Below are 57,671 nucleotides of genomic sequence, written 5' to 3'. Positions count from 1 at the left end.
GTCGGCGTGGCGCAGGTAGGCGCCGCCGGCCAGGGTCACCGCCGAGGCGCTGGCGGTGTCGTTGTTGCAGGCGGTGGCGTCGAAGAACCAGTAGGTCTGCAGGCTGTCGGCCTCGGCCTGGGTGCTGATGCAGTGCGCCGCGGTCCAGAACAGCTGGCGCTTGGGCGAGTTGCTGTTGTTGAGCAAGGTGCCGCTGCACAGATAGGAGCTGCCGCCGCTGGTGTAGACCATGCGCGCCACCGCCTTGCTCGCGGCCAGGAAGCCGGCCGACGGGCTCACCCGGCAGACGATGTCCTTCTCGCAGGCCTGGCTGGCGCCGACGCCGCTGGCCTTGGCGAGCTCGCGCGAGCTCGCGGCCGGGTCCACGTCCAGATGCGAGAGCTGCGGCACCTTGAGGCTGAAATCGTCCGCGCGCTGGCCCGGCGCGAGCACGATTTCCACGGTCAGGGTGTCGCCGGCCACGACCGGCGACCAGCCGGTGCCGGCCTTGGCGAACGCAAGGCCGTCCTGCGCGAACACGCGGCCGTCGTTGCCGGCGAAGCGCAGCGTCACCGCGCCCGCGTCGGCCTTGCCGTTCGCGCGCAGTTGCAGGCCGGCGCGCAGCGCTACGGCGTTGGTCGAGGTCAGGCTGAAGCGCGCGCCGCGCGAACCGTCGGCCAGGGTTTCCCAGTTCAAGCCGCCCAGGTCGATGCGGCTGCGGCCGACGGTGCGGGCCAGGCCCACCTGCAGCGGCTGGCCATGGCGGCCCTGCTCGATGCGCAACTGGCCGAGCGCGGCCGTGCTGGCCTGGCTCGGCAGGCCGAGATCGACGCTGCGGATCGTGCCGGCCTTGCCGGAGGTGGCGAAATCGACGGCGCCGAAGGCCTTGGCCAGCGGCGCGGCGGTGACCGGCTCGGCGCCCATTTCATCGGCGGCCGCGGCGAAGGCCACACCCGACAGACCGGCGAGCAGGGCCAGCGAAAGCAGATTCTTGCGGATCATGATCGAGTGTCTTCCTGGTAGCGGGCGGGCCGGGCGTCCCGACGCCGGTCCAGGGGATGCGCAAAATGCGTGGGACACAAGCGCAAACGCGTCCGCTCCGGCGGCTCCCTACCCTGCGCGCCGCAGCGCGCCGGCCGAAGCGGTTCAGATGCATGAAATCGCAAAGCGCATCGCAACCTTGAGGCGACGCAGTCCACGCTCGCGCTCATCGCTGGCTTGCCCGTGCGGGTCGGCGCGGCCAATCCGGCCCGTGCCCCCACGCGCGCCCATCCCCTTTATGCTTCCGCCTCCCCCGCTCCGGACCCCGCCCGTGCCGCACTACTCAGGCCCCTTGCTGACCCGCCCCGATGCCGAGGCCCTGCGCGCCGCGCGCGCCGCTGGCCTGGCGATCTGGAGCGGCTCGCTCGACCTGGGCCGCAGCCAGGGCGAAGCGCTGCTGGCGACCGACGGCTGGGACTGGCGCGGCCAGCGCTATCCCTATCCGGACGCGCTCAAAGACCGCACCATCTACTACTGGGACGGCGAAGGCTTCGCCGCGGTCTCGCGCTTCGCCGGCTCGCTGATCAAGCTGGTCCCGACCCAATGGGGCGCGCCGACGTTCGAGATCGACGGCATCAAGATGCTGCCCACCGCCAAGACCTCGCCGATCGACGACGCCCGCCGCAAGGTCGGCCTGATCGAAGCGCGCGGCAAGACCGTGCTCGACACCTGCGGCGGCCTGGGCTACTTCGCCGCCTGCTGCCTGGAGGCCGGCGCCGCGCGCATCGCGTCGTTCGAAAAGAACCCCAGCGTGCTGTGGCTGCGCACCCTCAACCCTTGGTCGCCCGACCCGGACGCGGCCGACAGCGGCGGCCGCCTGCAGCTGACCCACGCCGATGTAGCGCTCGCCATCGCCGCCCTGCCGTCGGCCGGATTCGACGCCCTGCTGCACGACCCGCCGCGCTTCGGCATCGCCGGCGAGCTGTACTCGCAAGCCTTCTACGACCAACTCGCGCGCGTGCTGCGGCGCGGCGGCCGGCTGTTCCACTACACCGGCAGCCCGAACAAGCTGACCACCGGGCGCGACGTGCCGCGCGAGGTCGCCAAGCGGCTGGAAAAATCCGGGTTCAAGGCCGAACTGGCGCTGGACGGCGTGCTCGCGGTGAAGCGCTGACCCTGGCGAGGCAAGCCGCGTCGCTGCCTGCGAGGCAGCGACGCCCTGTTCTTGCGCGCCATCGGCGACGCTGAGCGCCGCCGGCCCGAGGGCCGATCACGGCACCTCGCAACTCCAGATCGAATCGGCCAGCCACAGGTTGGCGCGGGTCACATGGCTGTACACCTCCTTCACCGGCGTGCCGCCTTGCGCCGTGCACTTGCCCATCGCATCGGCGCGCGCGTCCTGCATCGCGATGCCGGGGTCGTAGCTTTGGCCGTGGCCGCTGACGGTGATGGTGGCGGCGGTGGCGGCGATGGGGAGCAGCAGCGCCAGAGCACCGGCAATGAACTTGAACTTCATATCGCTCTCCTGCTTGGGTAGTCCGGGCATTCGATCTACACAGGAAGTCGATAGGCGTGAAGATCGAGTGAGCGCGGCATTAAGCGAACCTAGCGTCTCTTACGAAGCTCGTTGGCACAACAGTGATGCAACACCGGCATCTAAACAGGCCCGATTGCCCGGACCCGGCTTTATCGCCCAACCGGTCTGCTAGCATTTCGTCCTGCGCGCAATGGAGCTGCCTGCTTGGAATTTCATCCGCCACATCGCTCACGAAGCGCCCTGCCACTGGATGCTTCCACCCCTGCCTCCAAAACACCGAACCGGGGCGCCTGGCAAGGCGAAAACGCTGTTGGCGATGCGAAGTCCCAGCGCCGGAAGAGGCGTTCTTTGTTCGTCCTGGGTTTGGCGGTCGCGCTTCAGGCTTGCGGCGCATCGCATGAGGTCAAACCCACCCAGACCACGCCCGATGCCGCAACACCGCTTGCGCCCCATCCTCACTCGCCGACTTTCGAAGACATCTTGCATTGGGCGATGCAAGGCAAAAAGGGATGGGACAACATCGCATCCGGGCTGGCCGCAACCTTCGATCTCAAGCCATTGCCGGCGAACAGCTTGTATAGCGAAGGACCGGCCCGGCTCTCCGATGGCCGACTGTTGAGCTTCGCTTCGATAAGCCATCCGGCGAAACAGATCGACATCGGCGTCTCCGAGACCCCATGCGTTTCGCCAACCTGGGCCGCGGGCATCCTCGGCGCGAAACTGGACCCGGTGTACCAAGACGCCCACGGCATCGATCGCGGCCGAGTCTACGACGCAACCGCCAACGGCATGTTCGTGCGGATAAACACCACGCCGGAGACTTATCGCTGCGTCACCGCGATGCACATTTATCCAGCGGATTGAGGGCACGCATGGAGCCGGGCCAAGGAAGCAACCGCTCCGATTCATTGAAGGACCATCCCCAGTTTCAGTTGATGCCTCATCGAATACAGGACTGGGTGGCCGCCTCCCCAAACGCCACGGCGGCCTTCGCCGAATTCTTCGAGCGTCGAGGCAGATTCGAACCGACGGCCGACACCGGTCTTCCGTACTACAGGCCGTCCGACAAGCCTGCAATCGTCGTCGACGAGTCGCAATGGAATGGATTGAGAGAACCCGGCGCCGCCGAGTACCCCCAACGCCACCTCTTCGGCACCCTCGCCCACGAAATCGGGCACGACCGCTACAACACCGGCAACGTGTTGTTCAAAGGCGGCGGCGCCGACGACTACGTCCGCTACCGCGCAGAACTGGAAGCGCAGGCGATCTTCACCGCCTTCCCGATCTTCAAGGACCTGGAACGCGACCCCGCGTTCAAGAAGGACTTCCCGTTCAACTCCATCGGCTACCTCAACGGCATCGAACTGGCGCCGATGTACAAGCAATGGCGTGCGGGCGAACAAAGCGAGGAGGCGATCGTGGCGCGGATCGCCGCCCGCGTGCCGGATACGCCGTTCTCTCTCGGCAATCCGCCGCCGGATCTCGACCACGACGGCGCCGTCACCCACCGCGACGCCTACCTGCGCGATTACCAGCAGTTGATCCGCCAGCGGCCCGAACTCGCCGAGCCCGCTGCTGCGCAAACGCGGCTCGACTCGCAACCGGCACAGCACCTGGCTGCTGCAGACCGCGCGATGCTGGAGCGGATCAAGGACGGCAGCCTCAAGGCGCTGCAGGCCGCGGGCAAGTCCATCGATGAAGCGAGCCTCGACCGGCTGGGCCACGCGCTGCTGGCCGAGTGCAAGGACGCCCGCGACCGCTACCCCGCTGCGCGCGCCTACGCCTACGCCGCCAACGCCTTGAGCCGCGTGGACCATGTCGTACTGAGCAACGACGGTCAGAACCTTTTTGCCGTGGAAGGCCGGCTCGACGATCCGGCGCACAAACGGGCCATGGTCGGCGTCGCCGATGCCGCGCAGACGCCCGTGGCGCAATCGGACGGCAAACTCGCCGCGGCGCAGGCGCATATCGCCGCCGAGCAGGCGCAGCCTCAGCCGCTCCAAACCCGCGCCGTCGAACCGCCGCCGCAGGCGGTGGCCGCGCGCTGACGCCACGGCGCTCGGCCAGGCCCGGGCAAATCGCGTTTCCGCGCAGCCGGCCCTTCGCTTCCCCCAAGACCGGCGCTATCCTCCGCGCCAAGGAGGAACGCCACGTGCTGATCAAGACCAAGGACGACGATTCGGCTCTGCTCAAGGATCTGGAGCTACGCGCCAACGGCGCCGGCCCGGCCGCCAAGCAGGCCGCCACCGAACTGCGCATACGCCAAGCCGGACTCAAAGGCGAACGCGAATCGGCGTATCTCATCGATTTCCACTTCGAGCGCTCGCCCAACTGGGCGGTGATCCACGACCTGCGCCTGGAGCAGGGCGGCCGCGTCGCCCAGATCGACCACCTGCTGATCAATCGGCGGCTGGAGATCTACGTGCTGGAAACCAAGCACTTCCATGCCGGGTTCAAGATCACCGACGACGGCGAATTCCTGCGTTGGAACGCCTTCCGCAAGACTTACGAGGGCATGGCCTCGCCGCTGGAGCAGAACGAACGCCACATCGCCGTGCTGCGCGATGCGGTCGATTCGATCGAATGGCCGCAGCGCATGGGCCTGCGCATCGCACCGGTGTTCCATTCGCTGGTGCTGGTCGCGCCGACCGCGCGCATCGACCGGCCCAAGCATTTCGATTCCTCGCGGGTGATCAAGGCCGACCTGCTGCGCAAGCAGATCGACAAGGATTTCGCAGCCGACGGCGCGCTCATGGGCCTGCTCAAGACCACCGCCAAGCTGGTGTCCGGCGACACTGTCGCTGGGGTCGCGCGGCAGTTGGTCGCGATGCATCGTCCGCTGCGGCCTTCGCCGCGAGCCGAGCCTGAGCCGGTGCCGCACCGGCCTGCGAGCGCACCGACGTCGGCCTCGACAGCGCCTTCGCCCCAGCCGCCGCCCGTGCCGACGCAGCCGCCATCCGTCCCGCCTGCGCTCGCGCCTCCCGCACACAGACTCGAACCGACGCTCGTCGCGCGAATCACGCCGCCAGAGCCAATACCGACCCCGCCCCCACTGCCGCCGCCGTTGCCGGTGCGCGCGGTCGAAACCGAAGCCCCCGCTTGCAAAACCTGCCAGGGCGGCAACGGCGAAATCCTCTACGGGAAGTTCGGCTATTACTTCAAATGCGAAGGCTGCGGCGGCAACACGGCCATCCGCTTCGTCTGTCAGCCCGGCCACAAGCCGCGCCTGCGCAAGGACGGCCCGGCGTTCTATCGCGAATGCGCCGACTGCCAGAGCAGCGCGCTCTATCACCGCAACCGCGCCTGAGAGCGGAGCATGATCGCGATCCTGACCCTTCCGGTCCTGCTCTACCAGTTGCTGTTCGTGCTGGTCATGTACCTCGCCAGCCGCGTCAGCGCCAGGGCGATGCTGGTCGCCCTGATCTTGTGTCTGCTGTGGACAGCCACCCACCTGTTCTTTCTGCCGCTGGCCCTGGTCCAGAGCGCAGTGATCGGCATCAGCTACTGGTGGTTCATGAAGAAGCGCAAGCTGCGCGAAGCCCGCGCAGCCTCGGATTGACCGAAGACCGCAGCCGCCGACGGCCGCCACCGCTGCGGCATCGCGACCGTCGGTTGCCGCCCCTGCGCTTCAGTCCTTGCCTTCGTCCGGCGGATTCTCGCCCGGCAACGGCTGGTGCCCCACGCCCGGCGGCAGATCCGCGTTCTGCACGCGCTTGCGCTGCGCGCCTTCGCCGCTCGGCGGATTCTCGCCGGGCAGCGGTTGGTGCCCCTGGCCGTGCGGCGGTTTTTCGTTTTGCGTAGCCGCGGTCTTGCGGTCGTCGGCATGCGTGCCCATCGCGAAGTCCTCATGGCGGGCCGGCACGGAGCGCGCCGGATACCGCAGACTGCGACTGGTGCGGTTAACGCCTGGTCCAGCCGAACGGTCCACGACGTTCACAAGAATCGAATGCGCTGCGCCGGCCGCTGCCCGAGGATCGAACCGGCCTTACAGCGCTTCGCGCGTCCTCGCCTTCTCTTTACCGATACTCGCGCCGCGGTCGTCGCGACATCCGAACGCCTTGGCACGACAGTTGCGTCCGCGGGCCCTGGAATGGCGCCAGGCTCACCAATGGGCCAATGACGCAGCGCCGGTAACCGCCCGCCGTTCGCACCGGAACGCCGCGACCGCCGCCGGCAGCGGGCGGTTCATCGAGCGATCCAGGCGGCACGGCCCTGCCTGCAGGCGACGACCACCAACCGCGCTCACTGGGTCACCAACCCCAACTGATACTCGAGCAGAATCGGATTGATCGGCTGGAACCAGCTTTGCCGCTGGTCCTGCGGAATATCGCAATTGCTCCTGTCGGCGCGCGAAGAGGCGTTGCCCGAATGCACGCCCTGGGCCTGGCCCAGGCCGTCGATCCAGGCTCCGCCGGAATCGCCGCCTGCCGAGCACGCGTTGCTTTGGCTCAGGCCGTAGATGGCGCCCTCCGGATAGTTGACGGTGACCTGCGTGGCGGTGACCCAACCGCACTGGTAACCGCTGCCGCCGCCGGAGCGGCAGACCGGCGAGCCGACCGGCGCTTCCACGCTGCCGTGCACCGGCAGGAAGCCGCCCTGGTAGTCGGCGACCAGCGCGTACAGCGTCCAGAAGATCGAGGTGCGCACCCAGGCCTGGTCCTTGCCCGGAAACTGCGACGCCATGAAGACTCCGACCAGGACGCTCTCGCCATCCTTTTCCCAGACTTCCTTGCCCGGCTGCCCGCAGTGGCCCGCGGTGAGGAAACCCGGCACCGCGCCCTGCGTTACCGCGAAGGCGCCGGAGCACCACGAGGGGTGGCGGAAATAGACCATGCCGCCGAAGATCGACACGTTGGGCTGCGGGCGCTGCGACGAGACCTCCAGGCGCAGCACCGAAGCATCGGCGCCGCTCGCGGCGATCAGATCCGCTGCCTCGCGCTCGCCGCCACGGGCGATGCTGACGACGACGGCATTGCTGCGCGGATCCACGTACCACGATTGCAGGCCGGACAGGTCGCGCGACACGCCGGCGAAGCGCTTGCCGGCCACCGCCGCATCCAGACGCGCCTTGGCTGCCTGCAACGTCGCCAGGCGATGGCGCACGTAACGCAGTTCCGCCCCGGCCGGCAGGCTCACGCGACCCGCGCCGCTGCTGGCGACGACCCAGCGATAGCGGCCGGCCGCATCCGCTTCGATCCAGCTGCCGGCGTAGTCGCGGCCCATGCGCGCGCGCAAGGCCGCGCCCTGGCTCGCATGCAGCCGCTGGGCCTGCCAGGCGCTGGACAGTTGCGGCGCGGACAGCGCCAGTTCGCGCCGCATCGACGCGCTGGAGACGGCTTCGGACACAACGTCCCGAGCCAGCGCGGCGCTGGCCGCCGATGCCGGCATGGCCGCGATGCCCGCGCCTGCCAACGCTCCCGCCATGACGAAACACTTCGCCTTCATCGCCGCGCTCCTTGTGGTCTTGCTCCAGGGTCGGCTGGCAATGTGGCAAAGCCGCGCGATCGGATGCTGTGACCGCGTTAGCGCTGGGCGATGCAGGCTGCTGGCGCGGTCGCCCAAGCGCACGAAGCACGAACGGGTTCACGTTCGCGCCGGCGCGCCGGTCTCACCCGAACCTCAGCGGAAAACTGCCTGAACGCGACATCGCGCGCGCCGCGCCCTGCCGCGCCCCGCCTTGGCGCGGCGCCGCGAACGACGCCGACGCCGTGGACGCCGTCACCACACCTCGCAGCGCAGTTCCTTCGCCCGCACCATCGCGTCGCCGGCCTTGCACTGGAACGCCTGCTGGAACGCCGGCAGGTTCGACAGCGGGCCGTTGACGCGGTACTTGGCGATCGGATGCGGGTCGCCCTGGATCATCGTGCGCTGGGTCTCCAGCCGGGTCTCGTCGCCGCGGAACTGGCCCCAGGCGATGAAGAACTGCTGCTCCGGGGTGAAGCCGTCCAGGGTCGGTTCCGGGCCCTTGCCCTCGCGCGACTTCAGGTACGCGCGGTACGCGATCTTGGCGCCGGCCAGGTCGCCGATGGATTCGCCCAGCACCAGCTTGCCGTTGTGGTGCACGCCCGGTTCGATGAAATAGCCCTCGAACTGGTCGACCACGCACTGGCCCTTGGCCGCGAACTGCTTGCCGTCGGCCGGCGTCCACCAGTTCGCCAGGCGGCCCTTCGCGTCGAACTGCGCGCCCTGGTCGTCGAAGCCGTGGCTGATCTCATGGCCGATGATGACGCCGATGGCGCCGTAGTTGACCGCATCGGTCGCGCTCACGTCGAACGCGGGCGGCTGCAGGATGCCGGCCGGGAACACGATCTCGTTCTGCAGCGGGTTGTAGTAGGCGTTCGAGGTCGGCGGGGTCATGCCCCAGCGGCTGCGGTCGGTCGGCTTGCCGACCTGGCCGCGGTTGTCCTCGACGTTCCAGCGCGAGGTCGCCACCAGGTTGTCCCAGGCCGAGCCGCGCGACACGGTCACGCCCTGGTAGTCCTTGAACTTGTCCGGATAGCCGAGCTTGGCGACGAAAGTGGAACGCTTCTCCAGCGCCTTTTGCTTGGTCGCCGCGTCCATCCAGTCCAACTCGCGGATGGTGTCGTCCATCGCCGCGAGGATGTTCTTGACCATGTCCTGCATGCGCGCCTTGGCTTCCGGCGGGAAGTACTTCTCCACGTACTTCTGCCCCAGCGCCTCGCCGAGCTGGGCGTCGGTGAGTTCGGCGCAGCGCTTCCAGCGCGGCTTCATTTCGGTGGCGCCGGTGAGGAACTTGCCGTTGAAGGCGAAGTTCTCCTCCACGAACGGCTGCGACAGCGAATCGGCGGCGGCGTTGAGCACGTGCCACTGCAGATAGACCTTCCACTGCGCTACCGGCGTGCCGGCCAGTTCCTTCTCGAACTGGCGCAGGAACTTGGGCTGGGTCACGTTGACCGCATCACGCGGCAGGTGCGCGGCGTCGAAGTAGCCGCCCCAGTCGAAGCCCGGCGCGAGCTTGGCCAAGCCGGCGAACGCGGTCGGGTTGTCCTGCAGCTTGGGATCGCGCAGCTGCACGTTGTCCAGCGAAGCCTCGGCCAGGCGCTTTTCGAAATCGAACACGGTCTGCGCGTCGCGCCGGGCCTGTTCGGCCGGCGTGCCGGCCAGTTCGAACATCTTCGCAACGTGCGCCAGGTACTTGGCGCGTGCCTCGACGAAGCGCGGCTCGGGCTTGAGGTAGTAATCGCGGTCGGGCATGCCCAGCCCGCCGGCGTAGATATGGGCGATGGTCTTGGACGGCTCGCGCAGGTCTTCGCCGGCCGACAGCGCGAACGGCGCGGCGATGCCGGCGTCGTGCAGCTTGCCGATCTCGCGCTGGATGCCGGCGCGGTCCTTGAGCCCGCCGATCTCGTCCAGCCACGGCCGCACCGGCTTGGCGCCGAGCCCGTCGACCCGCGACTCGTCCATGCACGCGGCGTAGAAATCGCCGGCCAACTGCCCGGCGCTGCCCTTGGCCCAGTCCTGCCGCCCCGACAGCTCGGTCAGGATGTCGCGCACCCGCTCCTTGTTGAGCTCGCCGGACTGCCAGCGCCGGCTCCAGCGGTCCATGTAGTCGGGGATCGGGTTCTGCTGGCGCCAGGCGCCGTTGGCGTAGTCGAAGAAATCGTTGCAGGCATTGCCCTGGCGATTGAGATCGCCGGGCTGGATGCCGTGCAGACCGCCGGCAGTGGCGGTGGAAACGGCCAACAAAGCGATGAGCGCAAGACGCGACCTGGCCACGGCGTTACCCCGGTTGGATGGTGTGGCCACTATAGCCACGGCCTGCGCGGCGGCCCGTCCCGGAAGTACTGGCCGCCGCGTCGGCGGCGGCCGAAATTGACGACCCGATCGCGATTGCCAATGCTAGCCGCACCGTCCCCCTCGCCCGCCGCCATGAACCCCGACTCTGGCTACACCCGCACCCGCACCCGCCGCGCCGGCGCCGGCCTCGCCGCCGCCGCGCTGTGCCTGCTCGCCGCCGGCGTCCAGGCCCAGGGCGCCTACCCGTGCAACGGCGCCGGGCCGGGCCGCGACATGGTCGGCATGACCCCGGCCGGCCAGGGCGTGGCGGCGATGCCGCTGTGCGTGGACCGCCCCGCCGCCGCGTCGCCGCAAGCCGCCGCCGCGCCGCCGGACCCGATGCGGGCCATGGTCGGCGAGGCCTTCGTGCAGATGAGCCAGCGCTTCCAGAACGCGCAACGCAAACTCGAAGAACGCCAGCGCATCGACAGCGACCCGCAGAACCGGCGCATGGTCGAAGGCCAGTGGGCGTTCTTCCCCAAGGCCGACGGCGGCCGCGAGGAATCCTGCGCGGCGATGTTCTCCAACCGCCAGGGCGTGGTCCGGATCATGGGCCCGGGCCCCGGCTTCAAGGGCGCGACGCTGACCTTCTGGGGCAGCGACATCCCCAAGCCCGCCACGCTGCAGACCGTGCCGATGACCTTGCTCCAGCCCAAGGCCGCGCCGAGCACGGTGCCGGCGCTGAACTACTACCACCCCGACGAACGCCTGGGCGCGATCGTCTTCGTGGTGCCGTCGATCGAGGCCGCGCTCGGCGCGTTCGAGGAAACCCAGCACTTCGAAGTCGCGCAGGCCGGCAAATCGCTGATCCGGATCGACTGGACCGGCGGCGACGCCGCGCGCGAGAAACTGCGCCAATGCGTGAAGCGCCACGCCCGCTGATGCAGGCTTCGCACGCACACAGCCGCGCCGCCCGCGGCCAGCCGCGCGCGCAGGCCGCACGCCGCGCCGCGCCCATCGCAACCCGCGCATGACGCCCGCCGCGATCCTCGCCTCCTGGCAACGCGCTTACCCCGGCGTTGCGCCGGTGGGTTTCCTTTGCCGCCGCGCCCTGCCCCAGCGCTGGGTGCGCACCCACAGCCTGGCCGAGGCCAAGCGCTATCCGGATTCGCCGCAGGAACTGGCGCAGGCGGTGGCGCGCTACAACGCCACCGCCGCGCACGTGCTCGGCGAAGACCGCGACAGCTTGCTGTTCGTCGCCCGCTTCGGCGAAGAAACCCGCTTGCGCGACGACGAAGCCGCGCAACTGCGCGCACTGCGGCCGGTGCACGTGCTCGGCCACGGCCGCGACGACGACGCGATCCAGGTGTTCGCCGCGCCCGTGCGCTGGGGCAGCGGCGCGTTCGATGCGTTGCTCGCCGGCATCGCCGAGGAAGGCACCGGCTCGACGCTGTTCTTCGATCCCGCCGGCGGCGGCGCGTTCGCGCCCTACGACGGCGGCGCCGACCACTTCCTCGCCTCGCCCGAACAGGCCGCGCAGATGAAGGCGCGCTTCGCCGCGTGGCTGTCGCCGCGGCCCGACGGACTGTGATCGCCGCGGCCGCCGGCTGACGCAGTTCGCCCGCCGCGCCCGCACCCGCGCCGCCCAAGCGCGCGCAGCGACGGCGGAAAACCACCCACCGTGCCATGTTTCCCCGCCGCGGCGGCCGCGCCGGCGCCGCCGCGACGCGGCCAAGGCGTGTGCGCGATCCAGATTTTCGCAACAAAAACACCGCCGCCGAACGCATCGGCGAAACCGTGATGGGCCGCCATCCGGCGCCGACGGCGCCTGCCTACTCTCGGCCCGGGCCGCAGCGCCGGCCCCACCGCTCCCACCGCCGCGAAGCCCGCAGCGCGCCGCTTCGCATGACGACACCTCCCTTTCCAGGACCCTCTCATGCGTTCCATCGCCCACTCCCGTCCCACGCTCCTGCTCCGCGCCCTGCTGCCGTGCCTGGCGCTGGCCGCGATCCCCGCCGTCGCCGCGGCCGCCTCGCCGTCGGGCCCGGCCGCGCCGCAGCAACTGCTGCCCAAGCCGATCAAGACCCAGCTCGGCCGCTACGACTCGCGCGAGTTCATCGAAGTCAAGTTCGTCGACGACAGCCAGGTCGGCCTGCAGGGCGGCCGCCTGGGCTCAGCCAAGTACGGCCGCCTCGCCGCATTGGAAAGCCTCACCGGCGGCGCCGGCCCGGTCGCCGCGCTGGAACCGCTGTTCCGCGCCGATGCCGCGACCTTGCAAGCGCTGGCCAAGAGCGCGCAAGCCGCGCAGCCGCAGCCCGACCTGAGCCAGTGGTTCCGCCTGCGGGTCAAGCCCGGCCAGGACATCGCCCGGGTCATCGACGAACTCAACGCCATGAGCATCGTCGAGACCGCCTACGCCGCGCCGCTGCCGGTCGCGCTGCCGGCCACGCCGAGCTACAGCGGCAACCAGTACTACAAGCTGCCCGCCGCGCAGAGCGGCATCGACAGCGAATACGCGCGCACCCAGCCCGGCGGCAACGGCGCCGGCGTGCGCGTGCTCGACATCGAGTACAGCTGGAACACCAACCACGAAGACCTGTCCAAGCTGCGCCTGGCCGGCGCGCGCATCAACAACGGCACGCCCAACGATCCGTTCAGCGACAACAACCACGGCACCGCGGTGCTCGGCCAGCTGGTCGCCGACAACAACGGCATCGGCGTCACCGGCCTGGTCGACGGCGCCACCGCGCACATCACCAACGCGATGAACACCGAGCGCGGCTACGACCCGGCCAACGCCATCCTGACCGCCGCCAACGCGCTGCGCGCCGGCGACGTGATCCTGATCGAACAACAGGCGGCCGGCCCGAGCGGCTGCAGCGGCTACGTGCCGGTGGAATGGATCGCCTCGGTGCATGCGGCCATCGTCACCGCGACCAACAAGGGCATCCACGTGGTCCAGGCCGGCGGCAACGGCAACATGAACCTCGACAACACCTCGTGCTTCGGCTCGCCGTTCCCCGCCGGCCGCGCCGACTCGGGCTCGATCATCGTCGGCGCCGGCGGCGCGCGTTCCACCACGTGGTGCAGCGACGGCACCGGCGAACGCGCCAAGCAGTCGTTCTCGACCTACGGCGCGCGCGTCAACGTCCAGGCCTGGGGCCGCTGCGTCACCACCACCGGCTACGCCGACCTCTACAACGGCGGCGCCAACGCCTACTACACCAAGACCTTCTCCGGAACTTCGAGCGCTTCGCCGATCGTCGCCTCGGCGGTGGTCGCGCTGTCGGGCATCGCCAAGCAACGCGGCATCACCCTGACCCCGCGACAGATGCGCGACCTGCTCAAGAACACCGGCACCGCGCAGACCGGCGGCGGCAACATCGGCCCGCTGCCGAACCTGCGCGCGGCCATCGCGCAGTTGGGCAGCCTGTAAGCGGCCCCGCGGGCGGAGGGCCGCGGCCCTTCGCCCGTGCGTTTGCGCCAACGAAGACCCGCGTCGCCATCGCGCAAGGCATAGCGGGGCGACTGCAATCCCAGGCATGTGCGTTGTACTCAAGGCCGCGGACGAAACGCGAACCCGAATAACGCGCACAGATCCTGCGCCTCGCGCCGCCGCATGCAGCCGCAGCGCCGGCACCGGGCGTGCTAAAGCGAAAACGCAGTCGCGACAGACTGCCTCGCGCCGGCCAGGACGGCGCGCGTTACCGCCTCACTGAACAAGGAGTCGTTTCATGCAGATCGCATGCAAGTCGCTGGCGGCCGCCACCGTATTCGCCGCCCTGCTCGGCCCGCCGGCGCCGGCCGCGGCGCAATCGAGCGTGCCGAAGCCGTCGAAGACCGTACTGGGCCGTCATCAGTCCCGCGAATTCATCGAGGTCAAGTTCGTGCACGACAGTCGGATCAGCCAGCGCGACGGCCGCCTGACTTCGGCCAGGTTCGGCCGCCTCGACGCGCTCGATGGCCTGCTCGGCGGCGCCGGCCCGGTCGCCTCGCTGGAACCGCTGTTCCGTGCCGATGCCGTCGCCCTGGCCGGGCGCGCCCCGCGCCTGCCAGCGACGGCGCACGCCACGCCGCCCGACCTGAGCCAGTGGTTCCGCGTGCGGGTCAAGCCAGGCCAGGACGCCGCACGCGTGATCGACGAACTCAACGCCATGAGCATCGTCGAAATCGCCTACCCGGCCCCGCTGCCCCCGCCGCCGCCCGCCACGCCCGCCTACCACACCTTCCAGCTGTACCAGCGTCCCGCGTCGTTGAGCGGCATCGACAGCGAATACGCCCGCACGGTTCCCGGCGGCGACGGCACCGGCGTGCGCGTGCTGGACATCGAATACAGCTGGAACACCCAGCATGAAGACCTGTCCAAACTGCGCCTGCCCGGCGCGTTCGTCGCCAACGGCACGCTGGTCGACCCGTTCAACGACAACCACCACGGCACCGCGGTGATGGGCCAGCTGATCGCCGACGAAAACGGATTCGGCGTGACCGGCCTGGTTCCGCGCGCCTCTGCCCACTACACCAATGCGAACAGCGCCGAGCGCGGTTACGACCTGGCCAACGCCGTCCTCGTTGCCGCCAACGCCCTGAGCGCCGGCGATGTGATGCTGATCGAACAACAGATCGGCGGGCCGAGCGGCTGCGCCGAGTACGTGCCCTCGGAATGGACGCCCTCGGTCTACGACGCCATCGTCGCCGCGACCAACAAGGGCATCCACGTGGTCCAGGCCGGCGGCAACGGCAACATGAATCTCGACAACGCCGCCTGCTTCGGCTCGCCGTTCCCAAGCGGCAAAGGCGATTCGGGCTCGATCATCGTCGGCGCCGGCGGCGCTTACTCCACGCTGTGGTGCACCGACAACACGCCCGCGCGATCCAGGCAGTGGTTCTCGACCTACGGCGCGCGCGTCGACGTCCAGGCCTGGGGTTGGTGCGTCACCACCACCGGCGTAGGCAATCTCTACAACGGCGGCGCCAACGCCACCTACACCAAGACCTTCAACGGCACCTCCAGCGCTTCGCCGATCGTCGCTGCGGCGGTGGTCGCGCTGTCGGGCATCGCCAAGCAGCGCGGCATCACCGTGACCCCGCGACAGATGCGCAACCTGCTCAAGAGCACCGGCACGCCGCAGGCCGGCGGCGGCGGCAACATCGGCCCACTGCCGAACCTGCGCGCGGCGATCGCGCAGTTGGGCGCGCGGTGATTCGCCCGTGGGCGAAGGCGCCACGCCTTCGCCCACGGTTCGCGCCGGCCCGGTCGCAGCCGTGGCCGCGCCGGGCGTTCACGGTCGCTCAGCGTCGTTGATCGCGCTGCGCGCGCGCGGCGGTCGGCGCCGTCTGGACCCAAACGGTTTCGGTCAAAATCTGAACCGCGCGCCGCACTCGCCAGATTGCGCAAACAGGCCCGCCGAGGCATCGGCGGGCCTTCGCGTTTCACCACCTGCGGCGCCCGCGTGCATTGCAGGCATCACGTTTTTGCGCGCGGCTTCAGCGCGCGCTAAGCCTGCGGCGAGCGCGGATCGTGCAGCGTAGAAACACTCCGAATAACGATCACGCTTCGCGCTTGATGTTCATTCTTTTCATGCGCGAATGCGCATAAAGACCGATCGCTCGAATCCACGAAACCGTCGCATTTTCCAGGTAGGGGCGCCCGCGGCGCCGGCGTTCTAATAAGTGCGGCACGACTGCGCGCGCCACACACACACCGCGCGAGCCAAAGACCTGACGAGGCCTGCCGTGATCACTGTTCGCATCCTTCCCTTCCCGTTTGAGGAGTTATCGGATATGCGCAAGTTCAGTATGTCGGTCCTCGCTGTCGCCGCCGCCATGGTCGTATCGGGTTCGGCGCTCGCCGCCGACGACCTCGCCCCCGCGTTGAAGACGGCCATGAAGCGCGACCTCGGCCTGACCGACAAGCAGCTGACCCAGTACCTCACCACCGAGCGTCTGGCCACCGAGCAGGAAAAGGGCCTCGCCAAGCAGCTCGGCGACAACTACGCCGGCGCGTGGCTGGAGCGTAAGGCCGACGGTTCGTTCGGCTTCGTCGCCGCCAGCACCTCGGTCAGCAAGGCCAAGACCCTCACCGGCATCGAGACCCGCCAGGCGCGTCACAGCCTGAAGGCGCTCGACACCGCCAAGGGCCAGCTCGACAGCCTGCTCTCGCGCAGCGCCAAGGTGCCCAAGGGCGTGTACAGCTGGTCGGTCGACCTGCCGAGCAACAGCGTCGTCGTCGGCGTCGCCCCGGGCGCGCAGGCCACCGGCGAAGACTTCGTCGCCCGCAGCGGCCTCGACGCCAGCGTCGTCCGCTTCGAGACCATGAACGAAGCGCCGCAGCGCCGCATCGCCATCCAGGGCGGCCGCGGCATGCTGCGCAACCCGGGCGACGGCTACCTGTACGCCTGCTCGGTCGGCTTCCCGGTCACCAAGGGCACGACCCTCGGCTACGCCACCGCCGGCCACTGCGGCGACGTCGGCGAAATCGTCTATCAGGAAAACGGCCAGTGGAACCCGGGCGTGCGCGTCGGCACCTTCGCCGCCTCGTCGATGCCCAGCGGCACCGGCACCGGCCCGGACCGCGGCTGGGTCAAGGTCGACAGCAACCACACCCTGTCGGCCAGCGTCTACGGCTACGGCAGCGGCGACGTGACCGTGAAGGGCAGCACCGAAGCCGCCGTCGGCGCGGCGCTGTGCCGCTCCGGCCGCACCTCCGGCTGGCACTGCGGCGCCATCCGCACCAAGAACATGACCGTCTCCTACGTCGACGACGCCGGCAACCCCGACGGCACCGTCACCGGCCTGACCCGCACCAGCGCGTGCGCCGAAGGCGGCGACTCCGGCGGCTCGTTCATCACCAGCGTCGGCCAGGCGCAGGGCGTGCTGTCGGGCGGTAGCGGCAGCTGCTCGGGCAGCCAGGGCAATCCGGGTGGCGGCAACAGCTACTTCTCGCCGATCAAGCCGATCCTGAGCGCGTATGGGTTGACGCTGAAGACCAACCCGTAAGCACCGCCAAGCGACTGCGACACCCCCAAGCGCCCCGGGAAACCGGGGCGCTTTTTATTTGCCGCCATTGCTGCGCACTGCAAGCAAAGACGCACCACCCCGAAGCCCCTGTAGGAGCGGCGCAAGCCGCGACCGCGCAGCGACCGCTCGCGGCGAAAGCTTCGCCGTAGCTGCCTTGTCGCGGTCGCGGCTTGCGCCGCTCCTACAGTCGGACGTCGTCGCGGCGCATCTAAAGGAAGAGTTCCCAGCCGCCCCAGGCAGACCAAACTCAACCACCGCTCAACGCGGCCCGATCTTCGCAACCGACGGCTCATGCGTATCGATGGCCTGCGCCTGATGCGGGGTTTGCTGCGACCGATCGAACAGCGCCAGCCGCTCGAAAGACACTTCAACCGCCGTTTCCGTCGCCATCGCCGTCTTCATGTGGGCGCGACGGTGGGCCGGGTCGTCCAAGCGCCCTTCGACCACAAACACATTCTCGCCGGCCTCGGCGTCCCCGCTCTTCCCGCTAAGCACCACATGGTCGATATGCGACAAACCCTGCTCCCTGCCCAGCGCCGTCAGGCTCGCCGCCAGCCGTTCGCTGGCATCGTCCCAGGCGCGGCCCCGTTGAGCATTCAATGCAATCACGCCCTGCCGCGCCTGCAGATAAAGCGAATGATCCGCATGCTCCGGCGAACCAGGGCCCGAAGCGCGCTTCACCGCGAGCGCTGGCGGCTCGATATCGGGCGACACTGCATCCTGCCGACCGAGCGAACCGGCGTCGCGCAGATTGCGCATGACCGGCTTTGCGCTGGTTGTGTCGTAAAAATTGAAATCGACTTTGTGGTTCGCGAAACTCACCCCTTCGCGCTCGATCTTCCGCAAATCCCATCCCAGCCGTCCGAGATCCAGATGCATCGGCGCGTCCGGCGCGCTCAACGGATTTTCAGTCAGGTTGTCGGCGGCGATCTTCAGGTCGGCGATACGGCCCATCGTGTGAGCCGCATAGTAGTTTCGATAGTCCAGATCGCGATGCGTCCCCAACCGGACCGCATCGGCCCGCGCGTCGAAATGGCACAGCGCCACCGCCTCCAGGTTGTCCGGCGTGTAAGCGATGCGGCCATTGTCGGGATTCGGCCGGATGCCGCCGACCCAGCCATACTCGCCCGTGTTCGGATTCTGCTCGATGCAGAGCGTCGTATCCGCCGCCCGCCTGAGCACCTGCTGATCGTCGGCGCCGGGATCGAGATGCCGGATCCGCGATACGACGGCATTGACCGAGTGAAGCTCGGCATAGGCCTCGTCCCAACGTTGACGCTGTTGCAACCTCAGCGCGATCTCGGTCGGATCATGCACCTGCGCATCCGATTGGAACCGCACGGCAAGGTCACGCTCGAACTGCCTGTGCCGGAATACTCGATCGTCCTGGTTCGCCGCGTGCGCCGCCTCATGGGCCAACGCGCCGACCAGGCCGTCCATTTCGCCGGGATTCGCGGCCGCCGCGCGCAATGTGGCCCGGCTCACGTTCAACTCCCCGCCGCGATCGTCGAAATGCGCGCCCGATCCAGCCACCGATTGCGCGGTAAAGGCCTGGATCACCCCGCGGCCCAGCCCGGTCTCGATGAGTTGCGCCAGATACGGCGACTCGCTGATCGCCCGACGCATCGCCGCGCTTTCGGCGTCGGTCGGGCTCTGGGTCTTGTCGAACCGGGCCAGCATGGCTTCGACGCGCGGATCGACCGCTACCGGCACGTCAGCCTCCGCGAGCCGCCAGCTTCAAGGCATAGATGCAGTTTCGCGCCCCGCCCTTTTCGGCGGAAAGCTCCCGCTCGAACACGGAGATGCTGATCGGGCTCGAAGCGGGCGGTGGGTTCTGGGTGAAGAGGGAATAGGGCCGCTTGCCCGTCCCTAGTTCGGAGGCCTTGAAGCCCAGCCTATCGACCAATAGCGAGCGGACACGCATCGAATCCAGATAGCACTTCTTGCCGTCGTCCGCCGGATTGGCGATTGCCAGCTCAAGCCCGTCTTCATCGGGATACAACTCGATCCGGAAGCGATCCCTTTCAGAAAGCGAGCCGTGAAGCGACCATTCCTGCGGACGTCCGTCGGCCGATGGCTTGGCATCGAACTCGGCCCCCAATACGGCTTCGACCGCATCTCGGCGAATGCGCCGATCCTGGGCGACCCGCTCGACCAAGTCCAAGATCGATGCTTCGTAGCGGCTGGCTATGCGATTCAAGCGAGGATCGGCGTTCAACGTCAGCACAGGGGCGTTCGGCGGTGTCGCACTGTCGCCAGACGCGACCGAACAGGCCGAGGCCAGGGACAACACCGCGAGTGCGAGCAACACTTCCGACATGGGCCGCGGCTTCGGACGTTTCATGCGGCAACGCCCCCTGGGCGAAACATCGACTCTTGCGAAAAGTCCACGAATCAAGCCCAAGTTGCAAGCCTGATCGCGCCTGATCGGATCGTAAGCGGCGGCATCATGATTGTGTGCGGCTTTCAGGGAAGCGCCCCGAGATCCGGGGCGCCGTTTTTCCTAGTTCAAGGCGCAGCCGGCGGCGGCAAGGTGGGTTTCCCGGTCTGGTCTCCCGACCCCGGCTTCGGACGAGCGTGAGAGCGCACCTCCATTCCCGAACGCTCCAACTGCCGCACAAGCTTCAACCGGACGTCGTAGAAGGCGATCTGCTCCGACGAGGTCGCCAACACGAATCCAGAGGCGACCGGCTTATCGTCCTTCCATAACTCGGCGCACGGATTGTCCGCTTGACAGCCCTTTGCGAATTTGGACGCATCCGCTGCGGCGGCATCCGCACCGGCTGTCTCCCCAATCGCTCCTGGGATGAGAAAGATCATGAACGCACCAAGCATCAACGCGTACGTGCCTGCCCAGGTCAAGACAGAAAAAAGAAACGACTCGATGGCGAAGGCGAACAACTCAAACGATTTGTGCTGGGGCTTATTGTCGTCTTTGCTGTTTTTTTTCCTGGAGGCTGCGGGCTCACGCCGCGAGCCCAGCTTTACGGCAACAACAACAACGGCCGCAAATACAAACAGCCCGAAAGACGCCTCGCTGAAAATGGACCGAGATATCAAACTGACTGGTGGAATGGTGGAATAGTAGCCATTCACCATCAGCCAATCGGCCTCCCGCGTGAAACCATCGGGATCGATATTGAAAGCCAGCAAGTAGCTCTTCTGCGCGATGTAACCCGCCAAATGCAGACAGACCCCGCCCAGAGAGGCGAAGACAGCGCCTATGGCCAAGATTTTCGTGACGTACGACAGCACGCCGTCGCTCTTGCCCTCTTCGTTGCTACTCATGGTAAGCCTCCTTGCTCAGTGCTTCTGATCGTTCGGCGGATGCGGATCGTTCCCGTAGCTATCGCTGTCCTGAATCCGCCCATCGCGCCCATGGATGACGAGTTCGACCTCGTCCTTGCGGGCCAGATCGCGCCCGGCCTCTTCGGCATCGGCCTTGCGCTCGTGCACGGAACTGGCCCGCTCGGCGCCTTCGCGCTTCACGGCCCAGCCGTCGGGGTGGGGTACGACGTGGATGTCTCGCTTCGACATGATCCTTTGTCCTATCGGTTTGCGCGCTGATCGCGCCGGCCGACGCTAGCACCGAGGAATCGGTCTGCCTGGGCAATTACATAATCCGTGTGCCACGGCGTGCCGCGTCATCAGAGAAACGAGACAACGCGCAAAGCCAGGCCACCGGCCGCGGACCTCACCGACTACACAGGCATCGTAAAAGCGCCCAAGACTCACAGCGGTTCTGGCCGCGCCCTACTCCCGCCCACGTGCCCGCCGGCCCGGCCCGATGCGCTCGGGGCCAAGCAGAATGCTCGCTCAGCCGAGCAGATTGCTCGCATCATGGAGCTCGAAAGCGCTAGCTCCGAGCTGCGCCCTCGGACGACCGAGCAAAGCTCCTGGCTCGCAAAGCCTTCTGCCTGAACCACCGAGCCCGACGCTGCCTCGATGGAGCCGTCTGCTCGGGCGACCGAGCATGCCGGGGCATCGGGCAAGCTTTTCGCTCGGCTGCCCGAGCAAATTGCTCTATCGATAGAGCAATTTGCTCGGTCGGCAGAGCCCGCCGCAGCAAACATTCCCCCTCCCCCACCCGCCCCCGCCGGTTCGGCCACTCGGCCGGCACCCTGGACCCGCTGCGCAAAAAAATGCCGCCCGAAGGCGGCAGAAACACGACGAAGGCCCAGACCTAGCCGCCCGACATACCGGCTCACGCCGGCGGCGTCGCCGGCTCCCGGCGGCCCCGCGCCCAGCGCGCCGACATTTCCTTGCGCAGCCCGTCCAGGCCCTGGTTCTTGCCGGCCACCTTGAGCAGCCCATACGCCTCCAGCGAGAACGCCATGATGTCGGCGCCCAGCGCCAGCTCCGTATCGTCGCCGCGCTCGGCCAAGCGCTGCAGACGGTCGAGCAGCGGGCTCAGGCGGTCGAGCGTGCGCAGGTCCAGCAACGCGCCGGCCAAGTCCACGCTGGGCGGCACCACCTGCGGGTTCTGCTCCAGCACCCGCACCGCCTGCCGACAGAACGTCTCGGACTTCGGGCCCATCTTGGCGAGCCGGCGGCGATCGTCCGGCGACAACGAGACCAGCCCGGACAGCACCGCCTCTAACTGGGACAAGGCTTCGTGGGCCGCAGCGAGCTGCTCGTCGCTGACATCGAGGGTGATCAGGTTTTGACTCATCGCGAATCTCCGTTTCGATTTGGACGCGCGTCGGATCGACGGCGAGCGGCATCGTCGCGGAGGGGGCGCGCGACGGGGAGTCGGGGAGCGCCGCATTGCGGGGTCGGAGATTTCCTGGGGGAAAACGTATGCACAAAGGCACAACGCGCATAAAACACATGTTCATGCGGCATCGACTCATACAGATGGCACACAGCCACAGTCGGCTCAACCCTAATACGCGGAACTGACCCATACGCGGCAAAGCCGCGGCGCTACCCACGCCGCCTCCGTACGTCTAGGGGCCGTATGGTGCTGCCGCATGGACAATGCGGTCTAGGTCATCAGCCAAGCGGTCGAAGCAGTGGGCCAGGGCTTCGGCGGAGAGGTAGACCACGTCTGGGCTGTCCTCTCCCTGTGGCTGCGCGAGTTGGGCTAGCAAATGAAGATGATCGCGAGCTTGGATCAGGGCTTGGTGAGCTCCGAGTGGAAGGATGTAGCAATCAAACCTTAAAACCGAGCGTTTTCTATTTCCCATGGCGAACACTCATAAGGACCACCACCAACACTATCAGCCACCAATCAACATTCAAAATCAGAATAAAAAAATATCAATAAAAATCCCACCATGATCAAATTTTAAATCGAAAAATATAATAACCCACTACTTATTAATGCACTCCTTGAAAAAATTATAATTATCCTTATATCCCAAACGAAAGGCGCCAAACGGATGATCCGCCTGAGGCGAACCTGCGGCCCAAGCCTCATAATTCCAGCCACAGTCGATCAGATCGGACACCCCAAAAACAAATTCCAACGCATCCGTTAAAAAAACAACAGCTCTAAAATTATCTGCGTAATCGATACGCCCAGCCGAACCATGAACATAGTGATTCCTGCAATTAACCGCTTCCTGCAAAACCAAGTCTAATCCGGGGAAATACTGGTCAATCCCACAACTGAGCATTCGACTAAGCGTTTTACGTTTAAGACTCAGATCCCCCATCCTTCCGAGGGCATTTAGCATGCTGTCCCTTTCCAAAGAAGGCGGGACAGACTTAAACAATTTACGCGCATTAGACCGCGCCTCTTCCAGCTCATTTGACAGCCGGACCGGCGCCGGATAGGCAGAATCAGGGAGAATATCAAACATATTGGCTGCGGCAATTATCCTATCAACAGAATAACTGGATCTCCTTATATTTCCACCAAGGCGAATTCTCGCATCCGCCCTCTCCGCATCTATGGCGAAGTATTTTCTTACCACTTCCATGTAATTTTCAACACCGCGCGCGGTGCACAATAAGACGTCATTTGGACCAGGCGACTCATGCTTATTTTCTTTCGAACCAATCCTTCTGGGCGCATGGGAAATAAAAACTCGCAAAGGAGCTTCATGCTCCGGTTGCTCATCCAGTCGCACATCAACTGTCAACAGCGCCTGTTTCCTACCGATAATTAGCTCAAAAAAACGGATCAATGAATATAATCGCCGAATAGCCTCATCTAAAGCCAGAGCGCATTCAAAACGCAACGCAACCATAATCTTATTACGCAAAGCCCATCCTGCCGGCCCACCCATCGTCTCAGATACGTGATGCCGAGCCTTTATTTCAGCTAACGAGCATTGAACAGTCGCTATCTCAAATTTTCCCGAAAAATACCCAACAATTGGATTATCTCCAACATCTAACGGCCGGATATGCGCCTTATCCTTTCTAAGGAGGGGCGCAAAGGGGGCGGGGTCAATCACCGCACCAAAGGCATCGAAATCATAAAACACAGAATTAACATCACTAAACCCTACGACCAACTCAATTACGCAAGCCGTTTCTTTTTGCAGATGCCGCGAACCCACCACAATAATATTTGGAAACAAACTGGCCGAAAACTTTTTCCGCCCTCGGCCTTGCGTAGCTGTTAGCACACAGTCAACAAGAGTCGCACACTCGCCGTTATGCAGTCGGCCCAATAGGTACTCATATCCTTGAGGCACAGGAGGAAATGCCTGATCATCAAAAAGACTCAAAGATGACCGCCTTCCATTTATATCTAAAGCCCCAAATGCTTTACGCCCACCCATTAAATCGAAAACTCCCGTCGGCTTTCTCTCATCCTTAAACATCGAAGCCCCGCTACTTTTTTTATGGGACAAAATATCAAAAACACCCAGACAGAAACTACAGTTCATTCACAACGTAACGCGTCACTTAGTAGCAGAGCGTGGATCGAACCGACAACGGTGTAATAGGCCTCACGTTTCAGCATAGGCGGCAGCTCGGTGCCCCGAGCGAAACGGGGCCGTCCGTTGTGGTTTCAGACGCAAAGTAAGGATAGACACGAGGCGCGGACGCCAACCAGGGAACACGGATCGTGCAGGTGCATGTTTGAACAATCGCTGCCGAACTAGATTGTGGCGGCAAAGCGTACTGTGCGGAAATCCCCACACCCGACTTCATTCGTTTTCGCATGGCGAACCACCCGCCGTAGAGAATCATTCGCGCCAGTTAGCGTGTGTGCTCCAAAACTCGACACTACGTATGTAAGCCTCGCGATCCAACGACACACCTGAGCCTCCCTCCCCCACGCCGAGCGCATTTCGCATCACTGTAATCGGCGCCATCGGAGTCTCCACCGGCTCAGCCGTATACATACACCCCACCACGCCCCAATCCTCCTCAGTCAACGTGCCCTCTTTAGCCAGTTGCTCGCGGCTATACAGAATCACGATCAAGTATTCCGCCACCGGCGGATCGACTCCTTCGAACCACCGCACCAACACCGGCAGTTCGTCCTTGGTCCGCGCTTCGTAGCCCGAGCGCAGCAGGTGGCGGTTCTCGTCGGTGATCGGCACGGTCAGGCACCGGGTGCTGGTCCAGTTCCGATGCACATGCAGCTTGCAGAACGGCGCATACCCGTCGAGCACCATCAGCGGCGGCACTTCGTTGAGGTGGCGCTCGAATTCTTCGGCGGTGATGTCCTGGATGGTGTTCCGGCGCGGTTCGCGCGGGAACAGACGCGGGCGGGCGAAGTCGGTGAGGATGATGGTCATGGGGGGATTATTCCGACGTCGCGGGCGTCGGGGAATGGGTACGGCGTATGGGGCGGCCGGGGGACAGCGGCGCCGATGGTCCCGCCCCGAAACGACAAAGCCCCGCCGGAGCGGGCCTTGTGGGGCCGCCGGCGGGGCCGGCGCTCAGGGCAAGGTGTCGGAGGAGATCCAGGTGTTGACGGCGGTGCAGCGGCCTTGGGCGTCGACGCGGAACAGGATGTAGTGGTAGGCGCCGATGGATTGCACGGTGGCGATCATGCCGGCGTCGGTGGTGTCGCAGATCAGGCGCCGGCCTTGGGCGTTGACGGCGTCGCATTGGGCGTAGCGCACGGTGTGGGTGGCGTCGGGCGAGTTGAGGCTGCAGCCGATGTACTGGACGGTGTCGGCGCTGCGGCGGGCGGACAGCATCGAGCCGTAGGCGACGTCGGGGGCGATGGTGACGGGGTAGTTGATGGCGCGGCCGGCGGTCGCGGGGGCGGCGATGGCGAGCAGAGCGCTACCGGCAGCGAGGCAGGCGAGTACATAGGGCTTCATCGTTCGGCTCCTTGAGTTCGATCGGGCGGTGCGGCGCGTTTGCCGCGTCGGGCGGCTTTCTGCGGCGTAGCGCGCGCGGATCGCCTCCTTGCCTCAACTCGTAAAGCCGTGACGGTCCGGCTCATCGCCTCGCGGACGCACGACGCCCCCCCTGCGAGCCAGCCTCAGACCGACATCTTCTGTCCGCCCTGCCCGGCGGCGCTTTGCGTGCGACTGTGTTCTTGCTGTTGATCGCGCTGCGCCGTCTCCGCCTGCGCGAGGCGGGTGGTTTCGATCTGCTGGTAGCGCTCTTCGACCGGCACCGACACCGCATCGGCGGTCTTCATGCTGGCGTGGTGCGCGGCCGGATCGGGAGACGGATGGCCGACGCGGTAAACATGCACCACCTCGCCCGCGGCCAGGCCCGGGGCGGGCTGGTTGAAGGCCAGGCGGATGTCGTCCTTGGGGCCGAATTTCATTTCCACCGCCATCGCCAGCGCGCTGGCGGTCATGCGCTCGCTCTGCACGTCCCAGGGCTTGCCCAGTTGCTGGTCGAACCGTTCGACGGCGCCGCGCACGGTGTCGTGCAGCGGGCGCTCGGGGTGGCCGGCGTCGGCTGGGGTGAGGCTGGGCGGCGTGGTCGTGGCGGTCTTGGTCGGTTCCGGGTCGGGGCGCACTTCCACTGGCGCGAGCGTGGTGATCTTCAGCGTTTGCTGCTGGCGTTCGAAGGTGGCGTCGAGTTCACGCCTGGTGTTGCCTTCGGCCTTGCTGTCCCAGACCATGCCGCGGCTGGTCCACTGGCCGTCGTTGCCGCGTTCGTAGGTGTCGCCATCGGAGGCGACGAGGCGGCCGGGATGGCGGGCGGCGTCCTTCACCGCCGGCGGCGCTTCGCCGTGGCGCGTCCAGCCGTATTGGTCGAACGCGGTCTGGTAGCTGGTGGCCAGCGCGGCGGGCGTCTTGGTCGCGTTGGCGGCGATGATGGCCTGCGATTGGGTTTCCAGTTCGGCGGCGCGCTGCGGGGTGGCGACGTCGGTGCGCGTGCTCATCACGCCTTTGTCGATGTAGCCCACGGCCACTTGCCGCGTCCATTGCTCGGTCTGCGGGTTGCGCTCCCACGGGCTCTCGCGCAGGCTGCGCGCGTCCTGGGCGCTGGCCGGAATCTCATAAGGGCTCTGCGGCCGCGGCGGCGCCGACAGCGCCAACTCGGTGGCGCGGTTGGAGGCCTGGTAGTTGAGCTTGTCCGCGAGTTCGGGATCGGCCTTGATCGCGCCGGGCTTGTAGACCGGCGCGCCTTCGCTGTAGCGCATGGCGTCGAGGTCGAGCTCGCGCCGCGTCCAACTTCGCTCGGGCTGCTTGGGGTCGAAGGTCCAGGTGTGGCCGTTGCCTTCCTGGTTGTTGATGCGGTGCTGGTCGATCCATTCGGCGACCTTGTCGCCCGCGACCGCGCCGACGACACCGCCGATCGCGCCGCCGACGAGCGCGCCCGGACCGGTTTCGGAGGTGACGGCGGCGCCGGCGAGGCTGCCCAAGGCGACGCCGCCGAGACCGCTGACATTGCGCGCGACCGCACCGACGATCCTGGATTCGGCGCCGAACTGGTTGCCTTGGCCGGACAAGCGGATGGCGTCGCGCGTGGTGTCTGCGATGTCGTAAGCAGTGGCGGCTGCGCCGAGGGCGCCGGCGGTGCTTACGCCGCGGATGAAGGCGGGGCGGACGTTGACGGCGTGGTTGATCTTTGCCGTTTCGATCGCGAGGCGGTCGACGCTTTCCACCACCTTGAGTTCGCTGCGCTCGTGGAGCAGCGCCTGCGCAGTGGCGGGCTGGACTTTGGCGTTACGGGATAGGTTGTCGGGCAGTTCTTGATGAACGACCTGCTGGGCTTTCGCGTCCTGATTGAGCGCGCGAACGACTTTAGGGTCCTGCAGACGCGCTTCGCGCGCTTGTTCCATCGCCGCTCCGGGCGTCAGCGGGCTGGTGCGGCTGTCGTAAAGCTCAGCGCCTGAGCGGCTGTAAATGCGGACAGGGACGCCGGTTTCGGTGCGGACGTGATCGAGGTTGTCGGGAAGCTTCTCGTAAACCTCCGCGCGGACATTCTCCGGGACATAACGGCCGTAGCCATCTTTGGCAAAGCCGCCCGTGAATCGCGAATCGACGCCCAACTCGCTTTCGAGCCTGTGCGCGGCCATCGCGCGAATCTCGACATCGTAGCCCTTGGCCTGCAGCTCTTTGATCAGTTCCGCCGCCGACTCCCTGTTCCCCAGGGTCGTGTCGATGACTATATTCTTGCGCCCGTCGATAGTCGCCGCGCGAAGCTCCTTGGACCAGCGGCTGGCATCGGAGTGAGTGTCGTCGGCCCATGTGTATGGCCGCTCATTTCGGAATGTCTTGACCCAGGGGTGGTACCCGCGCAGTTCGTCGGGATCCACCGTAACGACATCGCCCTTGAGCTCGGTTCGAGCCGCCCTCGCCAAGCTACCCTTTCCTGCCCCTGGCTGACCCGCAAGAAAAACCGCTTTCGGCCGGGCCTGAGTCGTCGCCTCGTTGAAGCCGCTTTCCGGGACGATTTCTTCCAGAAATATCAGGCGATGCGTTGTGCCGTCCAGCTCGCGGCCCGAGGCGTTCATTCGAAAGCCTCTTTGTTCCTCTCAAAATAGTTCCAAAGATCGTCCATCAGTTCGACGCGCATCCCCCCATTCTTGGAACGAGCCAGCGACATCGCACGCCGCTTTACGGCGGCCTTTTCGATAGCCGAGGCATCGCCGCTTGCTTCTGCATCCCTGAGTTCGTCCCCGGCGTCTTGGACGAACGCGTCCAATCTGCTCTCCAGCGCCCAGAGCGCATCATCAAAAGGCTGCAGCCTGAGCTTAGGCACGGCGAACTCGTCAAGAACCTCCTGCAGACGATCGACGTACCCAGGATAGTCACTCAGGAGCTCGCGCAGCTTGGGAGGAACCTGAGGCGGTGGAAGTTTCGACATAAAATTCTCACATTCAAAATGTTATTCCGTGCGATCCCGCAACATTGGCACGACACCCCGGGAGCACGCGATGCACCGCCAGTTCGGGCAAGGCGCTACTCCCGCACAAGGAACGACACAGCAACTCGAGTATTTCCACCCCAAACCTCAAGGTAGAACGCGCAGCCACAAGCTCGGCCTTGGTTCAAACAGCGCCTTGTTCTCATCGAACCACCTCCGAAGCGGTTCCACAGAACGCCCTCCCAGGCCTACGTTGCCGGAGCGGGCGGAAAACATGATCCTCACCTTCTCTTGCGCCCACGCGATTTCTACCGCATCGCCTCCAGCCTCGGCACGCCTCAATTCGCCAGCGGCCTGCTGGATGAACAAACTCAACTCATCCTCCAACGACCAAAGCGCCTCATCGAAAGGTTGCAGACGCGGTCTTCGCTCTGCGAATTCGTCCAAGATTTCTTGCAAGCGCTGGAGATGCTCCGGGCACCTCTCGAACAGCTCTACTAGCCTGGCAGGCATTAGGAGGCGGCACTTTCAACTTGAGATGCCCTCATCTTGTGCTGAAGACATTCGTTGAGCATTGCGTTTCATTTAGGGGCCCCAGGCCGCGACGTTGTTTTCATGGCCTCGACCATCCGGAACCAAGCACAACATGGCCGAGCCTACCCGGTGTTGCAAGTCTATTGAGGAGACAATTCGACCGCGGTCTTTGAGCGAGCCTGCCGCCCAACGAATGTGCGCAATACTCAGTTGCGCATTAACATGCAAGCGGCCGAAGCGGCTTAGCACAAGCGCACACGAAATACAGCCCGTAACAGCATCCAAGCAACCCGAAAGATCTCGCCGTAGCCGGGCCTCGACGATCAGCGGCTGAGTAAGCCTAAGCCCAATACCGTTCGCAGCGACGCCACGCTCAACCGAGCTCTTGCGCCAGCCCGATGAGTACCCCCTCTGGCCCACGGATGTAGCACAACCGATACACATCCTGATAATCCACCACCTCGCCGACAAGCTGCGCACCAAACGGCCGCAACCGCTCCAACGTATCGGCCAGATCGTCCACCGCAAACATCACCCGCAGATAGCCCAGCGCATTGACCGGTGCGTTGCGGTGATCCGCGACGACCTTCGGCTCGATGAAACGCGACAGTTCCAGGCGGCTGTGGCCATCGGGCGTGCGCATCATCGCGATCTCGACGCGCTGGTCGCCCAGGCCGGTGATGCGGCCGGCCCATTCGCCTTCGACGGCGCCGCGCCCTTCGAGTTCGAGGCCGAGTTCCCGAAAGAAGCCGACCGCCGCGTCGAGGTCTTCGACGACGATGCCTACGTTGTCCATCCGCTTGAGCGCCATGCGGCCTGCCTCCGATTGGGAAAGCCCAATCTACAAGGCGTCGCCGGCCGCAACAACGCGCGCGACGGCGCCGGTGGCGTGCGCCGGCCGGGAAGCGGGTCGCGTCAGCGCGGCGCGGCGGCGGCGTTTCGCCGCGGCGGCGCGTACACGGCAAGGTGGGCGATGAACATGATCGCGATCATCAGCACCGCGCTCTGCAGGAAGATGGCCGAGACGCCGTCCAGCGCGCCGGCGCGGACGCTGCCATAAGCGATCGCGCCCAGGACGTAAGGCATCGGCGCCACCGTGGTCAGGCCCATGTAGCCGGGCGCGGTCAGCACGGCGCCGAGCAGCGATACGCCGACGGCGCTGGCCCAGGATCGGCTGGGCCGGCGGAACAGTTTCGGCCGCAGCAACCACCAGGCCAAGACAATGAGGATGTAGCTGGCCGGCGGCCAGACGCGGTCCCAGGACCATTCCCAATAGCCCGAGCCGGCGATCCAGACCACCGGAATCAGAGTCAGCGCCAGCCAGCACAGCGCATAGCCGATCCGCGCGGCGAGGTTGAACGGATGCAGCCAGCGGCCGACGATCAGGCCGGCGATGGCGACCGGCCAGCCGCCGACGGTGGCGGCGAGGAGCGCGACGATCAGCAGAATCCAGCCGTAACGGTTCGGCGCCGCGTTGGTGCGTTCTTGCATCGGTTCTGCTCCCTGTCGCCGCCGGACGTCGACGGCCATGGCAAAGGCCCGCTTGCGCGGGCCTTTGTTCCTTCGATCGGTCGATTACATGTTGCGCCGGTATTCGCCGCCGACGTCGTACAGCGCGTGGCTGATCTGCCCGAGGCTGTGGGTCTTGACCGCCTCCATCAGGCTGGCGAACACGTTGCGGCGCTCGCGCGCGGCGGCTTGCAGGCCGCGCAGGCCTTCGTCGGCGTAGCCGTTGCGGCCGACCTGGTAGGCCTGCACGTTGTCGATCTGCTGGCCCTTCTCGCTTTCGGTCGAACGGATCAGTTCGATCTCGGTGACGATGTCGCCGCCGTGGTCCTTCGGCAGGAAGGTGTTGACGCCGACCAGCGGCAGCGAGCCATCGTGCTTCTTGTGCTCGTAGTACAGGCTCTCTTCCTGGATCTTGCCGCGCTGGTACATGGTGTCCATCGCGCCGAGCACGCCGCCGCGCTCGCTGATCGCTTCGAATTCCTTGTACACGGCCTCTTCGACGATGTCGGTGAGCTTGTCGACGATGAAGCTGCCCTGCCAGGGGTTCTCGTTGAAGTTCAGCCCCAACTCCTTGTTGATGATCATCTGGATCGCGACCGCGCGGCGGACGCTTTCCTCGGTCGGGGTGGTGATGGCTTCATCGTAGGCATTGGTGTGCAGGCTGTTGCAGTTGTCGAACAGCGCGTACAGCGCCTGCAAGGTGGTGCGGATGTCGTTGAACTGGATTTCCTGGGCGTGCAGCGAGCGGCCCGAGGTCTGGATGTGGTACTTCATCATCTGGCTGCGCGGGTCGGCGCCGTAGCGCTCGCGCATGGCGCGCGCCCAGATGCGGCGGGCGACGCGGCCGATGACGGTGTATTCCGGGTCCATGCCGTTGGAGAAGAAGAACGACAGGTTCGGGGCGAAGTCGTCGATCTTCATCCCGCGGGCGAGGTAGTACTCGACGATGGTGAAGCCGTTGGACAGGGTGAAGGCGAGCTGGCTGATCGGGTTCGCGCCGGCTTCGGCGATGTGGTAGCCGCTGATCGACACCGAGTAGAAGTTGCGCACGTTCTTGTCGACGAAGAACTGCTGGATGTCGCCCATCATGCGCAGGGCGAACTCGGTGCTGAAGATGCAGGTGTTCTGCGCCTGGTCCTCTTTGAGGATGTCGGCCTGGACGGTGCCGCGCACGGTGGCGAGGGTTTTGTCGCGGATGCGCTGGTAGGTTTCGGCGTCGACGATCTGGTCGCCGGTGACGCCGAGCAGGCCCAGGCCGAGGCCGTCGTTGGTCTCCGGCAGCAGGCCGCTGTATTCGGGGCGCTTGCGGCCTTCGAACAGGGCTTCGATCTTGTCGTGGGCGGCGTCCCAGCGCGACTGGTCTTCGCGCAGGTACTTCTCGATCTGCTGGTCGACGGCGGTGTTCATGAACATCGCCAGGATGATCGGCGCCGGGCCGTTGATGGTCATCGACACCGAAGTGCTCGGGGCGCACAGGTCGAAGCCGGAGTACAGCTTCTTCATGTCGTCCAAGGACGCGATGTTGACGCCGGAGTTGCCGATCTTGCCGAAGATGTCCGGGCGCACGGCCGGGTCTTCGCCGTACAGGGTCACGCTGTCGAACGCGGTGGACAGGCGCGCGGCCGGCTGGCCGACGGACAGGTAATGGAAGCGGCGGTTGGTGCGCTCCGGGGTGCCTTCGCCGGCGAACATGCGGATCGGGTCTTCGCCGGTGCGGCGGTACGGGTAGACGCCGCCGGTGTAGGGGTAATAGCCCGGCAGGTTTTCCTTCTGCAGGAAGGTCAGCAGCTCGCCCCAGCTCTTGTAGGTGGGCGCGGCGATCTTCGGGATCTGCTGGTGGCTCAGCGATTCGCGGTAGTTCTCGACCCGGATGACCTTGTCGCGGACCTTGTATTCGTTGACTTCGTCGGTGATCGACTTGAGGCGCGCGGGCCAGTCGCGCAGCAGCTTCAGCGCTTCGGAGGTCAGCGTCTGGACGGCGTCGTTGTAGCGTTGGCGCAGGGTCAGCAGGGTGCGGTCCGCCGACGGGGCTTCGGGCAGCAGCGCTTCGCCGTTGTAGAGGTCGAGCGCCTTGGGCAGCTGCGGGTCTTCCAGGTCGTGCAGCGACTGCCAATACGACTGCGCGCGGTCCGCCACCTCCGACTGGGTCTCGATCTGCCGGTTGATCGAGCGGCCCTGCTCGGCGATCTCGGCCAGGTAACGCACGCGCGCGCCGGGGATCAGCACGGTGGCGCGCGGCTCCTTGAGGTCGGTGTTGACGTCGGGCGTCCACTTCTCGGCCGGCAGCGACAGCTTGTCGCGCAGCAGGCGGCACAGGTTGGCGAACATCCAGCTGATGCCGGGGTCGTTGAACTGGCTGGCGATGGTCGGATAGACCGGGACGTCCTCGTCGCGGGTACTGAAGGCGACGCGGTTGCGCTTCCACTGCTTGCGCACGTCGCGCAGCGCGTCTTCGGCGCCGCGCTTGTCGAACTTGTTGAGCACCACCAGTTCGGCGTAGTCGAGCATGTCGATCTTTTCCAGCTGGCTCGGCGCGCCGAAGTCGCTGGTCATGACGTACATCGGGAAGTCGACCAGGTCGACGATCTCCGAGTCGCTCTGGCCGATGCCGGCGGTTTCCACGATCACCAGGTCGTAGCCGAGGCTGCGCAGGTAGCCGATGCAGTCCTTCAGCACCGTGTTGGTCGCCGCGTTCTGGCGGCGCGTGGCCATCGAGCGCATGTACACGCGGTGGCTGCGCAGCGAGTTCATGCGGATGCGGTCGCCGAGCAGGGCGCCGCCGGTGCGGCGGCGGGTCGGATCGACCGAGATCACCGCCATGCGCATGTCGGGGAAATTGGCGAGGAAGCGGTTGAGCAGTTCGTCGGTCACCGACGACTTGCCGGCGCCGCCGGTGCCGGTGATGCCGACCACCGGGGTCTTGCCGCCGGCCAGTTGCCACTGCTTGCGCAGGTGGGCGAGCTGGGTTTCGTCGAACGCGCCTTCTTCGATCGCGCTGAGGGTGCGGCCGATGCTGATCTCGTCGCCGATGCTGGACGCCTGCGGGCTCGATTCGGTCGGCAGGCGCGCGTCGCTGGCGCGGCGCACCACGTCCTCGATCATCGCCACCAGGCCCATGTGCATGCCGTCGTTGGGGTGGTAGATGCGCTCGACGCCGTAGGCCTGCAGTTCGCGGATCTCTTCCGGCGTGATCGTGCCGCCGCCGCCGCCGAACACGCGGATGTGGCCGGCGCCGCGTTCCTTGAGCATGTCGACCATGTACTTGAAGTACTCGACGTGGCCGCCCTGGTAGCTCGACAGGGCGATGCCGTCGGCGTCTTCCTGCAGCGCGGCGCGGACCACGTCCTCGACCGAGCGGTTGTGGCCGAGGTGGACGACTTCGGCGCCCTGCCCCTGGATCAGCCGGCGCATGATGTTGATCGCGGCGTCGTGGCCGTCGAACAGGCTGGCGGCGGTGACGAAGCGCAGCGGGGTCGCGTCGGGCTGGGCGGCGGGGAGATTCGCGGCGGTGGTGCTCATGGGCATCTCGATACGCTGGACGGTCTGCACGTATTGTAGCTCTGTGCGCGCGGCCCCGGTTTAACGCGTGCGTGCGGGGGCGTAGGGAGCGTCGGCGCTAGCGGAGTCGGGCGACCGGCGTCAATAGGACGGCGGCGGCGCGGCGGCCTGCGAAGTGCCGGGCGGGTCGCAAGTGGCGGCGGCGGGCGGAGTTGCGCGCAACGCCGGGCGGTTGCGGGAGGGGTTTCAGGCCCGACGCTTTCGTGCCGGGTCGCCGCGATCCGGCCGAACAGCGTCGGGCCTGAAGCCCCCCACAACCGCCGGCGCGTATACGGACAATCGCCCTGTAGGAGCGGCGCGAGCCGCGACCGCGACATTTCAACTACGACGCAGCCGCCCGACGCGAACGGCCGCACCGCGGTCGCGGCTTGCGCCGCTCCTACAGGGAGTTTGCCGGCATTGCCGTCAGCGTGTGCAGGCGCAGCACGTCGATCGAACCTCGCCCGTCTCCTCCACTGTCGTTCGTTTCCGGCAAGCCGGCCTTCAGCAATCCGGCGCATCCCTGAATGCGTTCGCATACGCCGTCAACAGCGCCGCGTGGGCGACGTTGCCAGCGCTAACCGGCGGGTGGCCGCCGATGCGAGGAGAACGATCATGGCGATGCGTGCTTGGACAGTGGCGGCAACGATGGGCGTGGCGATGCTGATGGGCGCGCACGCGCCCGCGGCGCAGGCCCGCGCGTATGTCGATGTGGACGTGCGCGTGGCTCCGCCGCCGCCGCGCTACGAGCGGGTGCGGGTGCGTCCGGGCTATGTGTGGATGCCGGGCTATTGGAGCTGGAACGGCCGCCGCCATGTGTGGATCGGCGGCAGCTATGTGGTCGCGCGGCCGGGTTACGCGTACACGGGGCCGCGCTGGGTCGCGAACGGGCCGGCGTGGCGCTTCCATGCCGGTCGCTGGGTGCGCCGCTACTGACGCGGTCGCGGCGGCGCTGGCCGCGCGCGCGGGGCTCGGCTAGGCTGCCGCCGATGACCGACGACCCCGAACTTGCCGACCTGCGCCGCGCCGCCGAAGGCGGTGCCGCGCCGGAGTTGTACCGATGGGCGGCCGCGCTGCTGGTTCGCGGCGCGGCCGAACCGGCGCGCGCGGCGTACGCGCGCGCTGCGGCGCAAGGGCTGGCCGAGGCGCGGATCGAGTTCGCGCGCATGGCCATGCACGGCATCGGCGGCGAGCTCGACCTGCCCGCCGCGCACGACGCGCTGGACGCCGCCGAACGCGCGGGCTCGGCGGCGGCGGGCTACTTCATCGCGCTGATGGCGGTGGGTCGCGGCGATTTCGCCGGCGCCGAGCACGACCGCCGCCTGCTCGCCGCGGTGCGCGCCGAGTATCCGCCGGCGCTGCGTGCGGCGGCCTTGCTGTTCGGCCGGCGCCACGGCGACGAGGCGGCGCAGCGCGCCTGCCTGCAATTGCTCGAACGCGCGGCCGCGCGCGGCGACGCGATCGCGGCGCGATTGCTGGCCGAGCGGCTGGCGCGCGGCGAGGGCTGCGCGCCGCAACCGCAGGCGGCGGCGGAGTTGATCGCGCAATTGCAGGCGCACGGCGTGGCGATCGCACTGCCGCCGATCGCGGTCGGCGCGCCAGCGCAGCGCGACGCCGCCTCGGCCGGTTTGATCTCGCTCGCCGATGCCGCGCAGCCGGTCGCGTCGACGCCGCTGTCGGCGCATCCGCGCGTGGCCCAGGCCGATGCGCTGTTGTCGGCCGACGAATGCCGGTTGCTGGTGGCGCAGGCGCAACCGACGCTGCGGCCGTCGCAGACCGTGGACGAACGCAGCGGCGTCGCCGTTCCCAATCCGCTGCGCGACAGCAGCGACGCCAGCCTGGACCCGGTCGGCGAAGACCTCGCGTTGCGCCTGGCGCAATGGCGAATGGCGCGCGCGGCCGGCCTCGACCTGGTCCACGGCGAGCACCTCACCGTGTTGCGCTACGCGCCGGGCCAGGCCTACCGCCCGCATCGGGATTACTTGTCGCCGCAGGCGCAGGCGCGCGACCGGCCGCACGCCGGCGACCGCCTGCGCACGGTCTGCGTCTATCTCAACGCGGTCGAGGCCGGCGGCGCTACCGAGTTCCCGCACGCCGCGCTGGCGGTGACGCCGCAGGCCGGGCGCGCGCTGGTGTTCGACAATCTCGACGGCGACTGCCAGCCCGACCCGGCGTCGCTGCACGCCGGCATGCCGGTGCTGGCCGGAGAAAAATGGCTGGCCACGCTGTGGCTGCGCGAGCGGCCGTATCGCGCGTTCTGACTGCCCCAGCGCGCGGCGGGGCGCGGCATTCGTTAGCGGTCCCGCGAGGCGCGCGCCGCGTCGTTGCGAAAACACCGGCCGCATCGCGTCGCCGCGCACCGTGCGGTCGCGACCTCGCGGCACTTGCGGATCGCCGCCGCCTGCCGCGCCGACGCGAACGCAGCCGGCGCCATCGCATTCAGCCTGCGCCGCTGCCGTCGCACCCCGCCCTCGCCGCCCGCGCACGGGCGCGCCGGGGTTTTGGATCGAGCCAAACGACACGCCCGGCAAACCACGCCCGCCGTGGCCCGCGGACGCGCCGCCAGCCGGTCCAGGCATACCTAGCCGTATTGCCCGATTGCTTTAGACTAGCGGCCCTGCGCCGGCCGAACGATTCGCCGCCGCACAGGCGATTTCTTTCCACTTCAACGACTTAACCCACAGCCAGGCGTAACCGCGCTCGCGCCAGCGCCGCGCAACCCGCCCGGTTCGGAGCACCCGATGATTTTCGAAACCCTCGACACCTTCGGCCATGAGCAGGTCGTGTTCTGCCATAACAAGGACGCCGGCCTGAAGGCCATCATCGCGATTCACAACACCGTGCTCGGCCCGGCCCTGGGTGGCCTGCGCATGTGGCCGTACAAGACCGAGCAGGACGCGCTCAACGACGTGCTGCGCCTGAGCCGCGGCATGACCTACAAGAACGCGGTCGCCGGCCTCAACATCGGCGGCGGCAAGGCGGTCATCATCGGCGACCCGTCCGCCGACAAGTCCGAGGCGCTGTTCCGCGCGTTCGGCAAGTTCGTCGATTCGCTGGGCGGCCGCTACATCACCGCCGAGGACGTCGGCATCGACGTCAACGACATGGAATACGTCTACCGCGAGACCGAGTACGTCACCGGCGTGCACCAGGTCCACGGCGGTTCGGGCGATCCCTCGCCGTTCACCGCCTACGGCACCCTGCAGGGCCTGATGGCGGCGCTGAACAAGCGCTTCGGCGACGAGGAAGTGGGCAAGTACAGCTACGCCGTGCAAGGCCTGGGCCACGTCGGCATGGAGTTCGTGAAGCTGCTCAAGGAGCGCGGCGCGAAGATCTTCGTCACCGACATCAACAAGGGCCTGGTCGACAAGGCCGTGTCCGAGTACGGCGCCGAGGCGGTGGGCCTGGACGAGATCTACGACGTCAACGCCGACGTGTACTCGCCGTGCGCGCTGGGCGGCACCGTCAACGAGCAGACCCTGCCGCGCCTGAAGGCCAAGATCATCTGCGGCGCCGCCAACAACCAGCTGGCCAACAACGCCATCGGCGACGAAGTGGCCAAGCGCGGCATCCTGTACGCGCCGGACTACGCGGTCAACGCCGGCGGCGTGATGAACGTGGCGCTGGAGCTCGACGGCTACAACCGCGAGCGCGCCATGCGCATGATGCGCACGATCTACCACAACCTCGGCCGCATCTTCGAGATCGCCGAGCGCGACAGCATCCCGACCTACACCGCCGCCGACCGTCTGGCGGAAGAGCGCATCAGCGCGATCGGCAAGTTGAAGCTGCCGCTCGGCCGCTCCAACCCGAGCTTCCGCGGACGCATCCGCAGCGGCCACTGAAGCACACCTCGACGGGGCCATCGGCCCCGTCGTCGTATTCGCGGTAGGGTTTTTCGTGCGCTTTTGCGTTTAGCAAGACGCACGCTTTACCCACCATCCCCTCATAGCGTCGCCCGCTCCGGAGCCAAGCCATGCGTTCGTCCGCCTTCGCTGTGCCTGCCGTTGCTGCGCTGTCCATCGCCCTCGCCGCCGCGTCCGCCGCCGGCGCGAACGAGCCGCCGGCCAAGCCGGCCGCCGCCGGGCACCACGAGGTCTACGACTACGAGCGCCAGGAGGCCTGGCAGGCGCTGCACGACCGGTCGCAGTCGCCGATCGACATCGTCGCCGCCGGCGCGGTCGCGGCCGATCCGGGCGAGCCGCGGGCGATCGAGTTCAGCCACACCCACGGCGCGGTCGACAAGGTCGAGGACAACGGCCACGCGGTGCAGGTCGACACCCACGCCACCGAGGCGATCATCCGCGGCCGCCACTTCAAACTGGCCCAGTTCCACTTCCACGCCCAGAGCGAGCACACCCTGGACGGCAAGCACTTCCCGCTCGAAGGCCACTTCGTGTTCAAGGCCCAGGACGGCCGGCTGGCGGTGGTCGGGGTGATGTATGAACAGGGCGCGGCCAATCCGGTGGCGCAGGAAGTGCTGGACGATCTCAAGCCCGGCCACGTCCGGCCGGCCCAGCACGAGATCGATATCGAGGGGCTGATTCCGAAATCGCACGGCTACTACCACTACCTGGGCTCGCTCACGACCCCGCCGCTGACGGAAAATGTCGAGTGGTACGTGATGCCGGCGCCGGTGACCATGTCCAAGCGGCAGATCGACGGGTTCCTGGCCCACTACCGCCGCAACAACCGCAACATCCAACCGCTCAATGGGCGGCCGCTGATTCGTTACGAGGGCTGATATGCGCAGTTTTCCCCTGGGTGAAGAGATCGACGCGCTGCGCGATGCCGTGCGCCGTTTCGCCGAAGCCGAAATCGCTCCGCGCGCGGAGCGCATCGACCACGACAACGCGTTCCCGCAGGACCTGTGGCCCAAGCTGGGCGAGATGGGCCTGCTCGGCATGACCGTGCCGGGCGAGTTCGGCGGCAGCGAGATGGGCTATCTGGCCCATCTGGTGGCGATGGAAGAGATTTCGCGCGCCTCCGGTTCGGTCGGCCTCTCCTACGGCGCGCACTCCAACCTGTGCGTGTCCAACCTGTTCGCCAACGGCAACCAGGCCCAACGCGCCAAGTACCTGCCCAAGCTGTGCACCGGCGAGTGGAAGGGCGCGCTGGCGATGAGCGAGCCGGGCGCCGGTTCCGACGTGGTCGGCTCGATGAGCTGCCGCGCCGAACTGCGCGACGGCGTGTGGGTCGCCAACGGCAACAAGATGTGGATCACCAACGGCCCCGAAGCCGACGTGCTGCTGGTGTACATGCGCACCGCGGGCAAGGACGCCGGCAGCAAGTGCATGACCGCCTTCATCGTCGAGAAGGGCATGAAGGGCTTTTCCACCGCGCAGAAGCTCGACAAGCTCGGCATGCGCGGCTCCAACACCTGCGAGCTGGTGTTCGAGAACTGCGAGATCCCGGCCGAGAACGTGGTCGGCGAAGTCAACCAGGGCGTCAGGGTGCTGATGAGCGGCCTCAACACCGAGCGCCTGGTGCTGACCGGCGGCCCGCTCGGGCTGATGCAGTCGGCGATGGACATCGCCCTGCCCTACGTGCGCGAGCGCAAGCAGTTCGACGCGGCGATCGGCACCTTCGGCCTGATGCAGGGCAAGATCGCCGACATGTACACCTCGCTGCAGTCCAGCCGCGCGTTCGCCTACCAGGTCGCGCGCGACTTCGACGCCGGCTACAAGAGCCGCGTCGACGCCGCCTCGTGCCTGCTGCACGCCTCCGACGCCGCGGTCGAAGTGGCGCTGGAAGCGATCCAGACCCTCGGCGGCAACGGCTACATCAACGAGTACCCGACCGGGCGCATCCTGCGCGACGCCAAGCTCTACGCGATCGGCGCGGGCACCAACGAGATCCGGCGCATGCTGATCGGGCGCGAGTTGTTCGACGGCAAGAGCTGAGCGCGGCGTCGGTCGCGGAGCTCAAAAACGAAAACGCCGCCGTGGCGACACGGCGGCGTTTTTCGTTGCGGCGACGACGGCGCGGCGGGCGGGGCTTCATCCGGAGGATCGCGCGCGCGTCGGGGTTCGTCGCGTTCGGGGTTTCGCGGTCGCGGCTTGCGCCGCTCCTACAGGGCGAGTCCGGAACTTCGCGATCTACCTGTAGGAGCGGCGCAAGCCGCGACCACGAACCCGCGACGCCCGGCGCGACCCGCGGCCGCGCCGACTCAGAACGGCAGCGACCAACTCGCGAACGCGCGCGGATACTGCCGGCCGAACTCGTACCGGTTGTCGAAATCCAGCGCCAGCACCCCACCGCTAGCGAACCGCGCGTTGAAGCCCAGCCCGAGTACGCCGGCCTCGCGCGCGAACGGGTCGGCCAGGATCGGCGACCACGCGTCGATGCCGGCGAAGCGCGCATCGATGTAGCGCCCGGACTGCGCCAGGGTGCGCTGCCACTCCGCGCGGCCGCTCAGGCTCAGTTGCGCCGAACCCAGCCGCCACTGCCGCTCCAGCCGCGCGCCGGCCAGCAGTTGGGTCGCGGCGAGGCTGGAATCGCCGGCGCGCAGGCCGAACCCGGCCGCGCCGGCTTCTTCGAAGCCGCCGCGATCCAGGCGCAGCGCCTGCGCACCGAGGTAGGGCGTCAGCACGCCGCCGCCGACGCGCAGCCGCTGCCCGGCCTGGACGCCGAGATTCAGGTAGCGCTCGGCGTAGTCGGCGCCGGTGCCGAAGCGCATCTCGCCCAGTTGCACTTCGCGCTGCAGGTCGCGGCTCATCCGGCCGAACGCGGCGCGCCCCAACACATAGGCGTCGCCGCGGTTCCAGGCGGCGTAGAGCTGGCCTTCGGTCTGGAGGTTGCGCTCGCGGTCGCGGCGTTCGCCGCTGTAGGCGACGCCGTCGGTCTGGCTCAGCGCGGCGCCCAGGTTCCAGGCGCCGACGCGTTGGTCGTGGCCGACGATCCAGCCGCGCGCGTCCAGGTCCAGGCGCCCCGCCATCGCCCGCTGCGCGTCGAGGCGGTCGCTCCAGGCGCCGCTGCGCGCGGCGTCGAGGAACTGTGCGTCCAGGCGCGATTCCAGCGCGCGCCGGTTGGCTTCGATCGACATCAGCGCGAACGCCGCGTCGGCGCTGTGCAATTCGCCCGACAGGCTGGCCAGCGAACGCTGCGCCGCCTGCGCGGTGGCCGCGCGCTGCAGCGCGCCGGCGGCGGCCGAGAACGCCTGCGGCGCGCCCGGCGCGGTCGCCGTGGCGCCGCCGCCGAGCCCGTCCAGGGCGCCGTCGACGCGCACGGCCGAGGCCACGTCGGCGGCGCGCATCCCCAGCGATTGCGCGGTCGCGGCGATGCTCAGGGCGCTGATGTCGAGCCAGGCCTGGGTGCCGCTGTAGCCCAGCGTCGCGGTCAGGAACACCCCCGGCGCGCTCGACAGGCTGGCGAACTGGCCGCTGACGCTGCCGGCGTTGAGGAACACTTCGCGGCTGGAGCGCACGTAGCCCGGCAGCTGCCCGAGCACGCGCGCGTCGCCGGCGAGCGTGGCGGCGCCGCCGACGTCGAGCTTGGAGCCGACGAAGAACTGCAACTGCCCCGCCGCCGATTGCGCGTAGTCGCCGTCGATGCGCAAGCCCGCGCCTTCGACCCTTACCGCGCCCTGGTTGTCCACGCGGTTGGCGAGCTTGGCGCCGTTGCCGCCGGCGAAAGTCGCGCCGGCGCGCACGGTCACCGGCGAGGCCAGGCTGCCGCCGTCGTTGAGGCGCAAGGTGCCGCCGGCGATTTCGGTGGCGCCGGTGTAGGTATGCGCGGCGCTGCTGTCCAGGCGCAGCGTGCCGCTGCCGTCCTTGCTCAGGCCGCCCGCGCCGGTGAGCGGATTGCTCCAGGTCGAGGTGCCGTCGAAGGCCACCCGCACATCGCCGAAGTCGAGCCGGTGCAGGCCGCGCACCGCCGCGCCGACGTCGAGCAGGCCCTGGCCGAACACCGGGTCCACGCCGGGCGCGCCGAGGTCCTTGGCGTTGCCGAGCAGCGCCTGCCGCACCAGGTCGTTGTCGAAGTAGGGAAACGCCTGCCACACCAGCGCCGCCGCGCCCGACACCTGCGGCGCGGCGAACGAGGTGCCGCGCACCACCCAGTAGCTGGGCGCGCCGACCGCGTCGTTGACGCCGGTGGCCTGGACGTCGCCGGGCGCGACCAGGCAGTAGTTCATGGCGATGCCGCAGGCGTTGGAATAGCTCGCCAGCCGGGTCGGGTTGAGCGAGTCCAGCGCGGCCGCAGCGATCCAGCCGCGTTCGAGCACATTGGCGCCGGCGCCCTGGCTCGGCAGCGAGGCGTTGTCGGACGGCTGCGGCTTGGATTCGTTGCCGGTGGCGAACACCACCAGCCCGCCGTTGTCGATGAAGGGCTGGTAGGCGGCAATGAAACTGCGGGTGACGTTGTCGCCGGTCCAGTACAGGCCGCCCCAGGAGTTGTTCATGATCCGCACGCCGGCGTTCATGAGGTCGCGGCTGACGATGTCGAGGCCGCCGTTGTCGCGCGCCTCGTTGCCCTGGCCGCTGCCGTCGTCGCTGGGCCGGGTGTCGGCGAGGATGCGCGCGGAAACGATGTTCGCGCCCGGCGCGATGCCGCCCGGCCACGCGCCGACCGGGGTGCCGGCGATGATCTGCGAGACGTAGGTGCCGTGGCCGAGCACATCGTCGACGCGATGGTTGTTGCTGCGCGGGTCGGTGTAGACGAGCATCGGCCCGACCCGGCCGGCGAGCGCGGGATGGTCGCGGCGCACGCCGCTGTCGACCACGCCGATGCGCACGCCCTGCCCGGTCAGGCCCAGCGCCTGCGCCGAGCGCGCGTTGGTCAGGTCCAGGTGCGCGCCGATCGGCGGCGGCGGCGTGCTCGGCGGCGTGGTCGGGGGCGGCGTGGTGGGCGTGCTCGGCGGGGTCTCGCGGACGTTGCCGCCGCCACCTCCGCCGCCGCAGGCGCTCAGCACCGCCGCCGCGAGCGCGCACAACGCCCATTGCGCATTGCGCCGCATTGCAGGTTCGAATCGTTTCATTGGCTGGCCCCCGGCGCTCTGGATCAATGGAAGACGTGGCCGCTCCCCAGCGGCCGGCCGCAAACGCCGCGGCAGTCGCGCCGCGAGGTTCTTTTCAATCCGAACCCGCTCGTTTTAATCCAAACCCGCGTGGCCGACAAACGAATCCGCCGGCGGGCCAGCAAAAACGCGCGAAGCCCGGTTCGGCCTTGGCCTTGTCGCCGCGGCGGCGAGGCCGGCGTTTGTGGGAGGGACTTCAGTCCCGACGCCTTTCGGCCAGATCACCGCTACCTGAGACGAAAGCGTCGGGACTGAAGTCGCTGCCATAAACGCCGGCGGTGGCGCCTCGGGCGTTCAGCTTCGAGCCGGTGGCGACGCCGATTCGTTCGTTTTTCGTTATTCCAAACCCCGCTTTCCCCCTGCCCGAACGGACATTTGCGGCACCGCAACACGGCGCCGCATAATCGGCGGGTTCCGGTCCCCGGGCCACGCCCGGCACCGGCCCTCACACGCCACAGTTTTCCGGAGTTCCGCCATGAGCGATGTCGTCATCGTCGGTGCCAAGCGCACCGCCATCGGTTCCTTCCTCGGCCAGTTCACCGGCGTCCCCACCCCGGTCCTGGGCAGCGCCGCGATCACCGGCGCGCTGGAGCAGGCCGGCGTGGCCGCCGACCAGGTCGACGAAGTCATCATGGGCTGCGTGCTCCCCGCCGGCCTCGGCCAGGCCCCGGCGCGCCAGGCCGCGCTCGGCGCCGGCCTGCCGGTCGCCACCGGCTGCACCACCATCAACAAGGTCTGCGGCTCGGGCATGAAGGCGATCATGCTCGCCCACGACCTGATCCAGGCCGGCTCGGCCAAGGTCGTCGTCGCCGGCGGCATGGAGTCGATGACCAACGCCCCGCACCTGCTCAACAACTCGCGCACCGGCATCCGCTACGGCAGCGCCGAGTTCCTCGACCACATGGCCTGGGACGGCCTGACCAACCCGTACGACGGCAAGGCCATGGGCGTGTTCGGCGACGCCGCCTGCGCCAAGTACGGCTACGATCGCGCCGCCATCGACGCCTATTCCGAAGAGAGCGTGAAGCGCGCGCAGGCTGCGCAGTCGGCCGGTCACTTCAAGGATGAAATCGTTTCCGTGACGGTCAAGGGCCGCAAGGGCGACGTCGTCGTCGACGCCGACGAAGAGCCCGGCAAGATCGACGTGGCCAAGATCCCGACCCTGCGTCCGGCGTTCGGCAAGGACGGCGTGCTGACCGCCGCGGCCTCCTCCAAGATCTCCGACGGCGCCGCCGCGACCGCGCTGATGAGCGCCGACGAAGCCGCCGCGCGCGGGCTCAAGCCGCTCGCGCGCATCGTCGCCCACGCCAGCCACGCGCAGGCGCCGGAATGGTTCACCACCGCGCCGGTGAAAGCGATTTCAAACGTGCTCGAAAAGGCCGGCTGGAAGGTCGAGGACGTCGACCTGTTCGAGGTCAACGAAGCGTTTTCGGTGGTCGCGATGGCGCCGATGACCGAGTTGGGCATCGCCCACGACAAGCTCAACGTGCACGGCGGCGCGGTCGCGCTGGGCCATCCGATCGGCGCCAGCGGCGCACGCCTGGTGGTCACCCTGATCAACGCCCTGCGCATCCGCGGCGGCAAGCGCGGCGTCGCTTCGCTGTGCATCGGCGGCGGCGAGGCGACCGCGATCGCGATCGAACTGCTGTAAGCGAGCCACGCCGAATCGGTTCGCGGTAAAAGTTAAAAACGCGTTGCACAAAAAAAACCGGCGGGCCGCTTGACACACGTCACCGGCTTGTCATCATGTTATCGGCGCGCTTTTGCGCGTTGCCTAACTAAACGACGAGGAAACCGAATCATGAACTTCAACAAGGCGCTGATCGCCCTGGCTCTGGGCCTGGCCCTGGCCGCTTGCTCGAACCAGAAGCAGGCCGAAGAAGCCTCCGCCGACGCCGCTGCCGCTTCGACCGAAGCCCAGGCCGCTGCTGACACCGCCGCTGCCGCTGGCGACGCCGCCACCGCCGACGCCGCCGCTGCTTCGGCCGACGCCGCTGCCACCGCCGCCGACGCCGCCGCCACCTCGGCCGACGCCGCTGCCAACGCTGCGACCCCGGCCGCTGCCGACGCCGCCGCCGACGCTGCTGCCGGCGCTGCCGACGCTGCCAAGGACGCTGCCGGCGCCGCCAAGGACGCTGCCGCTCCGGCGGAAGAAGCCAAGAAGTAATATCGCGCAAGCGATACTGCAGTTCCGGCGCGGGGAACCGCGCCGAACGGGAAAGCCGCCGGATCTCCGGCGGCTTTTTCCGTAAGGTCAGTGAACGATCGAAGCCGGCTTGCCGGACCGCTGCGAGCACTGGCGTTGCCTGACAGCTCCACCCAGCGTTTTTCTCAGACAACTCCTCAGGAGACAGCTCATGAAGACCCATCTCTACGTCCTGCTCGCCGCTGCCGTTCTGGCTCTGTCGGCTTGCGCCCAGAAGACCGAAGAAGCCAAGGACGCCGCTGCCGAAGCCTCGGCCGCCGCCGAGCAGGCCGGTGCCGACGCCGCCAAGGCCGCTGATTCGGCCGGCGCCGCCGCTGCCGAAGGCGCCAACGCCGCCGGCGCTGCCGCGTCCGACGCCGCCAACGCCGCTGCCGGTGCCGCCACCGACGCCGCCAACGCCGCGGGCGACGCCGCCGCCAAGGCCGGCGATGCCGCCGCCGCCGCGACCGACGCCGCCGCTGCCGGCGCCGCCGACGCTGCCGCCAAGGCCGCCAACGCGACCGCCGACGCTGCGCAGAAGGTCGCCGACAAGGCCGACGCCGCTGCCGCCGAAGCCAAGAAGGAAGAAGCCAAGCACTAATCGGCTTGCGCTCTCGTTCGCTGAAAGGCCCGCCTCGCGCGGGCCTTTCTTTTTGCGGCGAGCGAGCCTGTCGCGACACCGCACGCCTGGCGCGACGACGGGACGTGCCGTCGCCACGGCGGTTCGCTGCGGCCAGGCGAATCCGCGGCGCGGTTTTCGTCCCGGCCGCGGCGAAGCGATTTTGTGGGAGGAGCTTCGGGCCCGACGCTTTTGTTTCAGTTCGCGGCAATCTGAAACAAAAGCGTCGCGGCTGAAGCCCCTCCCATAAAGACGATTCTTTCCCACACGGGTAAACCTGTCCTGCGAAGGCCGACCTGCCCATAAAGACAGGCCCGCAACAGCGAAGCGGGCCGCTTGCGCACGCGCCGACCGGCTCCAGCGCAGGCCCGCACCACAAAAACCGGGCGCGCATGTCGCATTCCGTGCGCATACGCCCGCGTTCGCCGGCACCGCCTCCGCCGTAAGCCATTGGCCGGCGCAGGCGCTTTGTGCTTTGATGCCGCGTCTCCCGCTTCCGGCCGTGCCCGCAATGCCCGCGATCACTTCCCAGCTCGACCCGCGCTCGCAGGACTTCCGCGACAACGTCGCCTACCACCGCGCGCTGGTCGAGGAACTCGATGCGCGCCTGGCGCGCGCCGCCCACGGCGGCGGCGACAAGGCCCGGGCCAAGCACACCGAGCGCGGCAAGCTGCTCGCCCGCGACCGCATCGCCGCCCTGCTCGACCCGGGCTCGCCGTTCCTGGAAATCGCGCCGCTCGCCGCCGAAGGCATGTACGACGACGCCGCGCCGGCCGCGGGCATGGTCGCCGGCATCGGCCGGGTGCAGGGACTGGAAGTGGTGATCGTCGCCAACGACGCCACCGTCAAGGGCGGCACCTACTTCCCGATGACGGTCAAGAAGCATCTGCGCGCGCAGGAGATCGCACGCGAGAACCGCCTGCCCTGCGTCTACCTGGTCGACTCCGGCGGCGCGTTCCTGCCGCTGCAGGACGAGGTGTTCCCGGACAAGGAACACTTCGGCCGGATCTTCTACAACCAGGCCCGGCTGAGCGCGGAGAACATCCCGCAGGTGGCCGTGGTCATGGGCAGCTGCACCGCCGGCGGCGCGTACGTGCCGGCGATGTGCGACGAGTCGGTGATCGTCAAGGAACAAGGCACGATCTTCCTCGGCGGCCCGCCGCTGGTGAAGGCCGCCACCGGCGAAGTGGTCGATGCCGAGGCGCTCGGCGGCGCCGACGTGCACACCTCCGTCTCCGGCGTGGCCGATCACTTCGCCGAGGACGACCGCCACGCGCTGCAGATCGCGCGCGACATCGTCGCCACCTTCAACCGCAAGAAGGTCCTGCCGGTCGCGGCGCAGCCCGCGCGCGCGCCGCTGTACGCCGCCGAAGAGCTGTACGGCATCGTGCCCAAGGACACGCGCAAGCCGTTCGACATCCGCGAAGCGATCGCCCGCATCGTCGACGGCAGCGAGCTGCAGGAGTTCAAGGCGCGCTACGGCAAGACCTTGGTCACCGGCTTCGCCCACCTGCACGGTTATCCGGTCGGCATCGTCGCCAACAACGGCATCCTGTTCGCCGAGAGCGCGCTCAAGGGCGCGCACTTCATCGAGCTGTGCAACCAGCGCGGCATTCCGCTGGTGTTCCTGCAGAACATCACCGGCTTCATGGTCGGCAAGAAGTACGAGAACGCCGGCATCGCCAAGGACGGGGCCAAGATGGTCACCGCGGTGGCGTGCTCGCACGTGCCCAAGTTCACCGTGGTCATCGGCGGCAGCTTCGGCGCCGGCAACTACGCCATGTGCGGGCGCGCGTACGGCGCGCGCTTCCTGTGGATGTGGCCGAACGCGCGCATCAGCGTGATGGGCGGCGAGCAGGCCGCCTCGGTGCTGGCCACGGTGCGTCGCGACGGCATCGAGGCCGCCGGCAAGCAGTGGTCGGCCGAGGAAGAGGACGCCTTCAAGTCGCCGATCCGCGAGCAGTACGAAACCCAGGGCAACCCCTACTACGCCACCGCGCGGCTGTGGGACGACGGCATCATCGACCCGGCCGACACCCGCCGCGTGCTCGGCCTGGGCCTGTCGGCCAGCCTCAACGCGCCGATCGAAGAACGCACGCGCTTCGGCGTGTTCCGCATGTAATCCGGCTGTTCCATCGCAAGGGACTGTAGAGCTCCAGCATGATCGTCGGCATCGACCTGGGCACCACACATTCGCTGATCGGCGTGTACGGGCCCGACGGCCCGCGGCTGATCCCCAACGCGCTGGGCTCGCTGCTGACGCCGTCGGCGGTCAGCGTCGGCGACGACGACCGCATCATCGTCGGCCGCGCCGCGCGCGAGCGGCTGGTCTCGCATCCGCAGCGCAGCGTGGCCGCGTTCAAACGCTGGATGGGCAGCGACCGGGTCACCGCGCTGGGCGCGCACCGCTTGCGCCCCGAGGAACTCTCGGCGCTGGTGCTCAAGTCGCTGATCGCCGACGCCGAGGCCGAACTCGGCGAGAAGATCGGCGAGGCGGTGGTCAGCGTGCCGGCCTACTTCTCCGACAGCCAGCGCAAGGCCACGCGCATCGCCGGCGAACTGGCCGGGATCAAGGTCGAGCGGCTGATCAACGAACCCACCGCCGCCGCGCTGGCCTACGGCCTGCAGCAAAGCCGCGACGGCGGCCGCTACCTGGTGTTCGACCTCGGCGGCGGCACCTTCGACGTATCGATCCTGGAGCTGTTCGACGGGGTCATGGAAGTGCACGCCAGCGCCGGCGACAACTTCCTCGGCGGCGAGGATTTCTCGCACGCGTTGCTGGACGGGTTCCTGCGCGAACACGGCCTGTCGGCCAGCGCGCTGTCGCTGGGCGAACTGGCGACGCTGGAGCGGCGGATCGAGGGCGCCAAGCAGCAGCTCGCCCACGGCGGCGAGGTCGCGCTGGAACTGAATCTGGCCGGCCAGGCGCGCGCGTGGCGGCTGGACGAGGACGGCTTCGCCCGCCTGTGCGAGCCGCTGGTGCAGCGGCTGCGCGCGCCGCTGGAACGGGCCATGCGCGACGCCAAGCTCGCGCCCGACCAACTCGACCAGATCGTGCTGGTCGGCGGCGCCTCGCGCATGCCGCTGTGCGCGCGGCTGGTGTCGCGCATGTTCGGCCGGCTGCCGTTGCGCCATCTCAACCCGGACGAGGCCATCGCCCACGGCGCCTGCGTCGCCGCCGGCATGAAGGCGCGGGACGAATCGCTGGAAGAGATCGTCCTCACCGACGTGTGTCCGCACAGCCTCGGCGTGGCGACGACGCGGGAGACCGAAGGCGGCTACGCCCACGGCGTGTTCTCGCCGATCATCCACCGCAACAGCACCGTGCCGGTGAGCCGGGTCGAGCGCTATTTCCCGGTGCACGAGCGCCAGCGCGCGGTCGAGATCGACATCTACCAGGGCGAAAGCCCGCGCGTGGAAAACAACGTGCGCCTGGGCCGCATTTCGGTCGAGCTGCCGGCGCTGGCGCGCGAGGACAATCCGATCGACGTGCGCTTCACCTACGACGTCAACGGCCTGCTCCAGGTCGAGGCGACCGCGCTGGCCAGCGGGATCAAGCGCGAGGTGGTGCTGGAGAAGAATCCCGGCGTGATGACGCCCGAACAGATCCGCGAGCGCCTGGCGGCGCTGGCCGAGTTCAAGGTGCATCCGCGCGAGCAACAGGAGAACCTCGCCCTGGTCGCGCGCGCCGAGCGCTTGTACGAGGAAGTGCTGTGGGCGCGCGAGCGCCTGCAGGACGCGCTGCTGCGGTTCCAGCGCGCGATCGACAGCCAGGACCTGCGCCTGATCGCCCAACACCGCGGCGAGTTCGGCCGCCTCCTCGACGATATCGAGCTCCAGGACCAGCGATGACGCCGTTCGCCCGCCTCGGCCTGGCCGAGGGCGCCGACGAGCGCGAGGTCAAGCGCGCCTATGCGCGCGAACTCAAGCGCTGCCGGCCCGACGACGATCCGCAAGGCTTTCAGGCGCTCAACCAAGCGTATCGGCACTGTCTCGCGCTGGCCGCGCAACGCGCCGACGACGAGGAACACGACGAGCAAGCGCCGCGCGACGACGATGCGCCGACTAACGAAAACCCGCCGGCGGCGCCCGACCGCAGCGCGGCCACGATGGCGGCCGTCGCCGCGCCGGACGCGCCCGAACCGCTGCCGGCGCCCGCAGCGCCGCGGCCGCAGCCGCCCGCTTCGCGGCCGCCGCTCGCCTTCGACCTCAACAGCTTCCTGGAACAGCTGATCGAGCTGGCCACGCGCCATCTGCCGCACGTGCTGCAACGCTGGCTGCGCGAGTTCGAACCGCTGTACTCGCTGGAACTCAAGCAAGCCCTGCGGCTGCCGGTGGCGCATGCGCTCGCGGTCTGCGAACCGCCGCCCTCGCACGATGCGATCGCGGTGGCGGCCGAATGCTTCGACCTGGACACCCTCGACGCGCGCGACGAACGCGTGCGCCACTGGCTGGCCGTCGCCCGCGACCGCAGCGAACGCAGCGATGCGTTCGAGCGCCTGCTCGGCCCCTACCGCAACGCGGGCGCGACGATGGTCGACCGCCGGCTGCTGGCGGAGCTGCGCGCGCCGCGGTCGTGGCTGCGGCGGGCCTGGATCGCGTTGACGCCGTTGTTGCCGGGGCGCTTGCGCGCGCTGCTGATCCAGTTGCAGCAGGTCGGGCCGCAGTGGCTGCACACCCGCCTGGATCCCGACAGCGTCGGCTTCTGGCTGCGCGCCACCGACCGCGACCGCCTCGATCCGCGCCGCGTCGCCATCGCCGCGGCGCGCGTCGCGCTGTACTACCTCGCCGGCGCCGGGCTGCTGTCGCTGCTGACCGGATTCGACAGCGCGCCGCTGCAGCACGCCGCGCGCAACATCGCCTTGCTGTTCGCCGCCTGGACGCTGGCGGCGCTGGCCGGCATCGGCCTGCGCCGGCTGCTGGGCTGGCTGGCGCAACGGCTGGACCTGGACCCGCTCATCGCCCTGGCCGGGCTGGTCCTGCTGGGCCTCGCCGGCGCCGCCTTGCGCTGGCCGGTGGAGACCCTGCTGATCGCGTTCGCGGCCGGCTTCCTGATCGTCTGCGCGCGCCGCAGCGCCGCGCCGGCCTTGCTGTGCTACCTCGCCGGCATCTTCGCCGGCGGCGCCTGGCTGCCCGGCCCGGTCGCCGACACCAGTCCGGCGCCGGCGCTGGTGGTGATCGCCGCCGCCGCGGTCCTGCCGATCCACGACTTCGTCCTCTCGCGCCGCCTGCGCGTGCCGGCGGCGCAGGTCCGCAGCGGCGTCGGCAAGCTGTGGTGGACCGTGTTGGGACTGGTGGGACTGGCCGCGGCCGGCCTGGCGCTCAACTGACCCCGATGCGACGGGGTCGCGGCCGGTGACATCGATGCCGGTCGCATCGCGCATGCGCGCGCCGCCGCATTCATCGATCTGAAATGTTTCTTAATCACTGTCGCTCGTGCCCACGCACTCGTTTGTCGCGTGCGCGCGTGCGCACAAGCGCCGCAAGGCTGCGCGCACATGCGAAAACTGAATCCGCCAGCCCGCTCCGCGCGCACGCCGATTTGGTGAGATCGATCACAGTGGGCACTTCGTATCAGCGTGTTAGGCTCCAAAGTTCACGCGTGTCATCACCTGATCCCCCGACTTTGAGGACCACCGCGTCATGGCCATCTTCAACCAGCCCGCACCGCCCAAGCGCGACACCCCGCTGCCGCCGCTGCAGCCGGAAACCGCTCTCAAGAAAGAGCCCGACACGGCCAACGAATTCAGCTTCGGCCAGCCCAGCGCGCCGGTGCCGGCGCCGATCAGCGCGCCCGCGCAAGCGCCCGCGCCGCAGCAGCGTCCGGTCGAAGCGCGCGACACCGCCAAGGAGTCGCTGATCGCCGCCGACCTCACCATCGAAGGCAAGATCCACGGCGCCGGCCACATCCGCATCGCCGGCCGCTTCAAGGGCGACGTGCAGGTCGACGGCGATCTCACCGTCGAGCTCGGCGCCAAGGTCAACGGCGGCGTGCGCGCGCGCAAGGTGGTGATCGCCGGCGAGTTGGAAGGCAACATCGATTCGGCCCAGCGCGTGGAACTGCTGGAGGGCGGCGTGGTGGTCGGCGACGTCAAGGCCGGCACCGTCACCGTCGCCGCCGGCGCGCGCGTGCGCGGCCAGGTCGAGTTCGGTTGGGAAGACAGCGGCAAGTCGGTCGCGCGCAATGACAAGAGCGACAAGACCGACAAGAACGACAAGTCCGACAAGTCCGACAAGGGCGGCAAGGCGGAGACCGGCGCCGACTCATGAGCGCGCAACGCCAGGGCATGCCCGGGGCGACGCGCGTTTGTCCGCACTGCAAGGCGACGATCCTGGAATCGGCCAGCGTGTGCCCGGCCTGCCGGCACCACCTGCGCTTCGATTCCGACGCCAACGCGCTGGCGGCGAAGCGGTTCTCGCCGCTGCGCGTGGAAGGCAGCATCCGCCATCCGCCCAGCGACGGCGCGTGGGAATACTCGATGGTGTTGTCGATCAAGAACGACCGCGGCGAGGAGATCACCCGCCAGGTCGTCGGCGTGGGTGCGCTGTTCTCCGGGGAGGAGCGCACCTTCACGCTCTCGGTCGAAGCGTTCGAAGCGGTCGGATACAAGGCCGCCGGCAAGGGCCGGCTGCGCCGCTGAGCGGCGGCGCCCCGGCGGTGTCATAGGAAAGGATCCCTCACGATGTCGGAACCCGCATCGCTGTACGCGCGTTTCACCCTCAGCCACGAGCAGTACGAAGCCTTCATGAACTCCGCGCCGGCGCGTCCGGGCGGCTTCGCCGATTGGCAGTCCTGGTTCGACCGCCGCCAGATGAGCGGCGGCAGCCGGGTCCCGCCGGAGATCCTCGCCGACTTCGACGCGGCCAGCGTGGCCGAGGTCATCAAGGCCTGGCGCGAGGACGCCTGGACCGGCACCCCGCCGGTGGAATACGACGAGATCCGCCGCACCTTGCGCATCGCCATGCTGCAGGCGTCGGAGAACTACCACGAGATGCTGCGCCTGCTGGCGCCGCTGCGCGGCGCGGCGCGGTTCAACGAACCCGGCGCCGACGATTTCGTGGTGATCCTGGACTTTCTTTGGGATGAGCAGGCGATCGAGGCCTATGTGCGCTTCGGCGAGGGCGGCAGCCGCTTCGACGAGGAGTGCGTGCCGGCGCATCTGGAAGAAGCGCGGGCTTATTTGCGCGAGGCGCTGGACTATCTGCAAAGCCGCGCGGGGTAAGGACGGGACGACGGCGAAGCCGCGCTGACTAAGGACCGGCCGATCCGCTCAAGATTCGTGCGCCCTCTCCTCGCCCGTCGTTCCGGCGACAGCCGGAATCCATTTTGCTTTAGCCGTTGCCGTTGCCATTCGCTTTGACGCAACTCCGCGCGAAGCCTGCGCTCCGCAGACCCGGAGGGCGCGCGCATGGATGCGCGCGTGCGCCGTAGGGGCAGGAAGCCCCTTACGGCGCATCCCCGCGCCCGGTGCTGGACCTAGTGGCTGGTGACTTTAGAAAAGCGTTTTTCTTTGGTTACTTTCTTTTGGCGCGCTGCCAAAAGAAAGTAACTCGGCCGCTTGCGGACGAAAGCTCTTGATCGGGGCTTGTCGTCACTCGTCAACGACGGCGGTGCAGTTGCGTATCCGACTGTAGGAGCAGCGCAAGCCGCGACCGCGACAACGCAACTACGACGAAACCTTCGCAATCGACGCGACGGCGCGGTCGCGGCTTGCGCCGCTCCTACAGGAGGCGTGCCGCGGTGGGTTCGGCCTTTGCGTGTGCGTACGCTTGACGACAAGCGAAGATCCAAAGCTTCCGTCCGCAAGCGGCCGGGTCACTTTCTTTGTCCAAAGCAACAAAGAAAGTAACCAAAGAAAGTGCTTTTTCCTGTTTCGAATCAAGAGCCACTATGGCTCACAGGCGCGCGGGGCCGCGCCATAAGGGGCATCCTGCCCCATGGCGCGCGTGCGCATCCATGCGCACGCCCTCCGGGGCTGCGGAACGTGTGCTTCGCGTGGAGTTGCGTCCGAGCGAACAGCAACGGCAACAGCAACGGCAAGATCTTGTGGGCTCCGGCTTTCATGCGCAGGCCGCGCCGCCAGCAACCGAAGCCCCTGTAGGAGCGGCGCAAGCCGCGATCGCGCGAACCCGACTACGACGAACGCACAAGCGCCGCCGCAGAACTACGGCGCTCGCCGCACGACGCCCCGCTCAATCCGACGGCCCGCAGTTGTCGCAACCCGCGCAATTCGGCCCGCCCGCCCGCGCCGGCGGAGCGATGCGCTTGCCCAGGCTGCGCAGCCACGGCGGCCGTCCCTCGCGCACCAGCGGCAGCGCGCAGGCGATGCGCAGGCGCCGCACCGCGCCGGGGAACTGCTTGCGCGCGACCACGATCGCACTGACCAGCACCGCGATCGCGATCACCACGTATTGCGCGAACAGTCCGGCGCTCATCGAGGCATCCTCAGCCCGCGCCCAGCGCCACCGCGACCTGGTAGGTCAGCAGCGAGGCGAGGTAGGCCAGCGCGAACAGGTAGCCGGCGCTGATCGCGACCTGCTTCCACGAGCCGGTCTCGCGCCGGATCGTGGCCAGGGTGGAAATGCACTGCGGCGCATAGATGAACCACACCAGCAGCGACAGCGCGGTCGCCAGCGACCAGGTGTCGGTGATGATCGGGGTCAGCGCCTGCGCGGCCGCGTCGTCGTCGGCCGCCGACAGCGCGTACACCGTCGCCAGCGAGGCCACCGCCACTTCGCGCGCGGCCAGGCCCGGGATCAGCGCGATGCAGATCTGCCAGTTGAAGCCGATCGGCGCGAACACCGCCGACAGCGCGTGGCCGATGCGGCCGGCGAAGCTGTAGTCGATCGCCGGCTGGGTGGCGCCTTCCGGCGCGCCCGGGAACGACAGCAGGAACCACAGCAGGATGGTCAGCGCCAGGATGATGCCGCCGACCCGGCGCAGGAAGATCCAGGCGCGCTCCCACAGGCCGATCAGCAGGTCGCGCGGATGCGGGATGCGGTAGGACGGCAACTCCAGCAGCAGCGGGTGCTCGCTCTTGTCGCGGCGCCACTTCTTCATCACCCACGACACCATCAGCGCGCTGACGATGCCGGCCATGTACAGGCCGAACAGCACCAAGCCCTGCAGGTTGAACACGCCCCACACCTTCTGCTGCGGGATGAACGCGCCGATCAGCAGCGCGTACACCGGCAGGCGCGCCGAGCAGGTCATCAACGGCGCGACGATGATCGTGGCCAGGCGGTCGCGCGGGTCCTGGATCGAGCGCGTGGCCATGATCCCGGGAATCGCGCAGGCGAAGCTCGACAGCAGCGGGATGAACGAGCGGCCCGACAGGCCGGCGCCGGCCATCATCCGGTCGAGCAGGAACGCCGCGCGCGGCAGATAGCCCGATTCCTCCAGCGCCAGGATGAAGGCGAACAGGATCAGGATCTGCGGCAGGAACACGACCACCCCGCCGAGGCCGGCGATCACGCCGTCGACCAGCAGGCTGCGCAGCGGCCCGTCGGGCAACAGCGCGCCGGCCTGTTCGCCGATCCAGGCGGTGCCGGCCTCGATCCCGTCCATCAGCGGCGTGGCCCAGGCGTACACCGCCTGGAAGATCAGGAACATCACCACCGCCAGCGACAGCAGCCCCAGCACCGGATGCAGCAGCCAGCGGTCGAGCGCGTCGTCGACCTTGGCGGTGCGGGTCGGCATGGTCACCGTCAGATCGAGCAGGCGGCGGGTCTCGGCGTGCAGGTCGGCGCCTTCGGCCAGGCGCACGCGCGGCTCGTGCGGCGCGGCGGCGACCTGATCCAGGGTGGCGACGAGCTCGCGCGCGCCGTCGCGGCGGACCGCGACGGTCGCCACCACCGGCACGCCCAGTTCCTGCTCCAGCGCGGCCAGGTCGATGCCGATGCCGCGGCGCTTGGCCGCGTCCATCATGTTGACCGCGACGATCATCGGCCGGCCGAGTTCGCGCAGTTCCAGCACGAAGCGCAGGTGCAGGCGCAGGTTGGTCGCATCGACCACGCACAGCAGCACGTCCGGCGCCGGTTCGCCCGGGTAGAACCCGCGCAGCACGTCGCGGGTGACCGCTTCGTCCAGGCTGGCGGCGCTGAGGCTGTAGGCGCCGGGCAGGTCGAGCACCGCGTAATGGCGGCCCGAGGGCGCGTGCAGGCGGCCTTCCTTGCGCTCGACGGTGACGCCGGCGTAGTTGGCGACTTTCTGCCGGCTGCCGGTGAGCAGGTTGAACAGCGCGGTCTTGCCGCAGTTCGGATTGCCGACCAGGGCCACGCGCCGGGCCGTATCGGCGGCTTCGCGCGGCGCGCTCATCGCGGGGGCGGCGGCGCTCATGCCGCACCCTGCGGCGACAACGGCCTGACTTGCACCCGCGCCGCCTCGCTGCGGCGCAGGGCGAAGCGGGTGTAGCCGACCTGCACCAGCAGCGGCTCGGCGGCGACGGGGCCGGCGGCCATCACTTCCACCCGCTCGCCGGCGACGAAGCCGAGTTCGCGCAGGCGGCGTGCGATGGTGTCGTTGGGCGCTTGGTCATCGACGGTCTCGACCGTCGCCGCGGTACGGCGCGGCAGTTCGGACAGCTTCAAGGGGCGGCTTCCACAGAAAAGGTGGCGTCCCAAATGGGAATTGTTCTCATTCTAGCACCGACCGCCGTACAGGGGCGGAGGGATCAAGCTGAACGGTATCATTCGGCCAACTCTCACAAACTTCCCCCATGCCGATGAACCACCCGCTGCTGAGCCTGCGCGACGGTCCGGTCGCCCGCCTGCGCCTGAACCGCCCCGAATTGCACAACGCCTTCGACGCGGTGCTGATCGCCGCCCTGACCGGCGCCCTGGAGGCCGCCGGCGCCGACCCGGGCGTGCGGGTGGTGGTGATCGAGGGCGAAGGCGCCTCGTTCTCGGCCGGCGCCGACCTCAACTGGATGCGCGGCATGGCCCAGGCCGGCGAAGCGGAGAACCGCGAGGACTCGCTGGCGCTGGCGCGGCTGATGCGCACCCTCAACGAGCTGCCCAAGCCGACCCTCGCCCGCGTCCACGGCGCGGCCTTCGGCGGCGGCGTCGGCCTGGTGGCCTGCTGCGACATCGCCATCGCCGCGCCGGAGGCCAAGTTCGGCCTCACCGAGAGCAAGCTGGGGCTGTTGCCGGCGGTGATCTCGCCGTACGTGATCGAAGCCATCGGCGCGCGCCAGGCACGGCGCTGGTTCGCCACCGCGGAGATCTTCGAGGCGGCCACGGCGCAGGCCATCGGCCTGCTGCACCAGGTGGTGCCGAACTATCGCCTAGACGAGGCGGTGGACAAGCAGATCGGGCTGTTGCTCAAGGCCGGCCCGCATGCGGCGGCGACGGCGAAGGCGTTGGTGCGGCGGGTCGCCGGCGAACGCGACGGCGCGCGGCTGGACCAGGACAACGCCGCGCTGATCGCCTCGCTGCGGGTGTCGGCGGAAGGCCAGGAAGGCTTGTCGGCGTTTCTCGACAAGCGCAAGCCCGGTTGGGTGGAGTAAGGCGCGGCGAGGCGGCGGATTGGTCGCCACGGCGGCGCTTGGTTGCCGAGGTTCGGCGGCGATGTCGTTTTCGCCGTAGGCCGGTTGCCGCGGTCGCGGCTTGCGCCGCTCCTACAGGGGCTTCGGCCGCCTGCGGCGCAACCCGCACATCGTCATTCCGGCGAAAGCCGGAATCCATTTTGCCGTTGTAGTTGCTCTTGCCGTTGCTGTTCGCCCGGACGCAACCCCACGCGAAGCCCACGTCCCGCAGCCCCGGAGGGCGTGCGCATGAATGCGCACGCGCGCCATGGGGCAGGATGCCCCTTATGGCGCGGCCC

General features: G+C 68.0%; 47 protein-coding genes (1 of these 47 cut by a window edge). 25 read left to right on the top strand and 22 right to left on the bottom strand.

The window, feature by feature from the left end; all coding sequences use genetic code 11:
• Nucleotides 1–981: the 5' portion of a trypsin-like peptidase domain-containing protein gene (locus tag BLV01_RS14150; RefSeq protein ID WP_091800706.1), read on the bottom strand. It extends 414 nt beyond the left edge of the window; 981 of the gene's 1,395 nt are visible here — the first part of the coding sequence; the start codon lies at nt 979–981; its stop codon lies off the left edge, out of view.
• Between the two features lie 310 nt (nt 982–1,291).
• Between BLV01_RS14150 and BLV01_RS14145 the strand changes: the two genes are divergently transcribed.
• Nucleotides 1,292–2,134: a class I SAM-dependent methyltransferase gene (locus BLV01_RS14145; RefSeq protein ID WP_091800704.1), complete on the top strand. Its 843-nt coding sequence runs from the start codon at nt 1,292–1,294 to the stop codon at nt 2,132–2,134.
• Between the two features lie 96 nt (nt 2,135–2,230).
• Here the strand turns inward: BLV01_RS14145 and BLV01_RS14140 are convergent, their stop codons facing one another.
• Entirely contained in the window at nt 2,231–2,476 is a 246-nt protein-coding gene (locus BLV01_RS14140; protein ID WP_091800701.1) for a hypothetical protein, read from the bottom strand.
• 225 nt (nt 2,477–2,701) lie between these two features.
• Between BLV01_RS14140 and BLV01_RS25495 the strand changes: the two genes are divergently transcribed.
• From BLV01_RS25495 to BLV01_RS14120, 4 genes are all read left to right on the top strand, one after another.
• Entirely contained in the window at nt 2,702–3,361 is a 660-nt protein-coding gene (locus tag BLV01_RS25495; protein ID WP_139178691.1) for a hypothetical protein, read from the top strand.
• 8 nt (nt 3,362–3,369) lie between these two features.
• Complete coding sequence (locus tag BLV01_RS26300) at nt 3,370–4,545, top strand: XVIPCD domain-containing protein (protein WP_175485952.1); 1,176 nt, start codon at nt 3,370–3,372, stop codon at nt 4,543–4,545.
• Nucleotides 4,546–4,649: 104 nt separating this feature from the next.
• Nucleotides 4,650–5,804 (top strand): nuclease-related domain-containing protein, encoded by a 1,155-nt coding sequence (locus BLV01_RS27120; RefSeq protein ID WP_091800695.1) that lies wholly within the window; start codon nt 4,650–4,652, stop codon nt 5,802–5,804.
• Between the two features lie 9 nt (nt 5,805–5,813).
• Entirely contained in the window at nt 5,814–6,056 is a 243-nt protein-coding gene (locus BLV01_RS14120; RefSeq protein WP_091800692.1) for a hypothetical protein, read from the top strand.
• Between the two features lie 69 nt (nt 6,057–6,125).
• On the opposite strand, the gene BLV01_RS14115 is transcribed toward BLV01_RS14120, so the two are convergent.
• The 3 genes from BLV01_RS14115 to BLV01_RS14105 all read right to left on the bottom strand — a co-directional run bounded on the left by BLV01_RS14115 (nt 6,126) and on the right by BLV01_RS14105 (nt 10,201).
• Nucleotides 6,126–6,332, bottom strand: coding sequence for a hypothetical protein (locus BLV01_RS14115; protein WP_091800689.1), 207 nt, complete (start codon nt 6,330–6,332; stop codon nt 6,126–6,128).
• A 407-nt stretch (nt 6,333–6,739) separates the two neighbouring features.
• A complete protein-coding gene (locus tag BLV01_RS14110) occupies nt 6,740–8,059 on the bottom strand; it encodes a S1 family peptidase (RefSeq protein WP_139178690.1) in 1,320 nt (439 codons plus the stop codon).
• Between the two features lie 156 nt (nt 8,060–8,215).
• Nucleotides 8,216–10,201, bottom strand: a complete 1,986-nt coding sequence (locus tag BLV01_RS14105; protein ID WP_175485950.1) for a M13 family metallopeptidase — start codon at nt 10,199–10,201, stop codon at nt 8,216–8,218.
• A gap of 186 nt (nt 10,202–10,387) precedes the next feature.
• Between BLV01_RS14105 and BLV01_RS14100 the strand changes: the two genes are divergently transcribed.
• The 5 genes from BLV01_RS14100 (at nt 10,388) to BLV01_RS14080 (ending at nt 17,230) form a co-directional block, all read left to right on the top strand.
• Entirely contained in the window at nt 10,388–11,176 is a 789-nt protein-coding gene (locus BLV01_RS14100) for a hypothetical protein (protein ID WP_091800679.1), read from the top strand.
• Nucleotides 11,177–11,264: 88 nt separating this feature from the next.
• Nucleotides 11,265–11,825 carry a DUF3885 domain-containing protein gene (locus BLV01_RS14095; protein ID WP_091800674.1) on the top strand — a complete coding sequence of 187 codons (561 nt, stop codon included), beginning with the start codon at nt 11,265–11,267 and terminating at the stop codon, nt 11,823–11,825.
• A gap of 345 nt (nt 11,826–12,170) precedes the next feature.
• Entirely contained in the window at nt 12,171–13,670 is a 1,500-nt protein-coding gene (locus tag BLV01_RS14090; protein WP_091800670.1) for a S8 family serine peptidase, read from the top strand.
• Nucleotides 13,671–13,968: 298 nt separating this feature from the next.
• Nucleotides 13,969–15,435 (top strand): S8 family serine peptidase, encoded by a 1,467-nt coding sequence (locus tag BLV01_RS14085; RefSeq protein WP_091800665.1) that lies wholly within the window; start codon nt 13,969–13,971, stop codon nt 15,433–15,435.
• A gap of 580 nt (nt 15,436–16,015) precedes the next feature.
• On the top strand, nt 16,016–17,230 hold the full coding sequence (locus BLV01_RS14080; RefSeq protein WP_091800661.1) for a S1 family peptidase: 1,215 nt from the start codon (nt 16,016–16,018) through the stop codon (nt 17,228–17,230).
• A 279-nt stretch (nt 17,231–17,509) separates the two neighbouring features.
• On the opposite strand, the gene BLV01_RS14075 is transcribed toward BLV01_RS14080, so the two are convergent.
• The 13 genes from BLV01_RS14075 to BLV01_RS14020 form a co-directional block, all read right to left on the bottom strand.
• Complete coding sequence (locus BLV01_RS14075; RefSeq protein ID WP_139178689.1) at nt 17,510–18,964, bottom strand: XVIPCD domain-containing protein; 1,455 nt, start codon at nt 18,962–18,964, stop codon at nt 17,510–17,512.
• Nucleotide 18,965: 1 nt separating this feature from the next.
• Entirely contained in the window at nt 18,966–19,595 is a 630-nt protein-coding gene (locus BLV01_RS14070) for a hypothetical protein (protein WP_139178688.1), read from the bottom strand.
• A 164-nt stretch (nt 19,596–19,759) separates the two neighbouring features.
• The gene (locus tag BLV01_RS14065) at nt 19,760–20,539 is read right to left on the bottom strand and encodes a hypothetical protein (RefSeq protein WP_091800647.1); all 780 of its coding nucleotides are present in this window, start codon (nt 20,537–20,539) and stop codon (nt 19,760–19,762) included.
• Nucleotides 20,540–20,554: 15 nt separating this feature from the next.
• Nucleotides 20,555–20,788, bottom strand: coding sequence for a DUF2188 domain-containing protein (locus tag BLV01_RS14060; RefSeq protein WP_091800640.1), 234 nt, complete (start codon nt 20,786–20,788; stop codon nt 20,555–20,557).
• 667 nt (nt 20,789–21,455) lie between these two features.
• Entirely contained in the window at nt 21,456–21,923 is a 468-nt protein-coding gene (locus BLV01_RS14055) for a hypothetical protein (protein WP_057947190.1), read from the bottom strand.
• Nucleotides 21,924–22,566: 643 nt separating this feature from the next.
• Complete coding sequence (locus BLV01_RS25485) at nt 22,567–24,096, bottom strand: ApeA N-terminal domain 1-containing protein (protein WP_139178687.1); 1,530 nt, start codon at nt 24,094–24,096, stop codon at nt 22,567–22,569.
• A 303-nt stretch (nt 24,097–24,399) separates the two neighbouring features.
• A complete protein-coding gene (locus BLV01_RS14050) occupies nt 24,400–24,957 on the bottom strand; it encodes a DUF3228 family protein (RefSeq protein ID WP_091800633.1) in 558 nt (185 codons plus the stop codon).
• 144 nt (nt 24,958–25,101) lie between these two features.
• On the bottom strand, nt 25,102–25,491 hold the full coding sequence (locus BLV01_RS14045) for a hypothetical protein (protein WP_091800627.1): 390 nt from the start codon (nt 25,489–25,491) through the stop codon (nt 25,102–25,104).
• A gap of 164 nt (nt 25,492–25,655) precedes the next feature.
• On the bottom strand, nt 25,656–28,094 hold the full coding sequence (locus BLV01_RS14040) for a zeta toxin family protein (RefSeq protein WP_091800619.1): 2,439 nt from the start codon (nt 28,092–28,094) through the stop codon (nt 25,656–25,658).
• Complete coding sequence (locus BLV01_RS14035; protein WP_091800616.1) at nt 28,091–28,447, bottom strand: hypothetical protein; 357 nt, start codon at nt 28,445–28,447, stop codon at nt 28,091–28,093. Before BLV01_RS14035 ends, BLV01_RS14040 begins: the two co-directional genes overlap by 4 nt.
• 907 nt (nt 28,448–29,354) lie before the next feature.
• Nucleotides 29,355–29,792: a VOC family protein gene (locus BLV01_RS14030; protein ID WP_091800613.1), complete on the bottom strand. Its 438-nt coding sequence runs from the start codon at nt 29,790–29,792 to the stop codon at nt 29,355–29,357.
• 104 nt (nt 29,793–29,896) lie between these two features.
• Nucleotides 29,897–30,472 carry a hypothetical protein gene (locus tag BLV01_RS14025; RefSeq protein WP_091800610.1) on the bottom strand — a complete coding sequence of 192 codons (576 nt, stop codon included), beginning with the start codon at nt 30,470–30,472 and terminating at the stop codon, nt 29,897–29,899.
• 84 nt (nt 30,473–30,556) lie between these two features.
• Nucleotides 30,557–34,009 (bottom strand): methylmalonyl-CoA mutase family protein, encoded by a 3,453-nt coding sequence (locus BLV01_RS14020; protein ID WP_091800607.1) that lies wholly within the window; start codon nt 34,007–34,009, stop codon nt 30,557–30,559.
• Nucleotides 34,010–34,642: 633 nt separating this feature from the next.
• On the opposite strand from BLV01_RS14020, the gene BLV01_RS14015 reads away from it, so the two are divergent.
• The 5 genes from BLV01_RS14015 (at nt 34,643) to BLV01_RS13995 (ending at nt 39,930) form a co-directional block, all read left to right on the top strand.
• Nucleotides 34,643–34,963, top strand: coding sequence for a YXWGXW repeat-containing protein (locus BLV01_RS14015; protein WP_091800604.1), 321 nt, complete (start codon nt 34,643–34,645; stop codon nt 34,961–34,963).
• A gap of 53 nt (nt 34,964–35,016) precedes the next feature.
• The gene (locus BLV01_RS14010) at nt 35,017–36,288 is read left to right on the top strand and encodes a 2OG-Fe(II) oxygenase (protein WP_254782649.1); all 1,272 of its coding nucleotides are present in this window, start codon (nt 35,017–35,019) and stop codon (nt 36,286–36,288) included.
• Between the two features lie 480 nt (nt 36,289–36,768).
• The gene (locus BLV01_RS14005) at nt 36,769–37,872 is read left to right on the top strand and encodes a Glu/Leu/Phe/Val dehydrogenase dimerization domain-containing protein (protein ID WP_057947183.1); all 1,104 of its coding nucleotides are present in this window, start codon (nt 36,769–36,771) and stop codon (nt 37,870–37,872) included.
• Between the two features lie 131 nt (nt 37,873–38,003).
• Nucleotides 38,004–38,771: a carbonic anhydrase gene (locus BLV01_RS14000; protein WP_091800601.1), complete on the top strand. Its 768-nt coding sequence runs from the start codon at nt 38,004–38,006 to the stop codon at nt 38,769–38,771.
• 1 nt (nt 38,772) lies between these two features.
• Nucleotides 38,773–39,930 carry an isovaleryl-CoA dehydrogenase gene (locus BLV01_RS13995; RefSeq protein ID WP_091800598.1) on the top strand — a complete coding sequence of 386 codons (1,158 nt, stop codon included), beginning with the start codon at nt 38,773–38,775 and terminating at the stop codon, nt 39,928–39,930.
• 266 nt (nt 39,931–40,196) lie between these two features.
• On the opposite strand, the gene BLV01_RS13990 is transcribed toward BLV01_RS13995, so the two are convergent.
• A complete protein-coding gene (locus BLV01_RS13990; RefSeq protein ID WP_139178686.1) occupies nt 40,197–42,983 on the bottom strand; it encodes an autotransporter serine protease in 2,787 nt (928 codons plus the stop codon).
• Nucleotides 42,984–43,518: 535 nt separating this feature from the next.
• Between BLV01_RS13990 and BLV01_RS13985 the strand changes: the two genes are divergently transcribed.
• The 9 genes from BLV01_RS13985 to BLV01_RS13945 all read left to right on the top strand — a co-directional run bounded on the left by BLV01_RS13985 (nt 43,519) and on the right by BLV01_RS13945 (nt 53,070).
• Nucleotides 43,519–44,694, top strand: a complete 1,176-nt coding sequence (locus BLV01_RS13985) for a thiolase family protein (protein WP_091800592.1) — start codon at nt 43,519–43,521, stop codon at nt 44,692–44,694.
• A gap of 150 nt (nt 44,695–44,844) precedes the next feature.
• Nucleotides 44,845–45,210, top strand: a complete 366-nt coding sequence (locus BLV01_RS13980) for a hypothetical protein (RefSeq protein WP_057947178.1) — start codon at nt 44,845–44,847, stop codon at nt 45,208–45,210.
• 109 nt (nt 45,211–45,319) lie between these two features.
• Nucleotides 45,320–45,829, top strand: a complete 510-nt coding sequence (locus tag BLV01_RS13975) for a hypothetical protein (protein WP_139178685.1) — start codon at nt 45,320–45,322, stop codon at nt 45,827–45,829.
• A gap of 529 nt (nt 45,830–46,358) precedes the next feature.
• Nucleotides 46,359–47,969 carry a carboxyl transferase domain-containing protein gene (locus tag BLV01_RS13970; protein WP_091800586.1) on the top strand — a complete coding sequence of 537 codons (1,611 nt, stop codon included), beginning with the start codon at nt 46,359–46,361 and terminating at the stop codon, nt 47,967–47,969.
• A gap of 38 nt (nt 47,970–48,007) precedes the next feature.
• Entirely contained in the window at nt 48,008–49,699 is a 1,692-nt protein-coding gene (locus BLV01_RS13965) for a molecular chaperone HscC (RefSeq protein WP_091800583.1), read from the top strand.
• Nucleotides 49,696–51,177 (top strand): J domain-containing protein, encoded by a 1,482-nt coding sequence (locus BLV01_RS13960; RefSeq protein ID WP_091800580.1) that lies wholly within the window; start codon nt 49,696–49,698, stop codon nt 51,175–51,177. Before BLV01_RS13965 ends, BLV01_RS13960 begins: the two co-directional genes overlap by 4 nt.
• Before the next feature lie 313 nt (nt 51,178–51,490).
• A complete protein-coding gene (locus BLV01_RS13955) occupies nt 51,491–52,117 on the top strand; it encodes a bactofilin family protein (protein WP_091800577.1) in 627 nt (208 codons plus the stop codon).
• Entirely contained in the window at nt 52,114–52,488 is a 375-nt protein-coding gene (locus BLV01_RS13950; protein ID WP_057947171.1) for a hypothetical protein, read from the top strand. Before BLV01_RS13955 ends, BLV01_RS13950 begins: the two co-directional genes overlap by 4 nt.
• 42 nt (nt 52,489–52,530) lie before the next feature.
• On the top strand, nt 52,531–53,070 hold the full coding sequence (locus BLV01_RS13945) for a hypothetical protein (protein ID WP_091800574.1): 540 nt from the start codon (nt 52,531–52,533) through the stop codon (nt 53,068–53,070).
• A 970-nt stretch (nt 53,071–54,040) separates the two neighbouring features.
• Here BLV01_RS13945 and BLV01_RS13940 read toward each other — a convergent pair.
• Genes BLV01_RS13940 through BLV01_RS13930 form a run of 3 tightly spaced genes read right to left on the bottom strand, consistent with a single transcriptional unit; the run spans nt 54,041 to nt 56,437 of the window.
• Nucleotides 54,041–54,283 (bottom strand): DUF6587 family protein, encoded by a 243-nt coding sequence (locus BLV01_RS13940; protein ID WP_091800571.1) that lies wholly within the window; start codon nt 54,281–54,283, stop codon nt 54,041–54,043.
• 10 nt (nt 54,284–54,293) lie between these two features.
• Nucleotides 54,294–56,165 carry a ferrous iron transport protein B gene (feoB, locus tag BLV01_RS13935; protein ID WP_091800982.1) on the bottom strand — a complete coding sequence of 624 codons (1,872 nt, stop codon included), beginning with the start codon at nt 56,163–56,165 and terminating at the stop codon, nt 54,294–54,296.
• A gap of 17 nt (nt 56,166–56,182) precedes the next feature.
• Nucleotides 56,183–56,437: a FeoA family protein gene (locus BLV01_RS13930; RefSeq protein ID WP_091800568.1), complete on the bottom strand. Its 255-nt coding sequence runs from the start codon at nt 56,435–56,437 to the stop codon at nt 56,183–56,185.
• Nucleotides 56,438–56,571: 134 nt separating this feature from the next.
• Here BLV01_RS13930 and BLV01_RS13925 point away from each other — a divergent pair, with 134 nt between their 5' ends.
• Nucleotides 56,572–57,354 carry an enoyl-CoA hydratase-related protein gene (locus tag BLV01_RS13925; protein ID WP_091800979.1) on the top strand — a complete coding sequence of 261 codons (783 nt, stop codon included), beginning with the start codon at nt 56,572–56,574 and terminating at the stop codon, nt 57,352–57,354.
• Nucleotides 57,355–57,671: the final 317 nt, after the last annotated feature.

This window comes from Lysobacter sp. yr284, assembly GCF_900107375.1.
In the GTDB taxonomy this organism is placed as follows: domain Bacteria; phylum Pseudomonadota; class Gammaproteobacteria; order Xanthomonadales; family Xanthomonadaceae; genus Lysobacter.
The sequence above is the reverse complement of the archived record's forward strand: the minus strand, read 5'-3'. Positions and strand labels throughout refer to the sequence as shown.

Coding starts and splice junctions, on each gene's coding strand:
- BLV01_RS14140 (WP_091800701.1), bottom strand. CDS start 2,476: ATGAAGTTCAAGTTCATTGCCGGTGCTCTGGCGCTGCTGCTCCCCATC.
- BLV01_RS14065 (WP_091800647.1), bottom strand. CDS start 20,539: ATGAGTAGCAACGAAGAGGGCAAGAGCGACGGCGTGCTGTCGTACGTC.
- BLV01_RS14035 (WP_091800616.1), bottom strand. CDS start 28,447: ATGTCGAAACTTCCACCGCCTCAGGTTCCTCCCAAGCTGCGCGAGCTC.
- BLV01_RS14055 (WP_057947190.1), bottom strand. CDS start 21,923: ATGAGTCAAAACCTGATCACCCTCGATGTCAGCGACGAGCAGCTCGCT.
- BLV01_RS14005 (WP_057947183.1), top strand. CDS start 36,769: ATGATTTTCGAAACCCTCGACACCTTCGGCCATGAGCAGGTCGTGTTC.
- BLV01_RS14115 (WP_091800689.1), bottom strand. CDS start 6,332: ATGGGCACGCATGCCGACGACCGCAAGACCGCGGCTACGCAAAACGAA.
- BLV01_RS14040 (WP_091800619.1), bottom strand. CDS start 28,094: ATGAACGCCTCGGGCCGCGAGCTGGACGGCACAACGCATCGCCTGATA.
- BLV01_RS14050 (WP_091800633.1), bottom strand. CDS start 24,957: ATGACCATCATCCTCACCGACTTCGCCCGCCCGCGTCTGTTCCCGCGC.
- BLV01_RS14010 (WP_254782649.1), top strand. CDS start 35,017: ATGACCGACGACCCCGAACTTGCCGACCTGCGCCGCGCCGCCGAAGGC.
- BLV01_RS14025 (WP_091800610.1), bottom strand. CDS start 30,472: ATGCAAGAACGCACCAACGCGGCGCCGAACCGTTACGGCTGGATTCTG.
- BLV01_RS14095 (WP_091800674.1), top strand. CDS start 11,265: ATGACGCCCGCCGCGATCCTCGCCTCCTGGCAACGCGCTTACCCCGGC.
- BLV01_RS14070 (WP_139178688.1), bottom strand. CDS start 19,595: ATGAAACGTCCGAAGCCGCGGCCCATGTCGGAAGTGTTGCTCGCACTC.
- BLV01_RS13965 (WP_091800583.1), top strand. CDS start 48,008: ATGATCGTCGGCATCGACCTGGGCACCACACATTCGCTGATCGGCGTG.
- BLV01_RS14000 (WP_091800601.1), top strand. CDS start 38,004: ATGCGTTCGTCCGCCTTCGCTGTGCCTGCCGTTGCTGCGCTGTCCATC.
- BLV01_RS26300 (WP_175485952.1), top strand. CDS start 3,370: ATGGAGCCGGGCCAAGGAAGCAACCGCTCCGATTCATTGAAGGACCAT.
- BLV01_RS13985 (WP_091800592.1), top strand. CDS start 43,519: ATGAGCGATGTCGTCATCGTCGGTGCCAAGCGCACCGCCATCGGTTCC.
- BLV01_RS25485 (WP_139178687.1), bottom strand. CDS start 24,096: ATGAACTGTAGTTTCTGTCTGGGTGTTTTTGATATTTTGTCCCATAAA.
- BLV01_RS14015 (WP_091800604.1), top strand. CDS start 34,643: ATGGCGATGCGTGCTTGGACAGTGGCGGCAACGATGGGCGTGGCGATG.
- BLV01_RS14100 (WP_091800679.1), top strand. CDS start 10,388: ATGAACCCCGACTCTGGCTACACCCGCACCCGCACCCGCCGCGCCGGC.
- BLV01_RS13940 (WP_091800571.1), bottom strand. CDS start 54,283: ATGAGCGCCGGACTGTTCGCGCAATACGTGGTGATCGCGATCGCGGTG.
- BLV01_RS14080 (WP_091800661.1), top strand. CDS start 16,016: ATGCGCAAGTTCAGTATGTCGGTCCTCGCTGTCGCCGCCGCCATGGTC.
- BLV01_RS14030 (WP_091800613.1), bottom strand. CDS start 29,792: ATGGCGCTCAAGCGGATGGACAACGTAGGCATCGTCGTCGAAGACCTC.
- BLV01_RS14090 (WP_091800670.1), top strand. CDS start 12,171: ATGCGTTCCATCGCCCACTCCCGTCCCACGCTCCTGCTCCGCGCCCTG.
- BLV01_RS13995 (WP_091800598.1), top strand. CDS start 38,773: ATGCGCAGTTTTCCCCTGGGTGAAGAGATCGACGCGCTGCGCGATGCC.
- BLV01_RS14060 (WP_091800640.1), bottom strand. CDS start 20,788: ATGTCGAAGCGAGACATCCACGTCGTACCCCACCCCGACGGCTGGGCC.
- BLV01_RS13980 (WP_057947178.1), top strand. CDS start 44,845: ATGAACTTCAACAAGGCGCTGATCGCCCTGGCTCTGGGCCTGGCCCTG.
- BLV01_RS13970 (WP_091800586.1), top strand. CDS start 46,359: ATGCCCGCGATCACTTCCCAGCTCGACCCGCGCTCGCAGGACTTCCGC.
- BLV01_RS13950 (WP_057947171.1), top strand. CDS start 52,114: ATGAGCGCGCAACGCCAGGGCATGCCCGGGGCGACGCGCGTTTGTCCG.
- BLV01_RS13945 (WP_091800574.1), top strand. CDS start 52,531: ATGTCGGAACCCGCATCGCTGTACGCGCGTTTCACCCTCAGCCACGAG.
- BLV01_RS14045 (WP_091800627.1), bottom strand. CDS start 25,491: ATGAAGCCCTATGTACTCGCCTGCCTCGCTGCCGGTAGCGCTCTGCTC.
- feoB (WP_091800982.1), bottom strand. CDS start 56,165: ATGAGCGCGCCGCGCGAAGCCGCCGATACGGCCCGGCGCGTGGCCCTG.
- BLV01_RS14085 (WP_091800665.1), top strand. CDS start 13,969: ATGCAGATCGCATGCAAGTCGCTGGCGGCCGCCACCGTATTCGCCGCC.
- BLV01_RS13955 (WP_091800577.1), top strand. CDS start 51,491: ATGGCCATCTTCAACCAGCCCGCACCGCCCAAGCGCGACACCCCGCTG.
- BLV01_RS13990 (WP_139178686.1), bottom strand. CDS start 42,983: ATGCGGCGCAATGCGCAATGGGCGTTGTGCGCGCTCGCGGCGGCGGTG.
- BLV01_RS13925 (WP_091800979.1), top strand. CDS start 56,572: ATGAACCACCCGCTGCTGAGCCTGCGCGACGGTCCGGTCGCCCGCCTG.
- BLV01_RS13960 (WP_091800580.1), top strand. CDS start 49,696: ATGACGCCGTTCGCCCGCCTCGGCCTGGCCGAGGGCGCCGACGAGCGC.
- BLV01_RS14020 (WP_091800607.1), bottom strand. CDS start 34,009: ATGAGCACCACCGCCGCGAATCTCCCCGCCGCCCAGCCCGACGCGACC.
- BLV01_RS14120 (WP_091800692.1), top strand. CDS start 5,814: ATGATCGCGATCCTGACCCTTCCGGTCCTGCTCTACCAGTTGCTGTTC.